General features: G+C 53.6%; 47 protein-coding genes (1 of these 47 running past the window's edge). 13 read left to right on the top strand and 34 right to left on the bottom strand.

Annotated elements, in window-relative coordinates:
* The 20 genes from A936_RS23885 to tssH form a co-directional block, all read right to left on the bottom strand.
* Nucleotides 1-2,310, bottom strand: partial view of an autotransporter outer membrane beta-barrel domain-containing protein gene (locus A936_RS23885; protein ID WP_008454389.1) — the 5' portion only. The gene continues 606 nt to the left of window position 1, outside the view; only the first 2,310 of its 2,916 coding nucleotides appear in the window; it begins with the start codon at nucleotides 2,308-2,310; its stop codon lies beyond the left edge, outside the window.
* A gap of 29 nt (nucleotides 2,311-2,339) precedes the next feature.
* The gene (locus tag A936_RS02835; RefSeq protein ID WP_008454387.1) at nucleotides 2,340-2,948 is read right to left on the bottom strand and encodes a helix-turn-helix transcriptional regulator; all 609 of its coding nucleotides are present in this window, start codon (nucleotides 2,946-2,948) and stop codon (nucleotides 2,340-2,342) included.
* Nucleotides 2,949-3,574: 626 nt separating this feature from the next.
* Nucleotides 3,575-4,078 carry a type VI secretion system baseplate subunit TssE gene (locus A936_RS02830; protein ID WP_008454385.1) on the bottom strand — a complete coding sequence of 168 codons (504 nt, stop codon included), beginning with the start codon at nucleotides 4,076-4,078 and terminating at the stop codon, nucleotides 3,575-3,577.
* Entirely contained in the window at nucleotides 4,065-4,865 is an 801-nt protein-coding gene (locus A936_RS02825; protein ID WP_008454383.1) for a type VI secretion system accessory protein TagJ, read from the bottom strand. Before A936_RS02825 ends, A936_RS02830 begins: the two co-directional genes overlap by 14 nt.
* 14 nt (nucleotides 4,866-4,879) lie before the next feature.
* Nucleotides 4,880-5,722, bottom strand: coding sequence for a TagK domain-containing protein (locus tag A936_RS02820; protein WP_008454380.1), 843 nt, complete (start codon nucleotides 5,720-5,722; stop codon nucleotides 4,880-4,882).
* A 3-nt stretch (nucleotides 5,723-5,725) separates the two neighbouring features.
* Nucleotides 5,726-5,989 carry a PAAR domain-containing protein gene (locus A936_RS02815; RefSeq protein ID WP_008454379.1) on the bottom strand — a complete coding sequence of 88 codons (264 nt, stop codon included), beginning with the start codon at nucleotides 5,987-5,989 and terminating at the stop codon, nucleotides 5,726-5,728.
* A gap of 67 nt (nucleotides 5,990-6,056) precedes the next feature.
* Nucleotides 6,057-8,765: a type VI secretion system Vgr family protein gene (locus A936_RS02810; RefSeq protein WP_008454377.1), complete on the bottom strand. Its 2,709-nt coding sequence runs from the start codon at nucleotides 8,763-8,765 to the stop codon at nucleotides 6,057-6,059.
* Nucleotides 8,766-8,825: 60 nt separating this feature from the next.
* A complete protein-coding gene (locus A936_RS02805; protein WP_008454376.1) occupies nucleotides 8,826-9,518 on the bottom strand; it encodes a hypothetical protein in 693 nt (230 codons plus the stop codon).
* Between the two features lie 28 nt (nucleotides 9,519-9,546).
* Nucleotides 9,547-13,380, bottom strand: coding sequence for a type VI secretion system membrane subunit TssM (tssM, locus tag A936_RS02800; RefSeq protein ID WP_008454374.1), 3,834 nt, complete (start codon nucleotides 13,378-13,380; stop codon nucleotides 9,547-9,549).
* A gap of 11 nt (nucleotides 13,381-13,391) precedes the next feature.
* The gene (gene tssL, locus A936_RS02795; RefSeq protein WP_008454373.1) at nucleotides 13,392-14,759 is read right to left on the bottom strand and encodes a type VI secretion system protein TssL, long form; all 1,368 of its coding nucleotides are present in this window, start codon (nucleotides 14,757-14,759) and stop codon (nucleotides 13,392-13,394) included.
* Nucleotides 14,759-16,105, bottom strand: coding sequence for a type VI secretion system baseplate subunit TssK (gene tssK, locus A936_RS02790; protein WP_008454372.1), 1,347 nt, complete (start codon nucleotides 16,103-16,105; stop codon nucleotides 14,759-14,761). Before tssK ends, tssL begins: the two co-directional genes overlap by 1 nt.
* A 3-nt stretch (nucleotides 16,106-16,108) precedes the next feature.
* Nucleotides 16,109-16,645: a type VI secretion system lipoprotein TssJ gene (tssJ, locus tag A936_RS02785; protein ID WP_008454371.1), complete on the bottom strand. Its 537-nt coding sequence runs from the start codon at nucleotides 16,643-16,645 to the stop codon at nucleotides 16,109-16,111.
* Between the two features lie 140 nt (nucleotides 16,646-16,785).
* Nucleotides 16,786-17,271: an Hcp family type VI secretion system effector gene (locus A936_RS02780; RefSeq protein WP_008454370.1), complete on the bottom strand. Its 486-nt coding sequence runs from the start codon at nucleotides 17,269-17,271 to the stop codon at nucleotides 16,786-16,788.
* Nucleotides 17,272-17,480: 209 nt separating this feature from the next.
* A complete protein-coding gene (gene tssC, locus A936_RS02775; RefSeq protein WP_008454369.1) occupies nucleotides 17,481-18,980 on the bottom strand; it encodes a type VI secretion system contractile sheath large subunit in 1,500 nt (499 codons plus the stop codon).
* A 15-nt stretch (nucleotides 18,981-18,995) separates the two neighbouring features.
* The gene (gene tssB / locus A936_RS02770) at nucleotides 18,996-19,520 is read right to left on the bottom strand and encodes a type VI secretion system contractile sheath small subunit (protein WP_008454368.1); all 525 of its coding nucleotides are present in this window, start codon (nucleotides 19,518-19,520) and stop codon (nucleotides 18,996-18,998) included.
* An 86-nt stretch (nucleotides 19,521-19,606) separates the two neighbouring features.
* A complete protein-coding gene (locus A936_RS02765) occupies nucleotides 19,607-20,194 on the bottom strand; it encodes a fimbrial protein (protein WP_008454366.1) in 588 nt (195 codons plus the stop codon).
* Nucleotides 20,185-22,821, bottom strand: coding sequence for a fimbria/pilus outer membrane usher protein (locus A936_RS02760; protein ID WP_008454364.1), 2,637 nt, complete (start codon nucleotides 22,819-22,821; stop codon nucleotides 20,185-20,187). The genes A936_RS02765 and A936_RS02760 overlap by 10 nt, the downstream gene beginning before the upstream one ends.
* A gap of 83 nt (nucleotides 22,822-22,904) precedes the next feature.
* Nucleotides 22,905-23,660, bottom strand: coding sequence for a fimbria/pilus periplasmic chaperone (locus A936_RS02755; protein ID WP_498881407.1), 756 nt, complete (start codon nucleotides 23,658-23,660; stop codon nucleotides 22,905-22,907).
* A gap of 115 nt (nucleotides 23,661-23,775) precedes the next feature.
* A complete protein-coding gene (locus A936_RS02750) occupies nucleotides 23,776-24,309 on the bottom strand; it encodes a fimbrial protein (RefSeq protein ID WP_008454360.1) in 534 nt (177 codons plus the stop codon).
* Between the two features lie 77 nt (nucleotides 24,310-24,386).
* Complete coding sequence (gene tssH, locus A936_RS02745; RefSeq protein ID WP_008454359.1) at nucleotides 24,387-27,083, bottom strand: type VI secretion system ATPase TssH; 2,697 nt, start codon at nucleotides 27,081-27,083, stop codon at nucleotides 24,387-24,389.
* A 368-nt stretch (nucleotides 27,084-27,451) separates the two neighbouring features.
* Here tssH and tssF point away from each other — a divergent pair, with 368 nt between their 5' ends.
* Genes tssF through A936_RS02710 form a run of 7 tightly spaced genes read left to right on the top strand, consistent with a single transcriptional unit; the run spans nucleotide 27,452 to nucleotide 36,173 of the window.
* Nucleotides 27,452-29,332, top strand: coding sequence for a type VI secretion system baseplate subunit TssF (gene tssF / locus A936_RS02740; RefSeq protein ID WP_008454358.1), 1,881 nt, complete (start codon nucleotides 27,452-27,454; stop codon nucleotides 29,330-29,332).
* Complete coding sequence (tssG, locus tag A936_RS02735) at nucleotides 29,329-30,357, top strand: type VI secretion system baseplate subunit TssG (protein ID WP_008454357.1); 1,029 nt, start codon at nucleotides 29,329-29,331, stop codon at nucleotides 30,355-30,357. The genes tssF and tssG overlap by 4 nt, the downstream gene beginning before the upstream one ends.
* A gap of 46 nt (nucleotides 30,358-30,403) precedes the next feature.
* A complete protein-coding gene (locus A936_RS02730) occupies nucleotides 30,404-31,486 on the top strand; it encodes a type VI secretion system protein TssA (protein WP_008454355.1) in 1,083 nt (360 codons plus the stop codon).
* 3 nt (nucleotides 31,487-31,489) lie between these two features.
* Nucleotides 31,490-32,485: a fimbrial protein gene (locus A936_RS02725; protein WP_008454353.1), complete on the top strand. Its 996-nt coding sequence runs from the start codon at nucleotides 31,490-31,492 to the stop codon at nucleotides 32,483-32,485.
* Nucleotides 32,486-32,503: 18 nt separating this feature from the next.
* Nucleotides 32,504-33,850 (top strand): GlcNAc-transferase family protein, encoded by a 1,347-nt coding sequence (locus tag A936_RS02720; protein ID WP_008454351.1) that lies wholly within the window; start codon nucleotides 32,504-32,506, stop codon nucleotides 33,848-33,850.
* On the top strand, nucleotides 33,844-35,670 hold the full coding sequence (locus A936_RS02715) for an OmpA family protein (protein ID WP_008454349.1): 1,827 nt from the start codon (nucleotides 33,844-33,846) through the stop codon (nucleotides 35,668-35,670). The genes A936_RS02720 and A936_RS02715 overlap by 7 nt, the downstream gene beginning before the upstream one ends.
* An 11-nt stretch (nucleotides 35,671-35,681) precedes the next feature.
* Nucleotides 35,682-36,173 carry a DcrB-related protein gene (locus tag A936_RS02710; protein WP_008454347.1) on the top strand — a complete coding sequence of 164 codons (492 nt, stop codon included), beginning with the start codon at nucleotides 35,682-35,684 and terminating at the stop codon, nucleotides 36,171-36,173.
* A gap of 66 nt (nucleotides 36,174-36,239) precedes the next feature.
* Here the strand turns inward: A936_RS02710 and A936_RS02705 are convergent, their stop codons facing one another.
* Nucleotides 36,240-36,926 (bottom strand): glycosyltransferase family 25 protein, encoded by a 687-nt coding sequence (locus A936_RS02705; RefSeq protein WP_237717561.1) that lies wholly within the window; start codon nucleotides 36,924-36,926, stop codon nucleotides 36,240-36,242.
* 501 nt (nucleotides 36,927-37,427) lie between these two features.
* On the opposite strand from A936_RS02705, the gene A936_RS02700 reads away from it, so the two are divergent.
* The 4 genes from A936_RS02700 (at nucleotide 37,428) to A936_RS02685 (ending at nucleotide 41,478) form a co-directional block, all read left to right on the top strand.
* Nucleotides 37,428-38,567 carry a D-alanyl-lipoteichoic acid biosynthesis protein DltD gene (locus A936_RS02700; RefSeq protein WP_034807551.1) on the top strand — a complete coding sequence of 380 codons (1,140 nt, stop codon included), beginning with the start codon at nucleotides 37,428-37,430 and terminating at the stop codon, nucleotides 38,565-38,567.
* Between the two features lie 126 nt (nucleotides 38,568-38,693).
* A complete protein-coding gene (locus A936_RS02695; RefSeq protein WP_008454341.1) occupies nucleotides 38,694-39,812 on the top strand; it encodes a membrane-bound O-acyltransferase family protein in 1,119 nt (372 codons plus the stop codon).
* Nucleotides 39,809-41,242, top strand: a complete 1,434-nt coding sequence (locus A936_RS02690; RefSeq protein ID WP_008454339.1) for an AMP-binding protein — start codon at nucleotides 39,809-39,811, stop codon at nucleotides 41,240-41,242. Before A936_RS02695 ends, A936_RS02690 begins: the two co-directional genes overlap by 4 nt.
* A 17-nt stretch (nucleotides 41,243-41,259) precedes the next feature.
* Entirely contained in the window at nucleotides 41,260-41,478 is a 219-nt protein-coding gene (locus A936_RS02685; RefSeq protein WP_008454337.1) for an acyl carrier protein, read from the top strand.
* A gap of 194 nt (nucleotides 41,479-41,672) precedes the next feature.
* On the opposite strand, the gene A936_RS02680 is transcribed toward A936_RS02685, so the two are convergent.
* From A936_RS02680 to fimA, 8 genes are all read right to left on the bottom strand, one after another.
* A complete protein-coding gene (locus A936_RS02680; protein WP_071530462.1) occupies nucleotides 41,673-43,106 on the bottom strand; it encodes an EAL domain-containing protein in 1,434 nt (477 codons plus the stop codon).
* A 28-nt stretch (nucleotides 43,107-43,134) separates the two neighbouring features.
* Complete coding sequence (locus A936_RS02675) at nucleotides 43,135-44,040, bottom strand: fimbrial protein (protein WP_008454332.1); 906 nt, start codon at nucleotides 44,038-44,040, stop codon at nucleotides 43,135-43,137.
* A 16-nt stretch (nucleotides 44,041-44,056) separates the two neighbouring features.
* A complete protein-coding gene (gene fimG, locus A936_RS02670; RefSeq protein ID WP_008454330.1) occupies nucleotides 44,057-44,560 on the bottom strand; it encodes a type 1 fimbrial minor subunit FimG in 504 nt (167 codons plus the stop codon).
* Nucleotides 44,561-44,572: 12 nt separating this feature from the next.
* Entirely contained in the window at nucleotides 44,573-45,100 is a 528-nt protein-coding gene (gene fimF / locus A936_RS02665; protein ID WP_008454328.1) for a type 1 fimbrial adaptor subunit FimF, read from the bottom strand.
* A 9-nt stretch (nucleotides 45,101-45,109) separates the two neighbouring features.
* On the bottom strand, nucleotides 45,110-47,743 hold the full coding sequence (locus A936_RS02660; RefSeq protein WP_008454326.1) for a fimbrial biogenesis usher protein: 2,634 nt from the start codon (nucleotides 47,741-47,743) through the stop codon (nucleotides 45,110-45,112).
* A gap of 72 nt (nucleotides 47,744-47,815) precedes the next feature.
* Entirely contained in the window at nucleotides 47,816-48,478 is a 663-nt protein-coding gene (locus A936_RS02655; protein WP_034807627.1) for a fimbria/pilus periplasmic chaperone, read from the bottom strand.
* A gap of 97 nt (nucleotides 48,479-48,575) precedes the next feature.
* The gene (fimI, locus tag A936_RS02650; protein WP_008454322.1) at nucleotides 48,576-49,115 is read right to left on the bottom strand and encodes a type 1 fimbrial minor subunit FimI; all 540 of its coding nucleotides are present in this window, start codon (nucleotides 49,113-49,115) and stop codon (nucleotides 48,576-48,578) included.
* A 75-nt stretch (nucleotides 49,116-49,190) separates the two neighbouring features.
* A complete protein-coding gene (gene fimA / locus A936_RS02645; protein ID WP_008454320.1) occupies nucleotides 49,191-49,730 on the bottom strand; it encodes a type 1 fimbrial major subunit FimA in 540 nt (179 codons plus the stop codon).
* Between the two features lie 693 nt (nucleotides 49,731-50,423).
* On the opposite strand from fimA, the gene A936_RS02640 reads away from it, so the two are divergent.
* Nucleotides 50,424-51,929, top strand: a complete 1,506-nt coding sequence (locus tag A936_RS02640) for an EAL domain-containing protein (RefSeq protein ID WP_083845835.1) — start codon at nucleotides 50,424-50,426, stop codon at nucleotides 51,927-51,929.
* 515 nt (nucleotides 51,930-52,444) lie between these two features.
* On the opposite strand, the gene A936_RS23380 is transcribed toward A936_RS02640, so the two are convergent.
* Nucleotides 52,445-52,582 (bottom strand): hypothetical protein, encoded by a 138-nt coding sequence (locus A936_RS23380; RefSeq protein ID WP_157141367.1) that lies wholly within the window; start codon nucleotides 52,580-52,582, stop codon nucleotides 52,445-52,447.
* 358 nt (nucleotides 52,583-52,940) lie between these two features.
* On the opposite strand from A936_RS23380, the gene A936_RS02635 reads away from it, so the two are divergent.
* On the top strand, nucleotides 52,941-53,405 hold the full coding sequence (locus A936_RS02635) for a hypothetical protein (RefSeq protein WP_008454316.1): 465 nt from the start codon (nucleotides 52,941-52,943) through the stop codon (nucleotides 53,403-53,405).
* 290 nt (nucleotides 53,406-53,695) lie between these two features.
* Here the strand turns inward: A936_RS02635 and A936_RS02630 are convergent, their stop codons facing one another.
* From A936_RS02630 to A936_RS02615, 4 genes are all read right to left on the bottom strand, one after another.
* Nucleotides 53,696-55,306: an MOSC domain-containing protein gene (locus A936_RS02630; RefSeq protein ID WP_008454315.1), complete on the bottom strand. Its 1,611-nt coding sequence runs from the start codon at nucleotides 55,304-55,306 to the stop codon at nucleotides 53,696-53,698.
* A gap of 114 nt (nucleotides 55,307-55,420) precedes the next feature.
* A complete protein-coding gene (locus A936_RS02625; protein WP_192810967.1) occupies nucleotides 55,421-56,182 on the bottom strand; it encodes an AraC family transcriptional regulator in 762 nt (253 codons plus the stop codon).
* 240 nt (nucleotides 56,183-56,422) lie between these two features.
* A complete protein-coding gene (locus A936_RS02620; RefSeq protein WP_008454311.1) occupies nucleotides 56,423-56,899 on the bottom strand; it encodes a WbuC family cupin fold metalloprotein in 477 nt (158 codons plus the stop codon).
* A gap of 199 nt (nucleotides 56,900-57,098) precedes the next feature.
* On the bottom strand, nucleotides 57,099-57,671 hold a 573-nt coding region (locus A936_RS02615), incomplete at its 5' end, for an integrase core domain-containing protein (protein WP_008454309.1).

Raw genomic sequence — 57,671 nt, 5'->3', positions numbered from 1 at the left:
GTAGCCGCCAATACTGTAGCCGTCCACCGTGCCTTTCGAACGATAGCCGCTGGATCTATTCTCCGTCGTGCTGCTGTTTTTCCCGTAACCCGCCATAACCCCAACATGCCAGCGGTCGGTGCCGTCCGTGCTCCAGCGAGCCACGTCGCCGCCCATCTGCGTCAGGTAACGGTTACTTTGTGTTTTTAGCTGCCCGCTGCCATCGCGCCAGACATTGTGGCCGCCAACCTGGCGTAGCCAAAGACTGGTCACCTCCCGCTGGCCGGTTAACGCATCAATAAATTGCGTCTCTCCGAGTCGGTCATGCAGGGTCATGATAAACAGGTTATTCGCTGCCGCGAGGTTAGCCGTATAGCTCCCGCCCTCAGGTCGAACGATAGGATCGACTTTCGGTTCGGGTGTAGGTGCAGGATCTGGCCCGGGTGTAGGTTCAGGATCTGGCTCGGGTGTAGGTTCGGGATCCACCGGGGTAAGCTGGCTGGTGAGATACCAGCTGTCGTTTTTCCGAACCAGATCGTAGTCGTAGGCTCCCGCAACAATACGGCCCGCCTTAACGAAGCTGCCTTGGGACGTTCCCTGCACATCAACCAGTTCGATGCCTTCCACGGTACTGGCCCCGTGTCCCCCCAAATTATTCACGCTAACGTGCGTTGTGCCGGGCAAGACGTCGCCCTGAACTATCAGCTTATTCGCCGGAGAATTATCGCCGCCAAGCACGCTGTTCATCACCATCTGCCCGCCATCACCGGCGTAATCGCCTGCTACGGTAAGCGAGTCAAAATTGTTCTCGTCGGTAAAAACGAGCGTGCCATTATTGGTCAGTTGCCCAACGACAGAGCGGTTATTGATATTCCAGCGGCTGCTCTCGTCGAGCATCAGCGAGGATGCATGGGTCACGGCTCCCGTCAGCACGGAGCCGGATGTCAGATTTACCGCCACGCTATTGGCCGGATCGTCCACCACAATGTCACCTTTCAGCGCGCTGCTGGCGGCATTAAATGTCACCTTGCTGTAGACGTTGTTGACGCCGCTGGCCCCGTCATCATAGTGCTGCACCGACATCAGTTGGCCGTTGCCACCGCTGATGTCGGAATCCTTGACGTTCAGCAGCAGTTCGGTCGCCGTAACGTCAATGGCCCGAGCCTGGGCAGCATTCAGCCCCACATTTTCCAGCGTCACGGTGTTACTGATTGCCGTTGACGATGAGCTGCCATTCACATAGAGGCCGCTCGCGTCCTCTCCTGTGGTAAAAATCGTGCTGTGCCTGACGTCAAGCTCTCCCCCCTGGCTCCAGAGGCCAAAACTTGTTTTTCCCGTGGTTTCGATCTGCACATGGTCCGCTTTGATTTGCGCATTGGGGTAGGCCAGCAGGCCCGGGGCAAGCTCGCCCGACGTCAAGATATGGCTATTTGTTAAGCTGCCTTGCCCACCGCGTGCGGTAAACATGCCCACGCTGCCTTTGCCCGAAGTGGTGACAGACAGGTTATCGCCGGTAATCAGGTATTCGCTGTACAAACCGTGGGCATTATCCCCCAACGTTTCAATGGTACTGCGGGTCATCCGGGCCTCACCCCGCTGGGCATTAACGGCAATAGCGTTATCCCCTTTTGTGGTGATTTTCGCGTTGTTCACTGCGACGGAGGAGTCCCTGGATGCCACCCAGACGGCATCGCTGTATGCGCCTTCGGTAGTGAAAGTGCCGCCTTCAATCGCAATTTTTGCGGCTAAATTCGCGTTAACCGCATAGCTGTGATCGCCCTCAGTACTGGCAGAGACGTTATTCAGCGTCAGCTCCCCGGCCATCACCCTGATAGCATCGCCGCCCCGTGTGGCGATCGCCCCATTGGATGCCTGCACCACCGACGTTCCCTGGTTTGCCGTCCAGTAACCGTCCAGTACCAGACCCAGCGCGTTGTCCTGCCCGGTAATGTTAAATTTATCTAATGTTCCAAGGCTGTCATTGGCAAAGTAAACCCCGCTGCCGCCCTTGCCGGTCACGTTGACCTGCAAATCCTGCACGTTGAATTCGCTATTATCTATCCATGCGCCTCCCCCATTCTTTCCGGAACTATTAAGAACCAATTGAGAGGCGGAGACGGTCGCATTATTTCGCGCCTGGACAATAAAATTGCCTGTAACCTCATTATTTAACGTCGTGTTGCTTAGGGTGCTATTACCGCCGTTGATAATAATCGTGTCATTATTGGCCGCCCACGCGGGCGAACAGCCAGCCGCAAGTACGCTTAAAATACACAGCCGTTGGGGCAGTAAGGGGTTTAATCTCCATTTGATGTATATTTTATACTTCATTTTCAATTCCTTTTAAGTTGATCATTGCCTCACAGGCAAAGGGTGTTTCTTTCATCACGTCCGCAGCGGGCAATAAATGATGCGAACCGATAAAATTCGGCTCTATTTGCCGCCCCCATTTTTCGGCTGGCGTTACGATAATGCGTGCTAATGGTTTTTCTTGAGCGATTAAGGATCCTTGAAATATCGGTGCTGTTGTACCCCCGACCAATCAGAATCATTACATTATTTTCAGTATCAGAGAGCTGTGCATATTTCTTTAGCCCCAGGCTCCAGTAGGCCTCTTCCTTGTTGATGAGCAGGTTATAATCCGAACGCGCAATCGCAAGTATCTTGCCGATCTTCATGGATATGTCGTTAAGCGTTTGGTTTCTGGTTAAAAATGGAACATGGACAATTATTTTTTCATTCTCCTTGTATCCGCCATCAAACGAAACTTCATTATTCCGTTGGTTATTAATTTGAATCGTTACTCTGTCATCCTGAAAGATAATGTTAGCGATGTCATAACTCATTTCTTCGGACGGTAATAAAAAACAGACCTCACCGAGGCTTTCATCAGCAAGTTGGTTAGTAATTAAGAGGCTCAGTCCCGATGTCTGGTAATAGTTAGAATCCAATAATAATATGTTCAACATACTTCACACCCATGTGTTGCGATTCCCATCCAAGTTGCAGCTACTCCAGGGCATACGAAATGCTTGTCAGAAAAGACAAAGTGAGCGAATAGAAACAACTTATGGTAAGTTAAGCCATTCAGACATAACCTATCCGGCCCCTGACGTAATGCCTTCCTTAAATATTTTCCTCCATACGAAGATGAGAAAGATTAAGCTAACATACTGTTAAAGATAGAAAAACAGCCTATGTGATTAAACCAACCAGAGATAGAGACTAATTTTAATGAGACACAAAAATTGGTGCAGGAGGATAAACGCCCCTCCTATTCTTAGATTAAGACTTTGTTGGAAGTCGGACTTAAGTTTACCCTCAACCCATAAAACGATCAAATATATCATTAACATGCGTTTTTTCAAAATTATCGTCTAGATAATAGGCTAAAATATAGTATTTTAAACTACAAACAATAAAAACAGCCGCGCACATTAATATAATGCGCAGCAATTTATTACACAGGAAGCATGGGGATTTAGCTAATGAGGATATTTTGAGATAAGTAGCCAGGAAAAAAGCCCGACCACATTTCTTAAAGATAAGAACACCCAGAAATGGGCATACCCCAAAGAGTAAATCTGTGATGCACTTATAGCAACTTCAAATCGACTTTTTCAGACTCAAAGTCATAACGCCCGCTCATGCACAAATCAACCGGCCTGGGCTGCCAGTATATGAGCCCGCGGATTTCGAACGGTATAACGGCATGCCGGGCTACACCCTCCTTATCCTGCAGTGAGCGGACGATAAGCGTCTCAGGAATAATTCTTGGCTCAAAGCGTAAAATAGTGTTACGAATCGTTTTTTCTATAACACTCCAATTCTTGTGATTTTCCTGGGTGCCTATCAAGGCCGGCACCCCATAATTGAGAACAGAAGCCATAATTAGCTTATGTTGCTGCTCATTTAGTCTATCTTCTATATTGGTATGATTAATAAGATCAACAATCTCCTTTTGAACCAGACTCCGCATCCCCTTTATGTCAATTAATCTCGCGCGATCGTGAGGACTTTTGGGTTCATCGTCCTGCAGGCGCTGTAGCAGCGTGGGAAGATATTGCTGCTTTCGTTCTGAGGGATTATTCGAAAACAATGTCGCCAACTTCCATTATTGAACGATCGCTAATATCGGTCACCAGCACTTTACGCCCGGTACCCGCCGAAAGATCTTCAGACAGCGTTATCCACTCTGTTTTCAGTCCCAGTTTTTTTTGCTGATCGTCCTGAGGTTCTACGGGGTAACGGGCAGGGATATACCCGTGGTATACCTCATCGGCAACCTTGATGGTTGCAGGCAGCCAAATCAGATCAAGCAAATCGCCAGGGGTGGAAACGCTGAGCGTTTGTATTGAGGCAAACGGCAGCCAACGATAGCCTCCTGCACAAATAAATTCGCAGACCGGCCCCAGGCGGCCATCGCTGTCGGCTATCCACTTGAATGCCGCCAGCGTGTCGCTTTGCCCTGCGCTTTCAGGCGCAAGCTCAAAAGCCTCATCGCGAGAAAGCGCCGCCAGTCGGGTCTGCCCCTGATAATGCTCGACGTTCGCCTGATGGAGCTTTTCCATCCATAACGGCATTTCTCCCTGCAGCGTCGCAGCCTGCCGCTCACCGGTTAAAACCTGCAAACGCTGCATTTCGCTGAAGACCAGATTTTTATACAGCTCTGTCTGCTTGTGCAGGGCATCGTCCAGCAGCGCCAGGGTTTGCAGCTGCAACAGCGCCTTGTCCCAGCTCCCCTCGACGCAGTAGAGCTTAAACAGCACTTCACGAGCTTTAAGATCCTGTGGATTCGTTTTAACCTGCGCCAGCACCTGCTCTAGCAGCGCATTCAATGACGCGTTTTTAAGCGCCTGGGTAAGTGAAGTGAAATCCTGCATCATGACAATTCCTTTAATTAGTAATAAGAGTCCAGACCCACTTTATTGAAGTCCTGAAATACCAGCTCAGGCACCGTATTTTTTCCTTTGGCCGCAATGTGCTCGGGCGACAGGGCAAGCAGCAAGTCGGTTTTTTCCTCCTCGCTAAAAATGTCATCCGCCGCTTCGCCGCGTTCCAGCTCTGGCCACACCTTCTCCATGAGAAAATCTTTAGCAACAATACATTCGGTCAGCGTCTTGCCTTTGATCTGCGCGTTGACATCATCAAATCGAAGATCCGTTTTGATGATGTAATCGGCATGCTGAGCCATTCCACCTGAATAGCCGCCATCCTGCTCGCGCCAGATGAGAAAACGCTTGTATTCAACCTCAAGCGTTTTCAGCACATCATTGCCCCTGGCCTGCGCGAGGATAACGTCATTGAAATAGCGTAAGTCGTTGATGTAATGCCCGCCGTTGGGCAGGATATCTTCAACCTCAGGCACCTTATCCGCAGACTGCCATGCACCGCCGGGGTAAATCAGCCGATAGAAAGTTTGCTCATCGACGTCAGTGCTGTCCTGGCTGACAAAGCCCAGTTTGAAGTGGCCTAGCTGCAGCTGGCTTTTATCGTTCAGCGGCTGGCTGCACCCATAGGCCACTTCGCAGCCATCAAGCAGGCACACATGGTGCAAGCAAAGGCTTAACATCACCGGTCTTGCCAGATGCCAGTAGAAGATGACGGCATCCTGCCCGGAATGGGCGTTATGGATGCCGAAACAGCCACTGGCTACATCAAACACGGCAGCCGTCTCGGCCGTCAGGTTTCTGGGCAGCGCGACAGGCGGGCGTGAAGCAGGCCATTCAAAGTGAATATTCACGGCTTAGCCTATGTAGACATCGCCGGAACCGGTGGCGACAACCGCGCCGCAGCCGGTCACGTCCCCCAGGCGTGCTGCCGGTAAACCGTTGATAAAGACCGACCCGGAGCCTGTCGCTACGGGGGCTGCCCCGTGCCCCAAAGCACAAGGCGCGACGCTCATACCAGCCATTGCCGCCGGCAATCCGTTGATATAAACATCACCCGATCCACTGCATAATGCTCCGCCATGCGCGGTCGCATCGCCTACTCGTCCTGCGTTTTGCATCGTTCGCACTCCTTAATAAAACAGTCAGGGCGGAGGCAAACAAACCACCGCCGTAATCATTTGAATGTTAAGGCTCTATTGTTTCACTTCCGGTCGGCGTCTCCGTTGGCGTTTCCGTCGGTGTCTCCGTTGGTGTCTCCGTTGGTGTCTCCGTTGGTGTCTCCGTTGGTGTCTCCGTTGGTGTCTCCGTTGGCGTCTCCGTCGGTGTCTCCGTTGGCGTTTCCGTTGGCGTTTCCGTTGGCGTCTCCGTCGGCGTCTCCGTCGGCGTCTCCGTCGGTGTCTCCGTTGGCGTTTCCGTCGGTGTCTCCGTTGGCGTTTCCGTTGGCGTCTCCGTCGGCGTTTCCGTCGGCGTTTCCGTCGGCGTTTCCGTCGGCGTTTCCGTCGGTGTCTCCGTCGGTGTCTCCGTTGGCGTCTCCGTCGGTGTCTCCGTCGGTGTCTCCGTCGGTGTTTCCGTCGGTGTTTCCGTCGGTGTTTCCGTTGGGGTTTCCGTCGGCGTCTCCGTTGGCGTTTCCGTCGGTGTTTCCGTCGGTGTTTCCGTCGGTGTTTCCGTTGGGGTTTCCGTTGGGGTTTCCGTTGGCGTTTCCGTCGGTGTCTCCGTTGGCGTTTCCGTCGGTGTCTCCGTCGGCGTTTCCGTCGGCGGTTGAGTTGGCGTTATCGTAGGCGGCGGCTCTGGCGTTGGCAGCGGTGGTAAAGGAATAACCACACCAAACAGAGCCGTAATAGCCGGCAGCCCCGGCAAACCAATCATACCGCCACCGCCGCCACCGCCACCGCCGCCTCCGCAGTTGTCACCGCAGTCGCCAGGGTTAATATCCACTTCGCCGCCCTGGATAATCACCTGGTCTGATCCGACGATTTTGATTTTCTTCGCGGAAATAACCAGCTCGCCCCCCGCGGAAAGCGTCATCGCCCCGCCGGCCACCATGGTGCTCGCGCCCCCCACGGCCAGGGAATGGTAACCGCCTACGTTGACCTGATGTGCGCCCCCAACGGAAAGCGAATGGTAGCCCCCAACGGCAGTCATAAATGCGCCGCCGACGTTGATGCCTTTTGCCCCTAAAACATTGTCGCTTTGGCTGCCGCCCACCTGGATTGCCAGCGCCGCACCGATAATGGCGCTGCTGTTCCCGATAACGTCAGACATGTAGTTGGCCCCGACAAAGAGGTTGCGCGACAGGCCAACATTCACGTTAGAGTTCATGCCTATGGTCTGGTCTTCGTTCTGTTTCGTCAGGCGACTCATGTTGCGTTCAGCCTGCTCCCAGTACTGCTCCAGCCCCGGCTTATCCTCAAAACGGATCCCGTTAAAGTTGCTGCGACCGCCGCCTACGGTCCGGCTAACCAGCCCGCTCTGGGTGGCGTTAACCGGGAGATCCCAGGGCGGCATGGTGACGTTGTTGTAGAGGCTGCCGGTGATAAGCGGCCTGTCAGGATCGCCATTGATAAAATCAACAATCACTTCGTGACCAATGCGGGGAATGTAAATCCCACCGAAATTGTTGCCGGCCCAGGCCTGGCTCACTCGCAGCCAGCAGGAGTCCGATTCACGGTTTTTGCCGTAGCGATCCCAAAGAAAACGGACTTTTACCCGGCCATATTCATCGGTCCAGATCTCTTCCCCCGGAGGGCCAACGACGATAGCCGTTTGTGGACCGCTGGTTTTTGGCCTCGCCACCGTCATCGGGTGACGATAAATCTTGGTCGTCGGCTGAACGGTAAAGTTACAGCTATAAAGGAATTCATCGTGCGACGAGAGCTGATCGATTTCCTCAACCAGCAAATGGCTACGCAGCACCATGTACTCACGGTTGGCCTTTTCAACGGGATAGTTAACAAGCTCAAAGTCGCAGCCGCAGACAATCCCACGAAGTTCACCGGAACCTTCACAGCGGGAGCCTAAGGCGCCACGCTCTTCCATGCGGACGCGCGCAAGCTGCTCCCCGATGCTCGGCTGTTCGTAATCTCCCGGCCAGTGGAAGATCTCCATCTGGTTGAAGCTGGTCTTCCGAGGTTTGCTGTCCAGCGCCATGATATCGGCGCGTGATTTGGTGAAGTCGTAGTCATTCGTTACCCATTTCCCGGAAGTAATGGTCTCCTGGAAATGGAACTGGCTGACGTATTCCTGATCCATTTTTGGACGGTCTGAAGCGTACTGAATAACGTGATAAGCCTCGCTGGAGAATCGCTTATGCGCGCCCACGTTATCCACGAGGATCAGCTTATGACTGCCCTCGCTATGCTCGAAGAACCAATAGATCCCCCACTCTTCCATCAGGCGTTCAATAAAATTGAAATCCGTCTCGCCATACTGGACCTGGAAATCGAGAAGCGGATAATTCCCTGCAAGGCGCTTCTCAAACGGGAAGTTATAGTCGCCCAGCACCTCATCGATAATGGTCACCACCGATTTTTGCTGGAAAATTTTAAAGTCAGCCGTCAGCTCAGCGAGGTGCAGCCAGGGGCGAATAATAACTTCATACAACGCCTGATAGCCGTCGCGGCCAACATAGCGGGCACGCTGAACCATGCCGGAAATTTCACGAATCTCCTGACCGACACCGTGAACGTCTCCCAACCCATTCCCGTCGAGTTCAATATGAACCGTCATCTCTTTACCAATCAGCGACTTCAGGTCGACATTAGAAGCTGACTGCCAGGGTATTTGGGGATTGGCTGGCGTTTTAGCGGTAATCACGTAGCTGTAGAGGGAGGAAAGTGACTCTTCCCCTTCCAGCTTCGAGATAACCAGCGCGGGTTCCCCAAGCAGCACAGGCATCGCCGGGCTGCTTAATCTAATAGTGCGTGACATGTAATCACCCGATGCGTTGTCAATAACTTAGAAGGATGCGTCGGGCGGTTTAGCCTCAGCGCGTCGTAAAGGGATCCTCTGAGAATCCACTATTTTTCTGTGCCGGCTTTGCCGCCAAATCCAGATACCCGCCTCCTGCTCAATACAGTCGGGCCAGTTCTTCCACGGCATAGCCTCAACACCATCACGGTTATGAATGCGATAATCTTCCTGTGACCCCTCCCTGAGTAACACCTGAGAATGATTTTTGAACTGCCAGGCTGGCGTCAGCACCAGCTTCTCCCAGAGCGGCGAATACGCTCGCCTCAGCGCTTTAACCCACTGCCACAGCGGGCGCCAGTTTTGCCCGGCCACGTCGCTATCGGGCACATTGTTTAAAATCCTTGATGCCCAAAAGGGCAGTGGACATTCATCCTGCAAATTTTTCTTCAGCCATGGCCAGGGCGCTTCGCCATAAATAATGACCAGCGAGGGAACGCCTCCTTTTCCAGGCCGCAGCATAAAAGCACCGCAATAAGCGTCGTGCCCTCGCGACGAAGGTGACGAAATAACAAACGACCACGGATAGTGCTCAGGTAAATAGTCGTCCGGTAATGAGGAGCCAATGCCCGGCAGAATCTGTTGGGTAATAATGGAGCGCACCTCTCGCTGCTTTTTCCCTCTTCTGCGAAACAGGCCAGCCCGCGACTCATCAACAAGTAAATACAGGCGTAGCAACATATTTTCCTCTGGCGAATGGTGGAGACGGCTATGCGTCTCCGGGGCAGCGAAACGCTTTTAAGAGATCCCGGACGGGGATGTCTTTATAGGTCAGGCCTGAAACCTGAATATTTGCCCGTCGCGAATCCAGCTTATAAACCAGCACCGTGTCATCACCTTCGCTGGCCACCATATCGTCGGCGCTGTCCATCCAGCGGAACAATGCCCACGGCCCGCTGAAGCTCAGGGACGAGGTGCCCGCCGTCACGCGCGGAGTCGCATTGATGCTGACCCTTGACGTCATGCGCGAGGCAGGCCAGACGAGAGAAACAGGGGCAACCGGCCAGTGGGCATAGCTCACCTGTTTGCCGTCAAAATTCATGTTCAGCTGCGTAATGGCCGGATCCAAATAAGGCACCGCAATGTCGAAGGTGAGGGAAAGTTTGCGCCCGCCTTCAGACTGGAAGAACGCGTCGCGAATCTCAGCGGCCTGCTCAAGCACCTCCAGAGTGTCTTCGTTGCCCTCGACGTCACCCTTAAAGCGCCACGGATGCGAAGAGGTATCCACCTTGTCCGCCAGGTTCTTTTTGAAGTACTCATCCACCAGGCCACCCGCGGCAAAGAAGCGTTCGAAATCAGACGGTTTTACGTCACGCTGGCTCCAGGCAAACGGGTAACGCCCCTGCAAAGTTGCGCGGCAAACGCGCCCCAGGTTTTCATCTATCCCTTCGCTGCTTTTGGCGATGGCTTCCTGGTTGGCCCGCGTCCATGCCCCGTCCAGCAGAGGGGCAATCACATTGGGTAACGGATCGGGCCAGGTTTGCGACTCTGCGCCAATTTTTCTGGCCGTGCCGGATAACGCCACGGCATTACCGTTCTTCAGCGCATCATCGTAAATAACGAACAGCGTGTACTGCTCGCTTAACGCGCCAAGCAGCTTGCTCAGCTCCGCCCCCGGCCCCGCGTTACGCTCTCCTTCAGCTGGTTCACGGCTGCCGGTCACAAACTCGCGTAGTGGAGAAAAGTGGTCATCCACCCGCTCCCGCAGCAGCTTTTTTTCCATCGCGGCATAGGCCAGGCTGACCTTAGCGGCGGCATTCAGGATCCGTCCTTTATTCGGGACGTTATCGAGCAGCGATTTATCCTCTTTCCCGACCAGCGTCGTTTCCCGCACCGCCCGGGTCACCAGGCTTGCCAGCGGAGAATCAGAGGCGCTCAGCGCCCGCAGCATATAAATATCTGCCGCCACTCCCGCGCTGCCGTAGCCCAGCGGCAGTACGTCCGTTTTGATACGAATATTGCTGAGAAAATCCTGCCAGTGCCGCGTGTACTCATCGAGATAGAGCGCCAGAACCTGCTGCTGTATGGGATTAACCAGCACGCCGTTGCCGGCCATTTTTACCTGCGGCTTTGCCTCCTGGCTGCCCTGCTCTTCCCCATTCCCGGACACCCAGGCATCCTCACGCTCCAGCCACATCAGGCCTGGATCCATTTTTTTTTTAAACACGTCGTAGTAACCCGAACGGGTAAATAGACCGGGAATGGCGATTTCAGCGTGTTCATCAATCACGGAGAAAAGCTCACCGCTGCGTGACTTCGCCATGTCACTGAGCGTTAAATCAGCAGGCGCATCCTGAGCGGCGGCGTCTTTGAGACGCTCATACAGCCGACTGGCCAGGTCCTGACGCTGCAGTATGGCGCGTGCATATTTCACCAGCCCGTCGTCAGCGGGCTGGCCATAGCGGCGCCACTCTGGAGAAGAAAGCAGATTTCTCAGATGGGAAACAAAGATCTGGCGCTCCTCGTAAGGCTGAAGCTTGCCGCGAGCCTCCCACAGGTTAGTGATGCTCTCCGTCAGAGACTGACGATCGAATTTGCCCTGTCCAAAAACCTGCAGATACAGCTTCAGTTGGTCATAGATACGTTCAGGTTTTCCGCCATCAACCGCTTCCTGTAACGCCAGCGTGGCCTGCTGTTCAATCTGCGGCAGCAGCAGACGCTGCAGGAAATACTGGTACAGCGAACCAGAGGCCTCAACCACATCCGTGCCGGTGTACAGGCCATAGCGCCAGTCGAGGGTCGGGTTAAAGACGTCGAGAGAGCCATACTCCGGCAGAGACTGCGCCAGCATTAAGGTACGCGGCAGCAAATTATCGTTTGCCGAACTGACGAATCGATTGACCTCGCCGCCCAAAACGGCAACCCGGGTCTTCACCTCGGCGAGGTATTCGCTGTTGTTCCCGTAGCTGTTGTAGAAGCCATTCAGCAGAATAAAGGCGATAACAACGCTAAGCGTGTGGCCCAGCAAACGCTGTAAACGGAACTTCGATTCATTCGCCAGGTTATGGCGCGCCAGGTCTTTGTCTTTAACGATCACGTCACTGAACAACTGCTTAAGGAAGTACTGACGCCCGTATGAAACGTCGCTTATCAGGAAGTCCCTGTCTTTTGGCTGCGCAATCAGGGTGGCCATCACCGGCGGCGTTTTATGCTCCACGTAGTTGAACCACTTGCGCATGATGCTTTGGTTATTCACCAGGCTAAAGTCGACCGGCTGATGGCTGCTACAGAAATAGATCCCGCGCAGCAGGGTATAGCTCTGCGACTCGTTGTAGCGGGAGGCAAAGAAGATGTTATGCACCACATCCGCCACCAGGCCGGAGAGCAAATGGAAGTCCTGCGGCAGGGCATACATTTTTTTGCGATCGCGGTTGTCGTACTCTTCCTGCTGACGAACGATCATGTCACGCTCGATCCTCTCTTCCAGCAGGGCCAGCTCGTCTCTGATTTGCCCGCTCAGCTCGGATACAGGCTCGGTGCGCGCCTCGCCGTAAGGGAAAGTCACGCCCCAGACCTGCTCACGCTCCTGCTCGGTCAGGATCCTGAAATACTCGGCAAAACCGGGAAGCTGATCGAGTTTGGTGACGAGGACATAAACCGGGAAACGCACGCCCAGCGTCTGGCGCAGATCCTCAATTCGGGCACGCAGGCTCGCCGCCAGCTCAAAAAGTTCGGCGGTGCTTCGCCCCAGGAGATCGGCGGCGGAAAAAGTAACGACGGCGCCATTCAGCGCTTTGACCGGCCTGTGTTTTTTTAACGCTTTGAGTATGGCCCGCCACTCACTAAGGCTTTGCTCAGGATCACTAACGTACTTGCCTGCGGTATCCACATAGATGGCGTCATTGGCGAACCAGCATTTGCAGTTACGCGTCTGCACGGCGGATTTGCCCACTTGATTAAGCTGCTCCGGCACCGGGAAGTTCTGTCCGGAAGCCAGAATCGCCGAAGTTTTCCCGGCATCATCAGTGCCGAGCACCATGTACCACGGCAGCAGATCGAGCGGCTTACGCGCTAAAATCACACGCTGGAAAAAAGAGAGCGTACTGCGATTTTTGTTCACATAGTCGACGGCGTTGCCAATGGCGGCAGCCGCTTCTGACGTATCATTTTCGACCGTAGACGTCTTGCCGCGGGTGAGTTTATCCAGCAGTTTTGGGTTGTCTTTCAGCGCCAGCAGCAGCAACCACAGGCCGTAAAGCAGCGCCAAAAACAGCATAACTGCAATGACCATCAGCCTGATGCTCACCGGCTCCAGCGGATGTTTTTCGCCCACCAGGAGGAACGGCCCCAGCACCCAGACCACCACGCAAAGTGCCGCAATCACCATGATGAAGACCGGCCAGCGTAGCCAGATCCCGGCGAGGCAAAATGCCGCCAGCAGGATAAAAATAATGCGTGACTCAACGCTAAGCAGCGGGCGCGACTCACCGAATCCAAAGAACGGCCCCAGGAACCATATAGCGGCAACCAATAGCCCGATACAGCACATAATCAGCAGCGTCTTCAAAAACCGCGCCGCGAAGACTCTATTCAAATAAGACATTGTCGCTCTCGTTAATACGTGACAAAAAACTCTACGCGGCGATTCTTCGCCCGTCCCTGAGCGGTAGCATCAGAGGCCACCGGCTGGCTGCTGCCCACCCCTTCAACTTTCACTTTGCTCTCCGGCACGCCCGCCTCAATAAAGTAGCGGGCCACTTCGGCGGCTCGTTTTTCTGAAAGCACTACGTTGTTGGGTAAGCCCGGCCGGCTGATCGGCGTGGCGTCGGTGTGGCCGACAATCACCAGATCGCCGTTAACGCGACGGACTTCACGGGCCACGCGTTCAATCACGTTGATCATCTCAGGCTGGACTTTGGTTGAGCCGGATAAGAACAGGGAATCGCCCTTCAACACGACTTTGCTTTGCTTTTGCGTTTCATCGACGCTAAGCAGCTGCCGTTGAATTTCATTGCGGAGCAAAACGCTCAGCCTGAGCCGCATTTTCACCGGCGGCGCGCTGACCTTAATGTTCTTCATCGCATTGATATCGCTGATGATTCTCGTGCTATTCACCAGCAACGAGTACTTACACCAGATAAAGGCCGAGGCCACCAGAATGCCCGCGCAAAGCGCGGTCAGCCGGACAGGTACAATCAGCCTTTCCCGCCGGGCCGGGCCATGAGGCTGAAGTCCGTGCGGTGACAATGCAGGCGGCGTGGTGTTGCGCGTGCTTTGTACCAGGGTCAGCAGACGCTGGCGGATCTTGGTGAGCTGGCGATCCCCGTCCTCAATGATGCTGTATCGCCCCTCGAAGCCGAGGCCAAGGATGCGCAGCAGGACCTCAAGGACGTCAGCAAACTCGGTCGGGTTCATCGACAGGCGACCGATGAGCAGGAAGAACTTGTTCCCGCCATCGTTATCCCCTTCAAAGTGGTTGAGCAGGTTGCTTTGAGACCAGCCCGCCTCGAGCCCCCACGGCGCGGTGTGTGCCGCTTCATCCAGCGCGGTGCACAGGCAATAGCGAACTATCGCCATTTTTTTCCACGGGATGTTCACTTCATCGCAGACGATGCCGAAGAGATTAATCTGGCTCTTAAGCGTATTTTTCAGGATCTCAACGTGCGTTAAATCGCCAATCTGCTCCGGCATATCGCTCAGCGCACGCAGCAGCGGCTGAGCGGCTTCAAGCAGCGGATTCTCAGCGGCGCTGACCTTGATCATGCGCTGCTGAACGCTTTCGCTTCTTAACGCCCGGTCATCGCCTGTCCTGGTCTCGCTATTTTCCCCGGCGCGGCCCTGATCAGTCGGCGTGGCTTCCGGCTCCTGGATCCAGTCCCCCTGCTCATCAAGAAGAAAACGGCCCAGCGCCTGAGGAGAGGTATCGTCATCCTGCATGCCCCCCGGCGTTGGCGTAGCGTGCTGATTAATCTCGTCTTTCATCAGGTCCGGATTCCCCAAAGTTCCATTTTCAGGCCAGGGAACTCACCGGCAACGTGCAGCGCCAGCGCGCCGGTTGCCGAGATTTTTTCCCAGAAAGGTCCGTTTTTAAGCAACTCGAAATACACGTACCCGGTGCTGTAGGGAATCTGCCGCGGCGGTACCGGCAGCCCCTGCAGAACCAGCCCCGGCAGGTGGGAGCGCACCAGCTCGTGCAGCTGCTGTGGCGCGCTGATTTTGGCCTGGGCCTGGAACTGCTGATGCAGCACATCCATCGGCAGCTGCGCGTGAACGGCCAGCACCAGGTTAGAGAAGGAACGCAGCTCGTTCGGCAGCACGGAAGCCGCCCATACGCCGTTGCCTTTCGCCTGCAGGTCAATGAGCTGGCCCGCACGAACCAGAATCTGGTTCAGCAAATCGTGTACATCATCGACCAGAGGACGGATCGAAGGATAAAGCCGCGCATGATCGTATCCCGGCGCAGGTTTTGGCCGACGCGTTTTGGTTCGAACAAAGGTCGAAAGCTCCCCTGCCAGCTTGGCCAGCTCTTCGTAAAGCACAATGGGCGGTAGCTCGGGTATGTGGCGTAAATGGTCGAGAATCGGCTCGTACTTGTTGAAGATCTGCAGCAGCAGGTAATCAACAATTTCGGCGCTGGCGCTGGCTTTGCCGTCGGAGGAGGAGAGGCGATTAGCCAGCATGCCGGCACGCATTTTTACCAGACCATTAAGGTGCGTCAGCCATTCCCCCAGCAAAGGATTCGCCGCATAGCCGGTCACCGGCGGGATGTAGTCATCCGTGTGAAGCAGCACGCTCCCGTCTGGCTGAATCGCTTTCACCCGCGTCAGCGGAAGACCAATCCAGGATTCGGTCATTTCAGTTTCAGAGACCAGCTTGAGCCTCAGTTGGGCAATCTGTACGGGTTTTGGCCCCTGGCGAATGGCGTTGGTATCGCAGAGTTCGGCTTCCTGAGCGCGGAAACGCGCCAGCGAGCTGGCGTCATGCTGGCTGAAGATCGTTTCATCGCTGTTATCCAGACGCAGCGGCACCGCCAGATAGATCATTTTGCCCAGATGTTCAGGCAGGATCGTCAGCGGCTCAGGTAAATCGGCATGATCGGGGACATCGAACGGCGTGCCGTCGGGCAGGACGCCGCGCGCGGTGCGCAGCACCAGTTTGCCGTATGACAATGCCTCACGATCGATTTCGTACTGAGAGAACCCCCAAAAGAAAGGGCTGAGCGTCGACGCTCTTTTGTGGGCAAAATATTCAAAGTAGCGTTCTTGCTGTTGAAATAGCTGCGGGCGCAAAAACAGCCCTTCACTCCAGACGACTTTATTTGTTCTCATGGTTTAATCCATTTTTTTAATTGTAATTGCTGTTTTTTGGAAATGTGCCTGCAGGGTCAGCGAGTCGTCGCTGAACATGTTCCGCCACCACGATGTTTCCTTTTCCGGTCGCGTCCATGTCGCCAGCCAGATAGCATTATTTAGGTCACGATAAGCACCAATAAACCCCAGGGTTCTGCCGTCACCATCAGGCTTAATTGTGACGCTACGCGACTCACCCGGCTGAAGGATGGCCTCGTACTCTTTTGATATAGCGGTTTGCAGGGTTTTATTATTTCCTTCTACAATTTCAAAAAAATCGGCATTGGTGAAAACATCCCGCTCTTTGACGTTATAAATAAATATGTTGAGCGGTGCCGGATGGCCGCCATCGTTAGGATTAATATCTTTGTCTGCAACCAGATTAATTTTTATTTCACTGCCAGCAGGCTGCTTATCGTTACTGCTGCTGCAGGAAAATAACAAAGTCCCCAGCCCAATAATCAGCAGACACTTCACAAGCGCTACCCGGCAATTCTTTATTTCTGTTTTGCAAAACATATCCCTATCCACGCACTTTATTTCCTGAACGATGTGTATCGAATTAACGCGCGACCCGCGCAGGGAGCGACATATCCCGCTCCCCCGCCTGGAGAAAGTTTTGCCGCCGAAGCGGCAAAACCCTTGATAACCCGGCAGTATTAGCTGCGCAGGTTAGCTTTAACGTCGTAGCTGGTAGAAATAACGCCGGATTTAGCGCCTTCTGCATTCTGCATCACGTAGTCCTGAGTGAGTTTGGTGAAGGCGAAGGTCACCTTCTCACGTGGACGCGTTTCGTCTTCGCTGGAGCCCGCAGTTTCAACGTGAGTAATAATCACATCGGTGAATTTCAGCGTCAGGTATTCCAGCGGATCGCCACCGGCTTTACGAATAACAAACTGAATGTCTTTGATGTGCTTACCGGACAGGCAGTAGCTCAGCAGGTTGGTGCTGGCCTTGTCGACATAGTGCTCGAAGCAGAAATCGTCCACCGTAGCTTTACCGGAACCGCCGCCGGAGCCGCTGTGCATATTTGAGTGCTGTGAGCTGGCCCAACGCCATGCGAGCACTTCAATTTCATTTTTATGGGTAGCATCCAGAGACTCGCCTTCGATGCCATCAATTTTAATAAACATATCCTGAGCCATAATATTTCCTTTTCAGCTCTCATTTAAGAGTGTCACACAGTGTGCAACGTTAAAATTAAGTCGTAGAAGCAATTTCATTATGATGAAAATTCTCTACAACATTTTCGGCGCGCAAGAATCCCCGGCGCGGCCGCACCTTTAAAGAATAATGAAGTGATTATTCTTTATTTAAATTGCCTGAATCAGACAACCATTTTTAAATTGCCTTATCAGGCAACGTCTTTCAGCGAAGGTAATTTGGCTACCATACGCAGTGACACCGTCAAACCTTCCAGCTGGAAGTGTGGACGGAGGAAGAACTTCGCCTGGTAATAACCCGGGTTGCCTTCAACATCCTCAACCACCACTTCGGCCGCGGCCAGAGGGCGGCGAGCTTTCGTTTCCTGAGAAGAGTTTGCCGGGTCACCGTCCACATAGTTCATTACCCAGTTGTTCAACCAGCGCTGCATATCTTCACGCTCTTTGAAGGAGCCGATCTTGTCGCGCACGATACACTTCAGGTAATGCGCAAAACGCGAGCAGGCGAACAGGTAAGGCAGACGTGCGGACAAATTGGCGTTCGCCGTTGCGTCCGGATCGTAATATTCGGAAGGTTTCTGCAGCGACTGGGCGCCAATAAAGGCCGCATAGTCAGTATTTTTGCGATGCACCAGCGGAATAAAACCGTTTTTGGCCAGCTCGGCCTCACGACGGTCAGAGATAGCAATTTCGGTTGGGCACTTCATGTCCACGCCGCCATCATCGGTCGGGAAGGTGTGGCACGGAAGATCCTCCACCACGCCGCCGCTTTCTACGCCGCGGATCATGGTGCACCAGCCGTAATGTTTGAATGAACGGTTGATGTTCACCGCCATCGCATAAGCGGCGTTAGACCACACATATTTGCCGTGATCGGCCCCGTCGGTGGTTTCTTCGAAGTTAAAATCATCCACCGGATTGGTATTGATGCCGTAAGGCAAACGCGCCAGGAAGCGCGGCATCGCCAGGCCAATGTAACGAGAATCTTCCGACTGGCGCAGCGAGTTCCAGGCCGCATATTCCAGGTTTTGGGTGAAGATTTTCGTCAGATCGCGCGGGTTAGCCAGTTCCTGCCAGGAATCCATCTGCATAACGGACGGCGCCGCGCCGGTAATAAATGGCATATGGGCGGAAGCCGCCACTTTACCGATGGACGAGAGCAGATCTACGTCCGGCGCGCTGTGGTCGAAATGGTAATCCGCCACCAGGCAGCCGTAGGGCTCGCCGCCAAGCTGGCCATACTCTTCTTCGTAAATTTGCTTGAACAGCGGGCTCTGATCCCAGGCAATCCCTTTGTAACGCTTCATGTTGCGGCGCAGATCGTTTTTAGAGATGTCCATAAAGCGCAGTTTCAGCTTTTCATCCGTCTCCGTGTTGTAGACGAGATAATGCAAACCGCGCCATGCGCTTTCGAGGCGCTGAAACTCTTCGTGATGCAGAATCAGGTTGATCTGCTCGGAGAGTTTCATGTCGATCTCGGCGATGATCGCGGCAATGTTTTTATAGGCGTCATCGGCCATGGTGATCGAGGTGCTTAGCGCCTGCTCAGCCAGGGTTTTTACGGCAATTTCGACCGCGGTTTTCGCCTGATCGGACTTTGGTTTAAATTCACGGGTCAGCAAAGCGTTAAAGTCGCTTTGGGTGGCGGCCTGCGGGGCTGCCTGTTTATTTGTTTCTGCTTGAGTAGCCATTATTATCTCTCTTCATCACTTTTGGGACGCGGCTTCATCAGCCTGTTTTGGCTTTGGCGACGAAGCCAGCGTGTTCAGCAGCGACTTATCGTTCAACACTTTCATCACCAGGCTTTCCGCCCCGGCTTTACCGTCCATATAGGTTTGCAGGTTGGCAAGCTGGGTTCTGGCTTCAAGCAGCTGGGATAACGAATCGACTTTGCGTGCAATGGCGTCGGGGGCAAAATCGTCCATGCTGTCAAAGGTCATATCAACCATCAGCTGCCCTTCGCCCGTCAGGGTATTCGGGACTGCAAACGCCACGCGCGGGCGCATAGCCTTCATACGCTCGTCAAAGTTATCGATGTCGATGCTGAGGAACTTTCTGTCGGCGACCGGGGGAAGCGGCTCAAGTGGCTTGCCGGACAAGTCCGCCAGAACGCCCATAACAAACGGCAGTTCAATCTTCTTTTCACTGCCATAAATTTCCACGTCGTACTCAATCTGTACGCGCGGAGCACGGTTTCGTGCGATGAATTTTTGCGAGTTGCTTTTGCTCATAGTAGTCAATACTCTTTAATAACCGTTTATGGATAAACCGTCGCTTGTCGGATGGTCAACGTTCAAATAATCAGCAAGCCTCCCTGTTATTTATAAACAAGCTCGACCCCCGCCACGGCGTGAACCTGGCCCGCGGTGACGGTCGAGTTCCCTTTTGCGTAATAGCTCGCTGTAAATCTGTGGCTCAATGGTTCGGCCGTGGCGGAAATAACGTAATCCTGCCCTGAATCAGCACTATCAATAATGACCTGCGAACTATTTTCTTTACGCAATCTAATTTGAACGCCGCGGCTTAAGTCCGTTCCGCTGCTATTCACTAAGTTTCCCGTTTCGGTATCAGCTGCAGAAATGGTGCTATTAAAAAATACCGTTATCGTTCTGCTGGCCGGGCAATCCTTGAGCGTAATATCGAACGGAACGCTGCCGGCCTCATTGCCGTCGCGGCTAAGCGAGGCCACGGCGACACGTGGGAGCGTCACAATTTCATTGCTGCTGGCGTTATTGATCGCCACACTGCAGGTTTCATCGGTGTAATTACCGGTAAAGAAAACATCTATCGAACAATTCGTTGAGCAGGCGTTCGCCGCGGCGAAAAACTGAGCGCCCACCAGGGCCGCATAGCACAGGCCACGGAAAGTGCCTCGCCCGCCGGCAAGAGTATTCATCAATGACATAAGACCTCTACCTGAGTAATAGAGCCACGCGCGCCCTTCATTTTATTTGCAATATTGCTATCGGAATAAATAGTGCAAAGTCGCTGACCGGAAGCACTTTTTAAATACAGATTATTTTTCTCAGCCTGCCAGCCACGAATAAAGGCCATGCCTCCCTGACCAATAATACCGAGGCTGGCGTCACGCTCATCGTAAACATCCATCCCGATTGGCAGCGGCTCACCCTTGCTATCTTTCACAATCAATACAACCGGCTCACCGACGAGCGTTTTCACATTCACTTTTACCGCCGCACCCATGCGCGGGATGACCGTGCTCTCGCTTTCCAGGACGTCTACCGTGTCCGGCAGGCCGCGGGTATTCACCGCCACAATATTTTCCCGGTAAGGCGTCAGCGAAGGCACAATGGCGAACCCATTGCCATCAATTTGCGACCCATAGCCATTCAGCATTCTCGCGCCTTTGGCGCCTTCCGCCTCAACGAGGGCAAACGGATAGTCGCCCAGGCGAGGCCCGGCAGTGATCCCGCCCTGGTGCGCCACCAGGCTGCCGTTGGCCGAGAACGAGAGCTGGTTCGATTTATTCCCGACGGAGGCCGTTGATCCGAACTGGCCAAACGGCGAGTTGTAGTTCACGTTGCCGTTGAACGCGCTGCGCGTCCCCGCGTTTCTCGCTTTGTTAACGGAAGTCCCGACGCCGTAGCTCAGTTCGTTTTGCTCGCCCTGGCTGCCAATGGCGTTCATCTGTACCGCACTGCCGCCCTGGTTATCGTGGCTGACCGAGGAATAAAGTGAGTTAAACAGCGGTTTGCTGGTCATGCTCGCTCGGCCCAGCGGCACGCTGACGGACAGCATCACGCTATCGATATTCTCCCCGTCGCTGTTATAGGCCCGGGACGCAGACACCGCCCAGGAGAAATAGCGCTCGGATTTGTTGTACGACAGCATGTACTGGCTGGTGGAAGACCTGTCGTCCCAGTAGCTATAGAAGTTGCCGGACAAATTCAGCCTGGCGCCATTCCACAGCGGCTGCCCGACGTTCACGGTAAAGCGCTCTTTGGTCCGGTAATCGACGATAAAATTATCGCTTTTGGCCCCATAGCGATCTAACGCCGCGTCCCTCAGGCTATAGAACCCTTTCGAAGAGTAGCGGTAAGCCGCAAGCGTAACGTCGGTAGACGTCGTATCCAGATATTTACTGAAGCCAACGTTATAGCTATTCCCGGTGGAGACTCTGCCATTACCAAGCTCACTGCGTGCGCGGGTAATATCCATCGAAACCCCGCCCAGCGGCGTGTTGAAGGCATGACCAATCCCCAGCGCGCTGTAGTTATCGGCCAGCTGCCCGCCGCCGTATAACGTGTACATGTTGCCGATGCCGTACTGGTAAAATCCCTGCGCCAGCCCCGGCTCTTCTTTCAGCGAGTCATCCTTCAATTTGCCCACGGTGACGTCGAAGCGTGATACGCCATCGTGAAGCAGCATCGGCGGTGAGGAAAACGGTACGAGCTGGGTTCTCTGGCGCCCGTCAGCCTCGGTTACGGTAACCTGCAGATCGCCGCCATAGCCCATAGCCCCGATATCGCTCAGTTCAAACGCGCCAGGTGGCACGGTCGTTTCATACAGGACCTGGCCTCGCTGCCTGACCTGAACTTTGGCGTTGGTCTCCGCAAAGCCACGCACCAGCGGGGTGTAATAGCGAAGCCCATCCGGCAGCATACGATCGTCGGACTGGAGCTGGACGCCTCTCACCGTCATGCTGTCAAACAGATCGCCGCTGGTTGTGCTGTCGCCCAGCGTGAGCTGGCTTTTTAACACCGGGATATCGCGCTGAAGATACGTAAACAGGGACTGGCTGTGGGACGATTGATCGTTGCTCCAGCTGGTATTGAACCGTTTACGCAGCCGCCAGTCGAAAAAGTTAAGTCCCGCCAGCATGCCAAGATTACCGCTTACGGAATGCCCGTCTTTGCTGTCAAACCGGTTGTTAGTCTGCTGCACATAGACGTTGGAGTTGTAATCCAACAATCCAATGGGTACGCCAGAATCCCACGTATTGGGGTCGGTATAGCCCCTTGGGTACTGAACCGTGGAGGCCTGGGGAACCGTCAAATCGAGATAGAAGTCGCCGGGCTGATAGCTGGCGCTGGCTCCGTCAACCCAGCGGTCAAGCGTGGCGCACTGTTTGTCTCCGTCATCTCCGGCGGTATGCGCCGCGCCGTCGAGCGGGTTATGTGACACTTTAATGCCCATTCGACCCAGCTGCTCCTGGCTAAAACAGGGCACAGCCCCGACGCTGCCGTTTACGTCCTTGAACAGAACCTTGTACTGGCCCCGCCCTTCTCCATTGACCGCAACCTGTACGCTGTATTCTCCGGCTGGTGCAGGGTTTCCTTCAAAATACCGAGAGACATCAACGCTCTGCCCATGGATAAAGGCGCTGTTAAATTTCACGCTTTCCGGGCGAGAACTCTGTTCATTTCTGGTCGGCAGGCTGGCGGTATTTCCCTGAGCCAGTACGGAAAAGCTAGCTCCTAAAGAAGCCATAAGGATATGGCGAACAGCAAACGCGACTTTCGATTCGCGCGTGACTCGTCGTGCATATTTCTTGCTTTCTTTTAGTCTCACGTCCCTGACTCCCTGACCACAAAGCGTGGCTATCCGGCCTTAAATAAAAAGCATTTCTGGCTCAGTTGAAAAACCGATGAAATTTATTGCAACTTTCTTTCTATTGTTAAGGTATTTCCCGAGGCGGGAATTAAGCGATATTCAATTACGCTGCCATAATCATTAATGACACGAACGACTGCACCGCTAATAGCCCCCGATACAGAACCTTTATTTTCTGGTAAAAACACTTTGCTGCTAAAGGGCGCGATCATATCCACTGCCAATGGCTGCTTTACCGTCCCGGACATCAGCGATGCGCTATCAAAAGAGAAATGGTAAGGCGTAGGATTGTTCACTTTTATGCCTTTTCCTGCCCCCAGATTTTCCCAGGTCAATTTACCAATCTCCTGAGAGCTGCTGCTCTTCAAGACCGACGGACGGTAAAATATTTTAATTCGGGTGCGGAAGGCCAGCTCCAGATGGTCCGTTTCTTTGGCCCCCTCTTTCATTGGCGGGATCTCTAACATATTGAACCAAAATACAGATTCTCGATCCTGAGGCAGATTCATGCCATTGTATATCAGACGGATACTTTGCCCTTTGCCCGGATCAACGCGATACACGGGCGGCGTAGTGGTAAAAGGAACTTTTATCTTATTAATGTCGTCATTTTTACCACCATCATCGACCCAAACCTGTACCAGCAAAGGCGACGGGCCTTTATTTGTCGTACGCACCGTCTGCTCTCTTTCACCGCCGGGAAATATAATCCGGGTACCGGATATCGTCATCCCGGAAAACGCCGACTGGGAGACGGCCAGCAGGAGAATAAATAAAGCTGTCAGTTTTGAGAATATTGCATATTGATATTTCATAGCACGGCCCTGCGCGTATAACATCTACCTGATAATGAAAGCAGGTTTTAAGAATGGGGCGATTGCTCGCCCCGCACTTCATTTAGAAGCAAACCTGTTATGGGTATGCCAGGGTGTAGCTAGCTTTCGCCTGAACCAAACCTGCGGTGGTGGCATCGGTCGCATAGTAACCACCGTAGTAACGCATAGTCGCTTTACCGCCAGTTACAGGGGCAGGAGCACCGGTTTCGCCCAGCTTCAGCTGCTGCTCGTCGGAGTTGTACAGACGAACTTCAACTTTGGTTGCGGCACCGGTGGTCGCGCTGTTGGTCAGGTTACCGGTCTGGCTGTTTACGCCGCTGCTGCCGACGGCTTCGAAGTGCGCAGCCACCTGAGTGATGCCGGTAGGGCAGTTTTCAACGTTCAGATCAAAACCTTTAGAACCCGCGGTTGTGCCGGAGGCATTCAGGGTCTGGATAGACACCTTTGGCAGCTGAACCTGGCGATCGACAGAATCGCTGGCGATGGTGCAAGTTTCGGCAATCAGTTGACCGTTGAAGGTGACGGTCCCCTGCGTTTCATCCGCCGCCAGGGCAGAAGTTGATACCGCAGCCAAAGCCATGGCGCACAGCGTCATTTTAAAATTGCGCATGATATAATTCCCTATATTTCAGTAAGTAAAAACTTTATAAACAGTAGATACATAATTCCTGGTGCAACTTTCTTAAATTACGTCGTCGGCAATTCCTCCGTTTGATGGATAAGTTCAATGCCTTTCTCATGTGAATAAGCCACACGCATGGCCACATTTTTATTTTGTGTAGCAGCTGCGCCAGTCGAATTTAAGATAGCTACGCCAACTTTCGGCAAAATGTTTTTCTCAATAAAGCGGATTAGCATCCTTGCCCCGGTTTCCGCCACCGGGCACTGCTCCACAACGTGCTGCACCAGTTCTTCGCTGAAGCTTAATTCAAGGTCATAATTCGCCTTAGCACGCTCGGCAATACGATTAAGATGAATATTAACAATGCGCTGGAGTGAAGACGTTGCCAGCGGTAAATAAGGTATTACGGTAACTCGACCTAAAAATGCTGCCGGGAAGACTTTCAGCAAAGCAGGCTGAATAACCTTCAGCAAACTTTCTTCGCCCGGCAGGGTTTCAGGATCCGCACAAGCGCTGCTAATAATGTCGCTCCCCGTATTACTTGTTAGCAATATAATGGTATTACGGAAGTCGATTTGCCGCCCTTCACCGTCTTCCATCGATCCTTTATCAAAGACCTGGAAAAACAATTCGTGCACGTCTGAGTGCGCCTTTTCCACTTCATCCAGCAGAATGACGCTGTAGGGTTTACGCCTGACGGCCTCGGTTAATACGCCCCCCTCGCCGTAGCCCACGTAGCCCGGAGGTGAGCCCTTCAGGGAAGAGACGGTGTGGGCTTCCTGGTATTCGCTCATGTTAATGGTGATAAGGTTTTGCTCACCGCCATACAGCTGGCTGGCAATGGCCAAAGCCGTTTCGGTTTTCCCCACCCCGGAAGGCCCCACCAGCATAAAGACGCCAAACGGTTTTTTCGGATCCGCCAGTCCTGCGCGAGCGGTCTGAATGCTCTGGCTCAGGCAGTCCAGCGCGTACTGCTGCCCGATAACGCGCTCGGCCAAACGCTGCGGCAGCTCCATCACCGCGCTGACGTCATCTTTAAGCACCTGCCCGACCGGGATCCCCGTCCAGTTCGCCACAATCGAAGCCACCACGTCGGCATTCACTTCGGCCTGCACCAGCGGCTGCTCGCCGCGAATTTCGCTCAGCGTGGTTTCAAGCTCTCCTAAACGCTGCTGCAGATAGGCCACCTTTTCCGTTTCTGATACTTCGGTATCTTCAACCGTGGCCGCAAGAAGCTGCTGACGCGTGTCGATAATGCTGGAGACTAACTCGCATTCCTGGCTCCAGCGGCTGTCCAGAACCTTAGCGTTTTCGGCATGTTCAGAAATCGCGTTCTGGATAGGCTCTCTGCGCTTATCGTCCTCTTTGCCAAAGCCGATGGCTTTTTCCAGCAGCGACAGCTCGGCCTGGGCCGACTCGCTGTGGAACTTCAGCATCTGCAGCTCGGCCGGCGGCGCGTGCTGTGCCACGGCAACCCTGGCACAGGCGGTATCCAGCAGGCTAATCGCTTTATCTGGCAGCTGGCGGGCCGGAATATACCGGTGTGAGAGCCTGACGGCGGCGCGAATAGCTTCATCCATGATCCACACGCCGTGATGCTTCTCCAGCACCGGCAGCAGGCCTCGCACCATCGCAATCGCCAGCGCTTCTGACGGTTCTTCAACCTGCAGAACCTGGAAGCGGCGCGTCAGCGCAGGATCTTTCTCAATATGACGCTTGAATTCGCTCCAGGTCGTCGCGCCAATAGTGCGCAGCTGACCACGGGCCAGCATCGGCTTCATCAGGTTCGCGGCGTCGCCGGTTCCGGCGTTACCGCCAGCCCCCACCAGCGTATGAACTTCGTCAATAAACAGGATGACGGGCTCAGCCGAATTGACCGCTTCTTCCAGCACCGCTTTCAGGCGAGCTTCAAACTCACCTTTCATGCTGGCGCCTGCGGAAAGGGCAACCACATCCAGCGTAAGCAGGCGAACTTTTTGCAGGGAAGGCGGCACATCCCCGGCCGCAATCGCCAGAGCAAGCCCCTCCACAACCGCCGTTTTACCTACCCCGGCCTCACCGGTGAGCAGCGGGTTATTCTGGCGACGGCGCAGCAGGATATCGACCATGGTGTTGATCTCTTTATCGCGCCCCAGCACAGGATCAATTTTTCCTTCCCGCGCCAGCGCCGTCAGATCGGTAGAATACTGCGCCAGCCCACCGCCCTGAGCGCTGCCCATTGCGTGGCTGGCTTCGCCAGGCACCCCGGCCCCGTCGGACACCGCTGCGCCACCGGCTAAATCATTTTGTTCCGCCGACTCACGGGTGATGTACCCGAGATCCTTACTTAAATGTTCGAGAGGGATTTTTTCAAACGCCGGAGAGATAGCGAACAGCGCGCGGCGCAGCTCCATCGTCGTCAGCAGGGCAATCAGCAAATGGCCGCTGCGGATGCAAGTGTTATGGCATTCCAGGCTGGCAAATACCCACGAGCGCTCAATGGCCAGCTCAATGTGATAGGAGAAATCAGAGATAGCGCTGGCCCCGGCAGGCAGGCGAGTCAGCGCCTGAGAAAAATCACGCTCCAGCATTTCCGCATCAAGCTCAAAGTGCCGAATGATGTGCCGAATATCGCTATCCTGCTGCTGATATATCTGATTTAACCAGTGCACCAGTTCAACATAAGGGTTACCGCGTAATTTACACAGCGTTGTGGCGCTCTCTACGCCTTTAAACAAGATGGTATTTAGCTTACCGAATAGGTTTTTTCTGGTTATCGCCACGATAAAACTCGCCCTGTTTTAATTCGATTATTCGATTGTTTTATTCATCCACTTATCCACGTGGATCAGAGAGCCGAAACAACGCATTAAGCGCATCACGGAACGTTACCTGGAGGGCATAGTAATTAACAAAAATTGAAATAAAAACCCTTGCTGGCCAACATCACGGGTTTTAAGAATTACGCCCGGAAGTCATTCTTAAATTCTCTAAAACGCATGATGCAGGCATACGAAAATTTAACGTTTACTTTTAGAATCGGGTTCATAAACAGAAGAACGCCTCCGACAAAAAAGATTTTTTCTGTCTTCAAATATTTATCTCCAGCATGGCAAAAACATATTTGCTGTAATAATTGACAGGGTGACAAGTGGAACACAACTTTCTGGATTACTACAACCGGGAGCTAACTTTCGTCAGAGAAATGGCGCAAGAGTTCGCCGAACGTCATCCCAAGATTGCCGGGCGCCTGGGGATGAACGGCATTGAGATTGCCGATCCTTACGTTGAGCGTTTAATCGAGGCGTTTTGCTTCTTATCCGCCAGAACGCAGATAAAGCTGGACGCTGAGTTTCCCAAATTTACCCAGCGCCTGCTGGACATTGTCTATCCGAACTATAACTCCCCAACCCCCTCGATGGGGGTGGTGCAGTTGGAGCCTAACCTCAGCGAGGGCGATCTCACCCAGGGCTACAGGATCCCAAAACAAAGCGCCTTTTATAGCCGCATTTTGCCCGGTGAGATGACCCGCTGCGAGTTCAGAAATAACCAGGATGTGACGCTTTGGCCGCTGGAAATTGCCGAGGTACGCCTGACCTCAATCCCCCCGGATATCCCTAACCTTGAACATTACCGCATTAAGCATCATCAATTAAAAGGTGCTTTGCGAATTAAACTAAAGCTGCAGGGAGAGCTGGTTTTTTCTGAACTGAAGGGGCTGAATGAACTGCCGATATATATCCAGGGCGATGAGCGTATCGTCTCTCATACGTTCGAACTGCTTCACGGCAGTCACGTTGCGATGGTGGTGCGCAGCGGAGAACGGGAAAAAAACCGTTATCATGTCATCAATGAACAGCCGCTGAAATTTGAAGGCATGGCGCCAGATCAGAGCTTATTGCCGCTACAGTGGAATATGTTTCATGGTCATACGCTGATTCAGGAATATATTTCCTGCCGTGAAAGATTTTATTTTTTCTCACTCACGCAGCTGGCTGAATCCTTTGCGGATAATAATACCAATGAAGTAGAGATAATTATCCTGTTGAATAAGTTACCGCAGGATTTAGTCGCCCACCTGGACGCATCGCGCTTTCTGCTGTTCTGCACGCCCGTCATTAACCTTTTCCCTAAACGTGTCGACAGGATTGAGGTCAACCGGGCGCTCAATAACTTTCATATCGTGCCGGACCGCAGCCGTCCTCTCGACTATGAGGTGTTCTCGGTCAATAAAGTGTTTGGTCTGCAGGCCGAAACCAGCGAAGAGCTGACCTTTAACCCGCTCTATCAGACCCGCCATAGCGATACCGGCAACTTTGGCCGCTATTTTTCCGTCAACCGCACGGTGAGAACCAAAGAGTCCAGCAGCCGAAAATACGATACCCGCACGCCCTACAGCGGGACTGAAATCTTTATCTCGCTGGTTGATCAGCAAGAAGCACCTTACGGCGAGCATATTCGCTATCTGCTGGTCGATGCGATGGTCACCAATCGTGATTTGCCCCGCCTGCTGACCAGCAGCGGCAGCCTCGATCTGACAATGTCGGACTCGGTTCCCATTCACGGCGCGCGCTTTGTCAGTTCGCCCAGCGCGCCCCGCTCACCGTTTGCTCTCGGTGAAACGGCCTGGCGCCTGATTCGTCAGCTGAGCTTCAACTATCTGCCGCTGTCGGATATGGACCATGCTCAAGGGGGCGAGGCGCTGCGTAATATGCTGCGGCTGTTCACTACCGCCTCCGATCTGGAGTCCATGGCGCAAATTAACAGTCTCGTGGGCTGCCAGACCCGCCCGGTGGTTCGCCGCCTCTCGGATGAGGGCTTGCTGGTTTACGGGCGCGGCGTGAACTGTAGCCTGACGGTTGACGAAGAAGGGTTCTCCGGGGTCAGCCCTTATCTGTTTGGGCTGATTATGGAGAACTATTTGTCGCGGCATGCCGCCATCAATATTTTTACCGAAACTGAGCTGCACTCGATGCAGCGAGGCCTTGTCGCACGCTGGAAAGCGCGCCCGGGCAGGCGAGGCGCGCTATGACCCTCCCGAAGTTGCCACAGGCCTCGTCATTACCGCCAGGGCTGGAAAACTGGTTCGATCCCAGCGCCCCCTGGGATGCGGGATTTATCAGCATTATGCGGGCTATTGCCGCCCGCACGCCGTCCCTGCCGCCGCCGGGTAAGGCCGCTCTCCCCTCTCAGGAGCGGTTCAGGCTCGGCCAGATCTCCAGCATGGCCTTCTCCCCTCGAGAGATAGCGGCCATCCATCAGCAGGACGACAAAATCAAACTGCAGCTTTTTGGGCTGGGGATCTGGGGCGCCCAGGGGGCAATGCCGCTGCACCTCTCTGAGCTGGCTTATTCCCGCTACGAACAGCACGACCCGACGCTGATTGATTTCGTGGATATCTTCCACCACCGGGCGCTGAGCCAGTTTTATCGGGCCTGGTTCTTATCGCAGGACACCGCCTCGCTCGATCGTAAAGAAGACGAGCGTTTTTCATTTTACGTGGGCAGCCTGGTGGGGCTGGATCCCTCCGAGCTCGATCCCGCCCCGCTGCCGATTCACGCCCGCCTGGCGTCATCCGCACACCTGATTCGAGAAGCACGTAACCCTGATGGCCTGCTAGGCGCCATGGAGTACTACTTCCAGGTTCCGGTGCAGATGGAAGAGTTTGAGCTGCAGTGGATTTTCCTTGAGGGAAAAGATCAAACCGCTTTGGGCGACGACCGCTACGCCGCGCTGCTGGGCGACGGGGCCATCCTCGGGAATACCGTCCTCGACCGGCAGCATAAATTCAAGCTGATGATGGGCCCGCTCACGCTGGCTCAGTACATGCTGTTCAGCCCCTGGGGCAGCGATATGGCGGTGCTGCGCGAGCTGGTTCGAAGTTTTATCGGCTTTGAGTATGCCTGGGATGTGCAGCTGGTGCTTGCCGCCGATCAGGTGCCCCGGGCCACGTTAGACGGCAGCCACCAGCTGGGTTATGCGAGCTGGCTGGAAAGAGAGGCCAGCGAAACCCCCGTTTTCGGGATGAGCTTTGAGCCCGAGATGTACCGCCGGTAGCCCTTCGCCTGGAAGAGAACGTAACCATGGATGAAAAGACACGCACATGAATCAATACGAAAGCCTGACCTGCTCGGACTATTACCAGTCATTGATGCAGCCCTTTCAGGGCGACTCGCCCTGCGGCGAAGCGCTCGATTACGATCCTGCTTTTATCATGCTGCAGTCGCGCCTGCAGCCAAAGCTTGGGGCCGAATACGGCGACTTCGTTGAAGCCGCTGAGCCGGTGAACTGGACGGAAACCGAACGCGACTGCCAGGCCCTGCTGCAAAAAAGCAAAGATGTTCGCCTGGTGGTTATTTTGATGCGCTGCCGCCTGCGTAAGCGCGGGCTGTCTGCGCTGGCCGAAGGCGCGGAGGCGCTGCTTGCCCTGCTACAAAGCTGGCCGGACGACCTTCATCCACAGCTGCTTGACGAAGGGGAGTTCGAGCCAATGCTGCGGGCAAACGCCTTCGCCGAGCTGGAGGATATTGGTGGTCTGCTGACGGATCTGCGCAACCAACCGCTGCCCAAAGCCTCCGGGCTGCAAATTACCGTTAAAGAATTTGAAAAAGCCCATCAGCTGCCGAGAGAAGAAGGTGCGCTGTCGGACGAGGCCGTCGCCGCCATCATTCGCGAATGGCACACCAGCGCACGAGAAGAGATTCGCCCGCTAACGCAGGCCCATTACTTTGTGCAGCAGATAAAACAGATCCTGGCGGAGACGCTGGGACACGAGGCACCTGAGCTGCCGCTGTTGTCCGGCATTCTTGGCATGTTTAGCCGCGAGTTTGGCAGCGAAATGCCCGCCAGAGATCTCCCTTTGGAAAAAGCCCCCGAAAGCGTGCCGGAGCCTGTGCCCACGCAGCCCCCTGGTCAGGTAGCCGTCCCGGCTGACGAAGCGGCCTGGCAGCCTCCTGTCCCGGTGCCTCGTCCTGCGCGGCATGAACCGCAAAAAGGGGTTAATACGCGCGCGCAAGCGCTCCAGCGCCTGCAGGAAATCCGCAGTTGGTTTGCCGTGGCAGAGCCAAGCAGCCCGCTGGTGCCGGTGCTGAAATACGCGGAGGAAAGCATAGGCAAGAGCTTCGCCGAGCTGCAAAAAATGTATCCCCCAGAAGTTATCGCAATGCTGAACCAGGAAAAGGAATAAACAATGTTAAGGATACTCACCCTTCTGATTTCCGGGCTGCTGATGTCGCCTGGCGCATGGGCCGTTTGTACGCTGGCGCGCGGGACTCCCACGCCGCTCACCATTGACGCTAAGACAATCATTATTTCCGCTGATGCGCCGGTGAGTACTTCTACGCCAATAGCCCAATATGACAGCCCGACGGTAGGCGGCGCTGGCGTAGGTTATGACGACTGTATAAAGGGAACAGAGTACGGCAAACGCGCCGTGTCGCTGTCCGGGCAGGATACATCCACAAAAATTTATGCGACCAACATTCCGGGCATTGGCATCAAAATGCTGGCGAGCAACGGCTCGGCGTTTGGTAATTTCCCGTCGACCAGTTATCTGACTTTCTCAAATGGCAGCTCGGTTGGTTCACTCGATATTCCACCGCAGTCTTTTTATCGAATTGAGTTTTATAAACTCAGCAATAACCTGCGCCTGGCCAATGCCGCGACGGGGGATACCATCCTTCCCGCCGGACAAATTGGCTACAACTATATCCTGTCAGATAACCCCGCGTCGTTCACCCATAGCCTCTCTATCGGGGAAATGAAAATTATCAGTACCCCGGCCTGCACTGCGGATAACGCTAAAACTATCGACTTTAACGACGTGACGCCCACGCTGCTAAAAGCCGGGGTTACCCGCAGCCTGGACTTCGCCATCGTCTGTAAGAGTGACTATGGATCCTACTCGGCCTCCGCGTCGATGATTACCGATACCCCTACGGCAGACGGCGGTTTTATTCGTATCAAAGACTCTGACGGCAATATGGATCGCTTGAAAATCCGCATCACCGACGGCGACAACAAAACCATGAAAGTCGATGGATCCACCTCTGAATCCTCACGGGTTATCACCAGCCAGGGTCCGGCTGAATTTGCCTGGAAAGCGACGCTGCTCCAGGGCAACGGTACGGCACCTGCCGGTGGCCTGTTCACGGCAAAAGCAGAAATTATTTTTAGTATTCAGTAAGCCAGGGAATAAGGAAATATGGGCAACCCCGCAACAATTTTTATCAGCATTGCCAGCTATCGGGATCCGCAGCTGATCCCGACGCTTCAGGATATGCTGCGCCACGCCAGCCAGCCTGAAAGGCTGCACATTGCCGTGTGCTGGCAGGACGATGAGGATCTCAGCCTCTTTACGCGACACGGCTTCGTCCCCATGGGCAGCCGGCACGTTGCCGGACATGAGGCGTTTATTTTCAGTTTCCAGCAGGCCCGAATCGAACTCATCAGCGTGCACTACTATGCCAGCCAGGGGGCCTGCTGGGCGCGGAGCCTCGCGGAATCGCTATTTGAGGCAGCAGACTATTTTCTGCAAATTGATTCCCACTGCCGGTTTATCCCCGGCTGGGATAACGAAATGATAACCACGCTGCGCCAGCTAGCGGCGACATCTCCCCGGCCAGTGCTCTCCTCCTACCCGCCTGCGTTTGTTCCCGGAGAAGACGAAGAAGCCAGTAAAAAACGTTATGTGAGCCGCTTAATCTTCCGGGAGTTCAACCCGCAGGGGCTCCCGATGTTCAGCTCCACGCCTTTTGAATCTCCCGAGCCCGTCAGGGGCAGCTACCTGGCCGGAGGATTTATTTTTACCCGCGGGGACTTCGTAAAAGAGATCCCCAACGACCCACAGATTTTCTTCGCCGGTGAGGAAATAGCCATGGCCGTGCGCGCGTTTAGCCACGGCTACGATATCTACCATCCCCATAAGCCTCTGCTATGGCACTACTATCAGCGCAAAGAGCACAGCAAAGTCTGGGGCGACCACACGAATCAGGCCAAAGAACAGGGCTCCGTTGAGAAGGCCTGGTGGGAGCGCGATGCCGCGTCGAAAAAGCGAGTCAGAACCGTGCTGGGTCTGGAGAGCGAGCCCGAAGGCGGCCTGGCCCCCTATGGGCTGGGAAAGATCAGAACGCTGGCACAGTTTGAATATCAGGCCGGTATTTGCCTGAAAAACGGCACAGTTTTACCGGAAGTCATGGCCGAGAATAAAGTGAATTTCTTCTCCGATCCGCCCGCCGACCATGCCGAATGGCTACGTCGGCAATATGCCTGGCATAAGAAGACCCTTACGCTGAGCAAGACTGATTATGAAGCAGACAACGGCGACGTAAGCGCACTGCATATCAGCGTCTATACCCAACAGAACGAGTTGTTCCACAGGCAAACGCTCACCCGCAGCGAACTGCATGAACTACGCCAAAAAACGTCCTCGGAAGACATCTCGCTTCCAGTGGAATTTAAAACCACCAGCCTAAGTAAACCAGGCTCGATCAGGCTGTGCACCTGGTCAGACAGCCTGGGCTGGGGCACCGTCACGGAGAAGACATGGTGAAAAGTGAAGCCCTTTTTTGTCGATTAGTCAGCGTGGATACCCTGTTTTCTTTTGACGGCATTATTCCCTCTGCGCCGGACTTTCAGCTCAGGCTGATCTCGCTGATTGAGCAGTTCAACAAGGCGCTGCTGGTGGAAAACCAGGCGCCTGAAGAAAGCGAGGCGCTGTGCCGGGCGCTGTGTGATTATTTTGATAAGCGCTTGAGCAGCAATGCCCAAAACAACTCTCTGTCCTGGCAACGCTACTCGCTGGTGCAGTATTTCTATGGCTTTGTTGACAGCGAGGAAGCGCTCCCCCTTTCCGCCCGGCTGGATGCCCTGCTCAACGCCGACAGCGAGATCATTTTTCGCTACGCCTGGAAGCTGCTGACGCTGGTGATGCAAATTGAAGGCAGTACCGATGCCCTGGTCTCGCTGCGGGCGGCTAAACGCGCCCGCTATTTTTCACGCGCCCGGGCAGAGACGCCTCCTTCGGAACACGCAACGGCATCCTGGGTGAGCCCGCGGGCCGGGGCGGCAGGATCCCCGCGCTTGATGATCTTCGTCATCGGGCCCTTTGCTGGAAAATGGTTCAGCCAGTCAAACCTGTCATCCGGCAGCGAGCATGGGATCCTGTGGGTGATTGAGGAGAACGCCAACGGCCTGGCCAAACGGATGGCGTATTTAAAGAAAAATAACATCGCCCTTGCTACGATGGCTTATTTCCCGCTGCTTGCCGACGGCTTTGAAAGCAGTAGCATCATGATCGAGCAAATTACCGCCTGGCAATACGCCTTTTCATCCATCCGCCTTTCTGAGCCTTTACCCTGCATGCTGGGGCTCTACACCCGGCTCAGCCAGCAGCGCTCCGCCCACGATCCGGATCGGGCTATCTGGACCGGCGGGCTTGCCGAGCCGCCTTACGGCCACCTCAAGCTTGAGCATCAGTGGGCGAGCCTGCTGGCAGAGCTGGAAGCTAATGACGACGGGAAAGATCTCTACGCCATTCAGCGCCACGCGGTAGCCAGCACGCTGCTCTCCTGGCTGGCTGAAAGCCGTATCATGAACGTGTTACAGACCCTGTTTGACAGCACCCAGCTCGACTTTGCCGGCATCACTCTCGCCGATCACGGCCAGGGATTCACCCGGCATGGGGCCTGGTCCCTGTGGCTTTCAGAGCGATACGGTATTTTGCCAGGCCTGTCGGCTTCTATCGCCCTGCCTCCGCTGCCGGAGATTCCCCTGCCGCCGGTTGAAGAGCCGCCTCCTACCCCCTCTCCTGCGCCGATTCCACTGCCGGTGGAGATCCCACGCCGCCGACGCTGGCCTAAAGCACTCGCCGCCCTGCTGCTGCTGTGCCTCGCGGGCGGCATTGGCTACGCCATACAGCAGGATGCGGTGGAAATTCGCGGCCAGATTAGCCAGATAAAGCCGATCCAAAGGCTACTGGGAATAAATGACAAACCCGATGCATCGGCATTCCTGCAGCTCGTGAACAACGCGCCTTTATTTGAGAACGGCAGCAGTAACCTGATGCCGGAAAGCCAGCACATTCTGACGCAGCTGGTGCCTGAGATGGCGCGCAATCCGCTGCAGATGTATCTGATCATCGGCCATTCTGACAACACCGGCTCTGCCACTGTCAACATGGCCCTGTCCACAGAGCGCGCTCGCGTTATCCGCGACTGGCTGGTGGAACACTCGGGCCTGGCCGCCAGCCAGTTTATCGTTGAAGGCGCGGGCAACTCTCGCCCGATAGCCAGTAACGCCACCCAGGAAGGACGCGCGCAAAACCGCCGCGTCGAAATCATTCCGTTATCTATGCAAGACTACAAGGATTGAGAGAGTCGCTTATGAGTAACAAACCTGTGACCTACCCCCTCAATGAGGGCAGTTTCGTGACGTTGAATCCGCAGGAGGATCAGTCGATCAATATCCTTCGCTACATGGATGAGGATCACAATCCCTATAACATCTTGATCAACCGCACCACCCTCGAAGAAGAGCAGACCGTTGATCAGTTCTGTGAAAAACAGTGGGATAAAATGAAACGCTTCGTCCCGGGATTCGAGGTCGAAGGGAAGAACCTCAGGCATGAGATCGGGCCTGCCAAACTGCCGGTCCTGCAAACCGCGAATAAGTTTCTCGAGGACGGCACCTGGATCCGCCAGGTCTCGTCTATCATTACGCTTCCGGGGCACCCGGTGCTGAACCCGAATAAACGTAAGCTGCTGGTGTTTACCCTGGCCGTAAATAATGATTTCACCGAAGCACAGCGTAAACATTATGTCCGGATTATTAACAGCTTTGTTCCTCTGGAAGCGCCCCTCGGCGAAAGCGAATAACCCTCCCGCTGAAGCATCCCTTCTTTTCGGGGGCTGATGCTTCAGCCCCTTCATTCTTCGCCAGGATTAAAATGAGCCGTAGCGTTTAATGTCTTCAATTGGCCGTTTAAAATACTCTCGTCTGTCCATGACCGTATTTTCTATATCACTGAGCCCGGGCCGCTGATGCCCGATGCAGGGATATACGCCGTACCAGTTTCCCTGAGCCATCAGTTTTAACCAGTTGGTATCCAGTCCAGCTTTATTGCGCGCTTCGCCCTGCTCCATTCGATAAATGGCCCGAGAATAATTGTGCATCAGCGTTCGATAATAAGGCCTGTTCACCAGATAACTGTTTGCCAGAAAAGCGAACTCGACTTTATAAAAAGCGGAACTCACCTTTTTAATGATGTAATAGCTGGCCGAAAGAAACCCCACATCCCAGTCAGTGCGTGCTAACTCACCCAGAAAAATATTAGCTCTTTCAATAGATTGGGGATCCTCATCGAACACCATATCATCTTCAAGAATCAGGACGTTGTTCCAGCCATTTATTTGCGCCATGATCAGGACATTCAGGTGGGACTTTGCGCAGCCCAGCGCGCCCTCTTCTTCCTCAATGGCCTGAAAATGGATAATTTTTTCTTCCGGAGCCTGAACCTTCTTTAACTCCGCGATAATTTCAGCCTTTCTATCCTGACGCTTCGCCAGATTGATATAGACAATTTTATCAATAAAATCCCAGTTAATTACGCACATATTCAGCCATTCCAAATAATTGCCAGCTTGTATTTTATCGCAAACTCCATGCCCTTACGGGCAACAGGTCTATTTTAGGATTATGGCTTTATTTTTCTTTCAAGATACTGTCATTGAATCTTTCTTGCCGATAGCCCTGCCGGGGGAAGTTTTTATATTCAGTTCAAATTCTGCGCTCACTCAGGAGCGCGAGATTATTTTCATCAAGAGCGTACTGAGTCATCCGCTACTTTTAACGAAAGGCAGAGGAAATTCCCAAACGTGGCGGGATGTTGACAGAAAAATACCTGACGTAAGTCCATAAGCCTACTTGGCCTGGCCATACAACTTCCCCCGTCATCAAAGCGTAGCGGGAATTATTACAATACGTACTTCGTTGTACATACCGTTACACAGCAACGCTCATCATCGGTGAAAGGCTGGTATATAGTGCAGCGATGCACAGGGATGATTTGTTGTGTTGATAAAAAATAACAAATTTTAAACAAATGGTAGTCATGTAACCTCATATTAATAATGAAAATCAAGAATACTCTCTGCCTACATATCCTGATGGCGCTGCTTGCCGTTCTGGTCTTATGCGTTCCGGCCCTGGTGACGGGCTTGTTCACGCCGCTAACATTCCAGCCGCTGATTAAAAGCATGGACGGTACAGCGAAAGAGCAATCAGAGAAAATAGCGACAATTTCCCATGCATTACAGGGTAATGCATTATTTTTCCTCGGCGCTTCTGAGGTGTCGACATCGGAAGATGAACATTACGCTGTATATAATTACTTTAATAAGCAATTACATCAGCCGGTGGTGGCTTACGGGGATAGTTATGTCGATAACATCACACAATTCCTGCTGCTCTCACGTTTTAAAAACGATATAAATGCCAACAGTAAAATTGTTCTGCTGTTTGCCCCGGACAGTTTTTATTTTGACACTATTCCTCCGGCTATTTTTGCCGATCATTTCCCGGCCGCTATTTTTAACCCACTGATGGCGGATGAAAAAGCCCGTCCTTTCCTGGTCAATTACTTACACCATATTGATGAAGAGGACATCAGCCATTTAACCCTGGGCGAAATGAAAATATATGGCTGGCGGCCAAAAGTAATTTGGCAGTCTATTAATTATGAGTTTGCTAACTTCTGCACCCTGGTAAAAAACCATTGGCTGGCGTGGCTGCGCATTGCGCCTGAACCTCACCGCCCATGGCCCGCTCCCGCTGATAAGTACGCCGCACCAGACTGGAACGAACAGCTGGCCCATGCCCGCGTATTGAATCAGGTTCGCCAGCAAAGTGCCGCCACGTTGTGGATGGACAAAAGCGTTTATGAAGACGGAAAAACGGCGGAAGAGTGGTATGAAACGCCGGTGGTAAACCGCCAGATGGAAGCCTTCAAGGCCACCATCGATCTGCTCAAATCTCACCATGCCCAGTTCGTGGTGATCGTCGATCCGCTTAACCCGTGGGCGCTGAAAAACACGCAAAAATTCCAGCCCGTTGACCGCCAGGTCAGGGCGTATCTCGAGCAAAACCAGGTGCGCTATTTCGATATGTACGCCCAGCCTTATCAAAACGGCTGGAACTGGGATCGCCTGCATCCCACCGAGCTGGCGTGGGTTGCTATGGACCGCTTTATTGCCGAGAGCTTTACACGATGAAAACTGCCGTTCGCCTGTTTGTGCTTTACCTCTTGCTGGCCATCACGGTGATCGCATGGTCTTCCGTGGACGACAGCATGAGTATCAAAGTGCATTTTGAATATCAAAAATTCTGAAGGATGAATGATGTATAGCTCCGGGGCATTTTTTTTCTTTCTGTTTTCATCGGCGCTGCTATTTGCGCTGGTTAACCGCGTACTGCATTACCGGCTGACCTATTTAGCAGCATTCTCCGTGCTGGCGGCGCTGGCATGGGGATATATTTTCCAGGGCGATTACCTGGTTCCGGTGGCGGTATTCTTTGCGTTTTATCTTCTTGTCACCCTGAAAGAGAAAGGCTGGTTAAAAACCTGGCAAGCGGTCACCCTCACGCTGCTCCCGCTATTGCTGGTGAAATTACACCTGAATAATCACTGGGGCATGATTGGCCTGTCGTTTATGACCTTCCGCGCCATTGACGTGCTGCTTTACCGCAGCAAAAAAGATGGCCAGAACTTTTTGCATTATTTCTGCTATCTGTTTATGCCGTTTATTATTCTCGCCGGCCCGATGTACCGCTGGCGAACCTGGGTCGGCGATATTAATAAGCCGGTATTCAGGCTGAGCCGCGAACAGTTTTTACTGGCCGTGGAGCAAATCGTCACCGGCGTCGTGCAAAAGTTTTTGTTTGCGATGCTTATCGACAATCTGGTGATTGAGTCCTGGAGCCACCGGCCGTTCACGCTCACCGTCGGCGTGGTGATGTCGGTCGCCTACAGCGCCTATCTCTACTTTGATTTTGCGGGCTACAGCAACATGGCTATCGGCGCCGGGCGGCTGTTTGGCCTGAATATTCCGGCCAACTTCAATATGCCAATTCTGGCCAAAAACCCGCAGGACTTCTGGCGCCGGTTCCACATCAGCCTGTCTGAGTGGCTGCGCGACGTGGTCTTTATGCCGATTTACATGAATCTGATGAAGCTCGATTTCTTCCGTCAAAACAAAACCCTGGCACAGAACGTGGGCATCTTCTGCACGCTCTTTTGCATGGGGGCCTGGAACGGGCTTGAACGACACTACGTCATCAGCGGCGCGCTGTTCGGCGCCATTTCCGTTGCCCATAACATGCTGCTTTGGTCAGCCAAACGCAGCCCGGCCTTGAGTAACGGCTTACGCCATCCGGTTATCGCGTTTTTTGGACGAATTCTGACGCTGGCTAGCGCCGCGGTCTCCCTCTACATCTTTAGTGGAATGTCACCTCTATGAACCTTCATCCAGAGCTTCAGGAACTGCAGGATTTTCTGCGTGCGGCATTACTCGACCCCGCGCGCCCCAGCCAGTTAGCCATCAGCGGCAGCGATACCGCCCTGACCTGGCAACAGCTTTCCGTCGCCGCAACCGACTGGGCGCAGCGCTACGCGCAGTGCGAACAACCCGCCAGCACGCCGGTGGTTTTATACGGGCATCAGCAGGCCGAATTTGCCGTGGCAATTTACAGCTGCCTGCTGCACAACATCCCGTATATTCCGGTGGACTGCATCTACCCGCAGGAGCGGCTGAAAGAGATCTGCCAGCTAGCCAGCGCCCCTTATTACTACGACGTCGTGGCGAAGCAATTTGTGGCGACCGGCGAAACCGGCAGCGTGCTGGCCGAGCCCGATCTGGCTTACATCATGTTTACCTCAGGCAGCACCGGGAAACCGAAAGGCGTGCAGATTGGCCGCGAGAGCCTATGGCACTTCATGAAGTGGGTGCGCAATGACTTTGCGCTGCCGGACGTGCCGGTATTAATGAACCACGCGGTGTTCAGCTTCGACCTGTCTCTTATTCCTTTGCTGGCGAATCTCGCCACCGGCGGGCACATCGTGCTGAACGCCAAGGAAGATATTGCCGCTGAAAACTGGCTCGATCGCCTGAAAACCAACGAAGTTTCGGCCTGGGTTTCCACGCCCTCTTTTGCCTACCAGAAGCTGCTTTCCCCGCAGTTCAGCGCCGAGTATTTGCCCACGCTGAGCGTGTTTGTGTTTATTGGTGAAGTGCTGAACAAAGCGCTGGTCAGGCAACTGCGCCGCCGTTTCCCGCAGGCCAAAATCCTGAACTCCTATGGTCCAACGGAAGCCACCATCGCCACCACGGTGATTGAAATCACCGACGAGATCCTGCACAGCGAAAACGACGTGCTGCCGGTGGGCACCATGATGCCGGAATCCCACATGGAGATTACCTCCGAAGGTGAGCTGATTATCTGGGGGAAAAACGTCATGCGCGGTTATCTCGGCCTGCCGCAGGAAAACGCCGCTAAGTTGCTGCACCGCGAAAGCGAACAATACCGCGGCTACCGCACCGGCGATCTCGGCTACGAAGACGGGCTGCTGTATTGCCAGGGCCGTAACGACAGCCAGATCAAGCTGAACGGCTACCGCATTGAAATCAACGAAATTGAAAACCGCCTGCTGGCGATGTCCGGTATTAGCGAAGCCGTGGTACTGCCGCTGATGAAGTCCGGCGGTGGCGTGCTGCGCATTGCAGCGTTCTGCGTCACTGGCCTTGCCCCGGAGGCGATCAAGACTTCGCTCGCGAAGGTGATCCCGCCTTATATGGTGCCTTCACAAATCATTATTAAAGACGCTTTGCCGCTGAACCCTAACGGCAAAATCGACCGCAAGCTGCTGGATACCCAGGCTCGCACGAATTAATGACCCAGGAAAATAAGATGGAACAAGAAATTCTCGCCCTGTTTGAAAAAGTGTTATCCCGTAAGGTCGGTTTTAACGATGAACTGATCGAGTCCGACATTCTCGACTCTATTCTGGCCGTTGATTTGGTGCTGGAAGTGCAGGATGTGTACGGCTGCATGATCCCGCCGACGGAAGTCGCCACCGTGCTGAAAACCCCGGCGGATCTGGCGCGTTATATTGAAGAGAATCGCTAGTCACGGTTATTAGCGGTCTCACTCAAACATACGGGAACAGTTCAACCCCTCACCCCGGCCCTCTCCCCAAAGGGGATAGGGGGAAAAGGCCAGGCAGGGAACGTGATTTATCTCCTCTCCCTTCCAGAGAGAGGAGATAAATAGCGTCGTATATTTTTCCCTCTCCCTTCCAGGGAGAGGGAAATAGCGCTCATTCAGGCTATAGGCTGCACCGTCTCTCTTTTTTTCAAAGCCGCGATCATTTGCCGCAGTTCAAACTTAAAAACGGGCTGAGAGATACTGAACCCCTGGAAGAGATGCACCCCGGATGCCAGCAGCAGCCTTAATTTCTCGCGGCTATCAATCCCCTCGGCAACGCAGTAACTTCCCGTTAATTCACAGTAGTACGCCAGGCTTTTGATCAGCGCCAGCGCGTGAGGTTCATACTGCGCGTCGGCCACGACTTTGCGATCCAGTTTGTAATCGTTGAACCGCACCGCCCGCACCGGGAAATAAACGCTGCTCTGCGAAAAGCAGTCATCAAGCATCACCCGGTATCCCTGGTGCTGAAGCTGGGTAATAAAGAATCGACTCTCCTGATGCTGATTCAAATTCAGATCTTCTGAGATTTCCAGCACCAGCCTGTCCGTCCAGAATGGATTTATCAGTCGGGTACTCAGCTGTTTAATAATGCCGAACAGACTTTCACTGTTTGAAACCGCGGCCGGAATATTCACCGCGAAATAATACTCCCCCTGGTACTGATTAATGCCGCCCACCGCCTCTTGCAGCATAAAGGCCGTTAACAGCCGCCACGTATAGCTGGAGCGGATCTGCGGCAGAAACTCTGCGGGCTGTAGGGTTTGCCCATTTCGATGCCAGCGGGCCAGGATTTCCAGCCCTTTGAGCTGCAGCCCACCGTTCACAATAGGCTGGAATACCGGGTAAATCTGGCGGTTGTGGATGGCATAAACAAGCTCCCTTTCAAACGGTGAAAGGGCAGCCAGCATCCCCGCCGAGTCTCCTTTTTTCTGCTGATTACTCGCCATCGGCGCCTTCTCATGCAGCAGCGGATGAACCATTTTTTTTAACCCGGATATTCGCTGCACATACAGCGTCTTATGGCTGACACCGCGCTGTTTCGCCTGCTCCTGAATCGTCTGCCCGGCGAGAGAGTCCACCAGCACATCCAGCTCTTTTCGGGTCAAACCTTCGGGCCGGATCTGGCTCACCAGCTCCTCTTCAAGGGCGTGTTTTTTGAGGCTGACGCTGTTATCCCAGTCCCCGTGCAGCAGCGCGGCCAGGCTGGCGCAGGGCAGATCGGACGGCACCACCCGCACGCCGCCAAGATAACCGTCTTTTTTCACTAATTTCTGCAGCGAACGCCAGATCCATGAGGCTGAACTTCGGCTCAAAATGAGCATGGGGAGTTGGCCATCATGGCGATCGAGCAGCTGCGCTACCTGCCGCAAGACGACAAGCAGCCAGTAAGGTTGATCGGGCAGATAGACCACAAACCGCGCCCCGCTCTCTTCCTGCAATCTTTCTTCCCCTGAGCCTGGGAAAAATACCGCCCGGGTTTGACCTGCGGCTAACAGATTCTCAAGCCCGCACGCCATCATGTTGCAGGGCGAGAGAATGTAGGTCACACGCTCGCTTATTTTTCTAGGTGTGCCGCTACTGGTAAACAAACGTCACCCCAACGATCGACTGCACATTACCCGCCGTAACCTGCCCGGTCGTTCTCGCGTAGGTCGCAGTCAGCCCCAGACTAACGGGGGTCGTCCCTACCGTTCCCAGCGAAACGGTGTTAGCGCTGCCGGCCCCCAAAGCGGCACCATTTCGCAAAAGCTGAACGCCAATTCCCTGAGCAGGCGAGCTGGAAGACGTATTAGTGAAAATGGAGTTATCGCTGCCCAGCGTGTTGCCTGACAAAAAGTAACCGATTCTCTGATTCTGCGCACAGCGCACGGTGACGGGCGCAGGCGCCGTGCCAGGGTAATCCGGCAGATTCACCGTCACGTTACGGGCGGACACGTCACAGCCCCCGGTTGGCACCACAACATCGTTGTTCGCGTAGATATTCCAGTTGATGATCTGGCGATTCCCGTTAATGGAATCTTCTTTTTCCAGAATAAGCTGGGCAATCATGGTGTTGGCTTTAACCACTACGCCGCTGGCGGTGCTGATAGGCGTTAAATACAGCACCGCCTGCCAGCCACGATAATCCCCCCAGGTATGGTTCACCCAGGCGGTTTCCGTTGTGGTCGGGAAAGGATATTGCACCCCGAAGTAACCTAATGATCCTCTGAAAGCAGAGAGCACGCCCTGATACGCCGAGCCGGACCGGATCCTTACCGGATCGGTATATTGGCTTGGGGCATCGTTTTTGCACTGAATCGACTGGGAAAGATCGACCACTAAGTTTTGCCCTGCCGAAATGGACGGCACAAGATTAACATTGACGTTCACGGTGCCGGAGCCGCTGATGGATGTCCCCAGCGACTGGCAGGTAAAGGCCTGGCCTGCGGTTGACCATCCCAGCCCGGCCAGAGTGGCCAATAACGCGATGATTTTCTTCATTCCATCCTCCTTGCGATCAGGACCAGGTGTAAGTGACATTGATCACCGCCTGAATGGTTCCCTGGGTAGTCCCGCCGTTGACCGTTATCGCTCTGACCTGCAGAGGAAAACTCGTCGCCTGACTGCCGGCATCCACCTGAACAGTTTTATTGGCACCGTTATTCAGCGTTGCCCCGCCGTTGTCCCGCAGCTGGAGCTGGAGGTTGCGCGCCGTGCCCTGGTTGGCGTAATACCCCGTCGCATCCGCCGTGCCGCTGAACGTTGCGGTCACTTTAGAGGTCCCGACCGGGCAGTTGGTCAAGCTCAGGACAACATCATGCCAGGCGGATGAAGCACCGGCCTGCACCAGGCTAAAGGTATAGAGATCGCCCAGATCGACCGTGGCCGTTGGGGTCGAGATCGTGCAGGGCTTCGCCACTACTCTGCCGTTCACGGTAATGGTGACGTCATCCGCCTTTGCCGTGGCAGAGAGCACCAGCAGCACTCCGGCAAGCACCCTTCCGGGTAGAATCCATTTCATGTCCGCCTCCGGTTACTGAAATTCAAGTGTGAATATTGCGGTCGCATTTACGTGCCCGGCGGTGACCGGCAGCTGCGTTGCCATCAGGCGCGCATAAAAACCCAACACGTTGGTCTGGCCGGGCACCAGCGTGGTCCACTGAATTGCCGACGATCCCGCGTTGATCGGCATCGGCGTCCGGGCGCTGTTCAGGATTTGTATCCCCATGCCTGCAGCCGCTGCCGCGCCGCTATCCAGCTTTAATAAACTGGTGTTGACGCTATCCGCCACGCCGGTAAAGCCCACTTTCACCGCGGTAGCCAGGCCGCCACACGGGGAAAGCACGATGCGAAAAGGCACCAGCGCGGTGGTGGCTCCCACCGCAGAAAACTGTTTGGCCGGGTTATTCATCAGGTCGACGGTGAAATCTTTCGACTCCGCCGCAACCGCGCAGGCGTTGTCCCGAACATTGCCACTAATAGTAATGGTGCTGTCTGCCGCATCCGTAGCGGCGGCGAACAGTGACAGGGCGATGCCAACGATATAAAGAGATTTAGTCATGCTTATTCCTTAGCGACACAGCGCCGAAAGCGAGCTCAGCATCTGCTTCTGGCTCTCTTCACCCAGACGGTAGTCCGCCACGCAGCTGGCACCCGGCCCGTCTCCCCATTTGGCCAGCACCTTGCCCACCAGCGGCATTCCGCTCAGGTACACCTGCCCGCCGTCGGCCACAATACTGCTCACCTGCAGGCCTTCGGCGGTCACAACCGCCCCGAAAGGCAGAGGCTTGCCGTTGTGGGTCAGCGTCATGAGCATTTTCACCCCAACCTGTGGCTTGAATTCCGCGCGCACCACGGCGCCGTGGGTGGGCACCACGTTGGCGACCGCATCCTGAAGGTCTACGTTGTCAGCCAGCGTGTTGGTGTCCAGCGCGATCCTGTTTTCGCGGTAATCGCTGGCATACGGGAGCACGGCATAACCGCGCCAGTCAGTACGAACCCCGGTTTGGTTTTCGACTTTGACGTCCCCGGCTCCGGGGGCTTTCACCAGCACGACCGTGCTGTTCAGCGGCTGGCTGAAGGTCACACCATCCGCATGCGCCAGTACGCCACCGCTCGCGCCGTAGTAAACCTGTTTCATGCCGTCGCTGCGGCTGTAGCCCACGTTCGCGTTGCCGTATCCGCCGCGGTAGTTCAGTGCGGCATAACCTGTACTGCTGCTATTCCCGTGCCCGCCGCCCGCATAGCCGGTCTGCACGCTATAGCTCAGGTTATTGTCCTCCAGCAGCGTGCCGTACAGCCCTGCCAGGTTGGTCATCCGGCCATTAAGATCGTGTGAGGCGCTGTAGCTGGCGTTGGCATTACGCCAGACGGATTTGCTGTCGGAACGCAGCCAGTGGCTGAACGGGATATTGACGTTTACCGCCAGCATCTGATCACGCCCTTCCTGCCAGGCGTTTTTCGTCAGGCTGTAGCTGACCGTCCAGTTGATGTCATCCACGGCGGTGTTTAACCCCACCTGCATCTGTTCGTCGGCGCTGCTGCTGTTCCAGTAAGTCTGGTGGCTGCCGCTGAGATAAAGCGTTGTTGTTCTGCCCAACTGTTGGGTCAGGCTCAGCTGCACCCTGCCGCGCTTGTTGTAGGCGAGGTTGTAGTAGTCGGTAAACTTAGGTTTAACCTGAATGACGCCGTCCTGCGTTTCCACGCGGTAACCGCTCATCCGGCTGTAGGCACTGTCGGCGAGGGTAAAATAGCCGCTGGTTGAATACCGGTAGCCCACCAGTTGGATGTTGGTGCCCAGTTCATTCAGCGATTTGTTATAGAGGAAACGCAGCGATTGCCCTTGGTGTTCGCTGTCATCGGCGAGCCTGGCGTTGGCCTGAGTGACGTCCATCGACAGCGCCCCCAGCGCCCCCATGTTTTTCCCTACGCCCAGGTTGAAGCTGCGGTAACGGTCAGCCAGCTGGCTGCCGCCATAAAGCGTCCAGCCATCGGGCAAACCATGCAGCACCGTGCCCTGGAAGAACTTAGGCTCTTCCTGCTGGCGGTTGCCGCTGCGATATTCCCCGGCCGTCAGTGAAAAACGCGTGCGTCCTTCGCGCTGTAAAACAGGCACGGATGACCACGGCACGCTGAAGATCTGGCTGCTGCCGTCGGTTTCTTTGATAGTGACCTGCAGATCGCCGCCGCTAGTGGCAGCGTAGAGATCGTTAATCGTGAACGGGCCTGGCGGAACGGTGCCCTGATAGATTTCATAGCCATTTTGTTTGACGATGACGTGCGCCGTGCCCCGGGCAATACCGCGAATCACCGGCGCAAAGCCTTTCATGCTGTCGGGCAGCATATTATCGTCGGAGGCTAATTGAGCCCCCCGGAAATTGATCCCGTCAAAAATATCGCTGTCGGTATAGCTGTCGCCCAGCGTTAACCGGGAGCGCAGGGAAATAATATCGCGCTCAAGCCAGGTGTTGACGTGCTGCCATTTGTTTTCGTTCGCTGAACTTCCGCCGCCGCTGTTGTAGCTCCAGGTGGTGTTGTCGCGCAGTCGCCATGCTCCGAGATTGATCCCGCTCTGAAGATTCAGCCAGGCATAATTGCTGTTACCACCGCGATCGTTTTGCACGCTATTGCCGGTAAAGTTGTAATTCAGCAGGCCGGCGTTAATGCCGTTATCCCAGCGTTCAGGCGGGATATAGCCTCTGGCCCGGTTGCCCATAAACGCCTGCGGCACCGTCAGGTTGAGCCTTTGGAGACCAACATCAAACCCGGCGGTCGCCTCAGGAATAAGTTCAGTCATCGGGACGCAGGCGTCCGACGCCAGGGCGTTCATGCCGGCAATGGCCGCCACGTCGACGCCCATTCCGGCCCATTGCTCACGCGTCAGGCAGGGAGCAAGGCCGCTGCTGCTCTTTGCCGCATCAAATTTAACGTCCCGCGTGGCGACAAATCCCTCGTTGAGATAAATATCGACGCGATAGGTCCCCGGCGGCGCTTCCTGCCCACTTTCGAAGCTGGACAAATCAGCCACCGCGGAGGGATCGTCGGCTAAAAAGCGCGGGTTAAAATAGAGATCCGCATGGGCGGAACAGGCTTGCATAGCAATGAAAAGCGCCAGCGGAGTTTGTACCAGAGTAAAAAAAGAAGCTAATTTGCGCCGCGGACGACGGAAGCCGAAACGCGCTAATCCATATTTTAGATGTGACATTATCCCTCCGGTCAGCATTCGCCCGGCAGTCAGTTCTTCGTTGTTATTTAACGCAGGACGGCCTGTCCTGAATTACTGCATAACGCCCTGCATCCGTGGCGTTAGCGCCCCGTAGTCGTTAATGGTCTGGTAAGTGATGTTGGTCCCGGCATCGGCCGGTAGCTTCACGGAGGTTTTTCCCATCGGTGGGACAAGCGCATTGTCCAGCACGCGGGTGCCGGCATTTATATCCGTCACCGTCAGGTAATACGGGGTGGGATTGTTTACTGTCAGCTGGCCGTTGCTGCGGCTAAAGGTCAGCTTTTCTGCCGCTTTCTCCGGGGCCAGCGCCAGGTTATCCGGGCGGTAATAAAGTTTAATTCGGCTGATGATCGCCAGCTGGAGCGTGTTCTCATTCAGCTTTGATTTTTCCATGGATGGAATGGCTTTCACGTTCAGCCAGAACAGGCTCTCCCGATCCTTCGGCAGCTGGTTATTGGTCGCATCTAAAATGCGTAACGTGGTTTCTTTTTTCCCTTTGATGGCAAACAGCGGCGGGGTAATCACGAACCGGCTGTCTTTATCGCCATTAGCGTTTTCTACCCACGACTGAATAAGGTAAGTACTTTTTTCATCGTTGCTGGTTACCGCCAGCTGAACCTGCTTTTGCCCTTCAGGATAAATAACGCGAGTCGCCCCTAACGCTACCCCCGCCTCTGCAGGAGCCATAAAGCCGATTGTCGCAGCTATCATCATCGCCGCCAGTAAACCGCGACCTCTTAGTAAGCTTTTTGTCACGCTCGCACCTTTGTCCTTGTCGTTGTTGTTTGTGTCCACTACGCCCTCATTCTGGCTACAGGTAGGTCAAAGAAAACCAGGCCTGGGCATTAGCCAGCCCGCCGGTAACCTGATGCCCGGTGGCGCGATATTTGGCGATAAAATGGAGAGTGTTTGGCCCGGCGTATATCCGGGTCCAGGCCTTTGCAGGGGCATTCAATGGGATTTGGCGCTCCTCGGCATCAAAAAGGGCAACGCCCACGCCTTCAGCTATGCCCGGTCCCTCGCCCACCGAAAGTACCGCCGGATTTTTACCGTCGGCCACGCCCATAAACGCCACGCCAACGTGCCGGCTAACGTTGGTATTACAGTCCTGAAGGTGGAGCGCGAAAGGCACCGGGTCGCTGTCTTCGCCTGGCGCGTGGAAGCGATTGCTGCTGATCCTGCCCATTTCAACCGTCATTTGGCGGTCGCCCGCTTCCACGCGGCAGGATTCGGCAACGATCGTGCCCTGGAAGCGCATATTGCCGCCCGGCAGCATCACATGCGTTCGGTTACCGGCCAGCGCCAGGGATGGCAGGAGAACGCTCAATAGAATCAGCTTGATTCCTCTCATCATTATCACCTTCAAATCCGTAGTAGATGACGGGCCGTCCCTGGCCCCGAGTGATTTCCCTGTATGACTGACTGATTACTCGTACTGAACTTTAAAGGTCGCGTCCGCGTTAGCGGTACCGGCCGTAGCCGCACCCAGCGCGATGTAACGGGCCTGCAGAGGAATAATATTGGTGCCATCGTTCAGCGTGGTTTTGGCGCTGAAGGTTGCCCCATCCAGTGCCAGCGGTGTGCTGGTGTTGTCGAGAATTTGAATCCCCACATTAGTCGCACTGCCCGCCGCAGGGCCCTGAATTGCCAGCGTGTCGGTCTTGCCGGTGACGGCAACGCCAGAGAACGCAACGGAGGCTTTGGTGGAAACAGTGGTATCGCAATCGTTCAGTTGGATGTTGAAACCTACTGCAGAACTGGTGCTACCTGCCGCAGCCAGTCGGGCAGAACGAACCTGGCCCAGTTGAACAGTCTGGTCCACCGACCCCGCATCAACGGCACAGGCTGCGTTAACAATTTCACCTTTGAAATGAACGGTGCCACCGTTAACCGTCACGGCATAAGCCGCACCCGAGCTCAAAGAGAGGGCTGACAGTGCAACGAGAGCCAGATTTTTGATTTTCATAATTTATTCCTTTAAACAATTTCACTAAAACGAATCAGAACCGGCAGTCGCTATGCCTTCCATAAGACCTATGTTTCAGCTTCACGAAACGATCGCCTATTCACATAAGCTCGCCCCTAAGAGAGCTACCCTCTCAATATTGGTGGGAGCCGGGGTGAAATATTAATAAAGTATCCCGAGTCGTCTTTGAAATTATATTTAACAAAACATCAATATCATCACATTGCATTGATTTTAAATGTTTTTTATATTTCATCCTATTAGGATTTTTCCCTAAATTTATTCTCAATAGCGCTTTTGAAATTAATTTCTATTGACATTCCACACGTTGTAAAGAAACTAGAGAAGAAACAGGAATGTTGACTAAAAATTCAAAAAAAAGACTACACATAAAAAACAACAGGGATAATTTCGCTTAAAATAATTATAAAACATTCATTGCATTGAATTTATCATTAATATTACAGACGAATAATCATCCAGAATTTATTAAAAGGAACTTAATATGCAGCGTTAATCTGGCATCAGCCGCAAATCTTAGTTTGCACATTTAAAAAGTAATACCTGACGCAAACATCTTTCATGCTGCGTAGGCCGGGCTTTCACATATCAAAAAAACCTCTGGCGAGGATATACCACGCAATAAAACCTATTGCATCGGGTATAGAAAATAATGACTAATGGACAATTGATATGAATATAACCTCACCGTTATTGCCTGTGCCACCTCAACATTCCCACGTTGAGTTTGTTTATCATATACTTTCTGCCTGTCATTTTTCCGCAACGGGTCTTTCTGAGTTGCTTCATGAAAAGGGAATGAATACAAAACTGATTAGCCCCGAGAAAAGCAGCCAACTTATTTCTAAAAATAATGAAAACGATGAATTTAACCATCTGATAGTTTTTATTCCTGAAGATCCCTTTCAGATGCTGATGACGCTGAAGAGCCTGATATCGCTATTACAAATGCATCACCATAAGATAAATGTCCTGATCATAAGTGGGCTATCGTCGTCCTGGCTGTTTAGTTATTTTAAAAATGTGATGCCGCGAAAATCGAATCTCAGTACCATCAGAGTAGTCAGCATATTTACCAGCGTGGTTAAACTCAGAAATACGCTGCATAAAGACCTTAAAAACATTCCCACGCTTGTCTCGCTTGCCAGACAGGAAGAACGCAACGGCGGTTTGCGCCACGAAGGCCTCACTATCCATGAGGTCAATACGCTGCTGGAGCTTTTTAGCCCGTCCGGCCATGAAGATACCGCGGCAATAAAAAGCTTCAGTACTAAAACGCTCTATAACCTGCGTTCAAGTGGGTTAAAAAAGCTGGCGGCCATTCACCCGATGATGTCCAGACTGCTGCCGGGCCGGCATCGCAAAGCACAGCGCCAGTCGAAGCCCAGGGGATTAACGACCAGAATGCTCAGCAGCGAGGAGAGGAAAATTACCCATGCCCTGCAGCATGGCCTGATCTTCCCCGTTTTCCAGCCCATTGTAGACGGCGAGATGCAGATAGCGGGCTTTGAGATATTTTGCCGCTGGTACACTAACGGCAACGTATTGTTGCCGAGAGACTTTTTCCATGAGATCAGGACGCGAGAAACGTGGATCATGCTCACGGCCTACATCATCAGAGAAGCCGTGGTGAATATAAATAACTATGCGGGGAAATTGGAATTTTCGGTCAATATCCCACGGGTTCTCACCGAGAGTGCTGCTCTGTTTAAAATAGTTGAGACGGCCAAAGCTCAGCTGCTTGATCCGACCTGGATAAGCCGCCTGGTGCTGGATATTAACGAAAATGTGGATTTAAGCTACGAGTCTAAAACGGTCACGGTATTAAATCAGCTTGCCGGGCTGGGCATAAAGCTTGCGCTGGATGATTGCTTCGCTAAAAATAGCGTCACGTTTCCAGTCAGGCAGCTAAAATTTAATAGCTATAAGCTGGACCGCTATATCGTAGAAAACTTTACGAGCAATCTCGATGATAAACATCTCATTGATGGCTTAATCTATTATGCGAGCGTAACAGGCAGCCAGTGCGTGGCGGAAGGTGTCGACAACCCGCAAAAATTCCTCATGCTAAAGCAAATGGGCGTCAGTTTATTTCAAGGGTATTATATTTCGAAGCCGGTGCTCCGCGAGGAGTTAGATGCGTTAGTTTTTCGTGGACTTCAACAACCCCAGACATAAAATGTCATTCGATTTATAAAAATGATTCTATTATTCGCATTATTTGCGGACAGGAATAGAACATTCTGTCTCAGATCCCTTATTTTTTGGCAGACTGGGAATTAACAAACCCCTGCCGCATGCATATATTATGCATAAATAAGCAATGCGGAGTATTCATTCATTACGACAGAGCTATTCAAATTAACTACGCCCTGTCCCGAATGGATCTCGTGAGTGGCGCTTACCCTGAGAACCGGAGCTAAGATTTACAAGAATAATAGGTTTAGAAACCAGAGCTAAAAGTGCGATTAAAGCCCGTTTCAATGGGCTTTATCCTACTGAAAGGCCTACTTTTTGAGATACAGCGCTGAGTCAAAAAGTGTTTTTTGCTCCTTCAAGAAGGCATCCACAGATTCAACAGATTTGGCGTACAGATGCGTGCCAACCGGTAAATCAACCGTTTTCGTCCCAAGCACCAGGGTGAATACCGGCTGGTACTCGCGGCGGTACCTTACTGTAGTGGTAATTTTTAATTAGGCCGCCGCCGTCAGAGACTGGCTCTCTGCCGTCGTATTATCTTCTTTTTTGCTGCCCTTATTAACTAAATATGCCAGCTCGGTGAGCTGGTCTTTAAAGGCGACTTTATAATCATCCGCATTAGCCTGCGCCAAAAACTCCTGATTCGAGACGTTGTCACCAAAAATCAGTTCGCAGAGACGACTTTGTGCTCATCGTAGATGTTACCGAGTTTCACTGCATCGCCGGTGACGGAAATAATATTTTCACTCTTAAATAAAACCGGACCGGAAGTAATTAAGGATGAAACGTTAAGCGCAGCCCAACGATGGCGCTGCCAGCAAGAATTGACCTCATTATAAATTCCCTGAGGTATTTTTAATGCCGGGATTATAGAGCACCCGAGCCGTTATTTAATAACAATATAATCTTGTTGCTTAAGTCAACGGCACTCACTAAATTAACGGCATTCATGTTAGTTCCCCCTTTTACTACGAATATGGACTGTCGGTAATGAAACGCAAATACCTCGCCTTTGCTCTATTCCTTAGCCTGCCTGCCATAGCGGCTAAGCCTTCGCTCATTGTCTGCGAGCCACAAGATAAGAGCTCAACGACTTCCTCTGAGATTTGGCCCGCACCTTATCTGGATAACAGCCAGCTGTGTTTCAATATGCAGGCAGATAAAGGCAGCACTTGCGTGGGTAACGGCCAGACAACCCAGTGGATGACCGAAGCGGTGATCGTGGACATCGGCGGTGAACCGCAGGGCCGCGACGATACCTGGTTCCGGGTAGTGCAGCCGGTCGTCAATGACAAAGAGATCGCCTATAAAATCGAAGGTTCACGGGACCAAAAAACCTGGGGCCTGGTTTCCAATGTGGAAATCAACCGCCTTACAGGTGGCGCGGTTGACTGGTTTGTGGCCGAACACGGCGGCACCGCGTACCAATGCCACCTGGAAGGCCCGAAGATTTAATGTCTAGCTGAGGTATAGCGGTCGAATTAAACGCTATGCCTCTGGTTGTCTTATAGGCTGTGCAAACGCATTAATTTCTGTCGTTCGATAAGGTTGCCCATTTTGTCGTAATAGCGGCTAAGCCAGATCTCCGATGGCACCCTACCTGACGCCTCGACAATAATATGCTCGCCTTTAATCCCACAGTCAGACACAGCGCACACAAAGCTTTAAATAAGCGGTGGCAGATATTTATGCACTTTCTAACACTGTCTTACAGCCGTAAGACAGTGTGTATTCAGGGTAAGATGCTATGGATTCACCTTAGGCAACGAGATAGTCAGCTCAGCCTGCTTCGCCCTGGAAACACAGGGTGTCATACAGCTTTTTCGCTCGCTTTGGCTTAACACCGAATCCCGGTGATCGACTTCACCGTCATAATCTACCCTGCACTTGCCGCAGACGCCGGTTTCACAGGCAGATTCCAGCTGAATGCCGTGATTTCTGAGCGCATGGAGCATAGTTTCCTGCGGCTCCACCTGAATTTTTTGCCCCGTTTCTCTGACGGTGACGACAAAAGCGCTCTCCCCGCTTTGCTCTTCGGCGGCGAAGTTTTCAAAATGGACATAGTCAGCATGCCAGTGGCTGGCACTCTCTCTCACTCGCTGCACAAAAGCTGGGCTTCCGCAGGTATAAACGTGCGTCCCTCTCGCGTGAGTGTCCAGCAGCTGGTTGATGTCCAGCGGGTTATCGAGCGAGTAAATCAGAACATGTTCTACATATTTTTCCAGCTGCGGCCTGAAGGCAAAGCTGCCCACATCACTCACACAATAGTGAAGCTCAAAGGTTTCTTCCCGGGCCAGGGCTTCCTCTATCATCGGAATAAATGGCGTGATACCAATCCCGGCGGCAATAAAAATATGGTGTTTATCCCGGGCCATGCTGAAACAGTTCGCGGGCTCAGAGACCGTTAAAATATCCCCTGGCCTGGCGGTTTGATGTAAATACTGAGAGCCGCCGCGGCTATTCGGGGCGTGATTGACCGCAATATGGTATTCGTTTTCAGCCCATGATTCACACAGGGAATAGGCTCTCGACAGGCCGTTGGGGAGCTGGAGAATAATATGCGCCCCCGCCGAATATTCAGGTAAAGCCCCATCGTCAACGCGGCTCAGAATAAAACGCTTAATCCCTTTAAACTCATCCACAATGTTGATGATGCGCATTTCAAGCCCGCCGCTGCGGCCCGACAGCCTTCCTCCCCAATCCTCAACGTCATTATTTTCAAGGCGGCGCTGAAAGACGCTTTTGACTTCGTTTCCCAGCGGCTCCAGCTTCGCCAGCTGCCCGGTTACCGCCAGGTTGTCAGTTTCGGTATAGAGGTAGTGCAGTATTTGCGCGATGCTCCACTGCGGCCAGGCACGCACGATCACCTCGATGGGATCGCCGGCATGAATCGTCCCTTCTTTCAGGACGCGGTAAAACCAGCCTGTTTTGCCGTTATCCTGCACAAATCGGGAGAGCGTAGGTTGTTTAAAGCGGTGATTAAGTTTAAAGCAGGGCTGCCTTGGCTGAGTGACCTGGAGGATTGCCGTCCCGGCCCGAACAATATCCCCGACGCACATATTGCTTTCATTCATTCCGCTGGTGACCAGATTTTCACCAAATCCGCCCGGAACAAACAACGAACCGGAACCCGGGAATCGGCTGGCCAGAGAAGCATAATGCGCAGAGTCATAGTGCAGAATTGCCCGCTCTTCCCCGCCATGGAAGGTTTCGGCCTGTTGGTCGCCGCTAAAACCGGTCAGGGTGACCTGAACACTGTTCGTCGGGTGCTTATCAATCCCGGTCTTGACCGAGAATAACTCTTTGACTTCACCTTGCCGTAATTCATCAATGATTGTGCCAGGGTACACGGACATGCCTTTAATGTTGCCGGATTAATTCCCCCAGTGTACTGACTCAGGCGCCGTAAAAATTTAGAACAACTGACTAATAATTGCTAAAAACGGTCAAATGAAATCAGAGGGCGGTCGTCAAGCCTGGCCGATATAGCGCTTCGGAGACTTCCCCAGCGCCTTTTTGAACATGGTGATAAACGCGCTCACGGATTCATAGCCCAGCTGCTCAGAGACGGACTGCACGCTGCCCCCCGCCAGCAAACGCTGAAGCGACACAACAATATGCAGCTGCCGCCGCCACAGGCCAAATGTCAGCCCGGTTTCTTTCACCACCAGCCGTGTGAACGTTCTTTCACTCAGGGCAAGAAAAGCGGCCCATTCCCTGGCGGTTCTTCTGTCGGCGGGGTCGGCCAGCAGCATGCTCGCCACTTGCCTGAGCCTGGCGTCTTTGGACAGCGGAAAGTTCAGCCGCTCGGCTGGCATTTGCGCCATCATGGAAAACAGCAGATTAACCAACTGACGCGTCTGCTCTTGCCCCGCCTCTGCCGGTGATCTCCTGGCTAAGTGAAGGATCATTTCCCGTATCAGGGGACTGACCGCGAGCGTGCAGCTTTTTTCCGGCATGGCGGCCCGCGACGTTTCAATAAACACAAAGCAGAACGTGGCTGAAGCAGCCGGGGTATTCCTGTGCGGCAGACCGGCGGGGATCCACATGGCTGACTCGCTGGGCACCATCCATATTTCATCCTCGACTTCGCAGGTCATTGACCCGGTCACCGGCATAACCAGCTGGCCGCGCCGGTGAGAATGCAGCGGCACGTCGAATGCTAAATCTGGTGCGGTGAGAAACAGGACATCGATCGGCGCCCCGGACGAGTCAGGGTCAAAATAATCCATATCATTCATATTTCAGGCGCCCATTAAATCCAGTTCGCAGAGATCTTACCCGTTGTTACCGGCGCACCTGGTACTCTGGTTATCATTTTTTTTCAATAAACTCGATGACGTTCCCTGCCCCCACCTTGAGCAACAGGGCCACACACACCGCAAACACCAAAGTAACGGGCTAAAGCCGTTGTAGACGGCTTTACGTTTATTTCGTGAGGTCAGGAAAGAGGTCGAGAGAGTGCGGGAATATTACAGGGAAAAACCGCCGTCACCCACTTGCGCTACGGCATACCATTTCATCAGCTCAGCCGCTCCCGGCTCGTTTTCAGCGGGTGCCCATGGGGCCATATCTTGTTCAGCTACGGGCTGGTACGCCCCCTGTTTTACCTCAAAAATTACCCCACCTTTATCCAGTGATAACACCGCATGCCAGGTCCCGGCATCCGTCTCCAGCACCTTGCAGTCTTCACCTAACACTGCGCGCTGGGTCACGTTGCCATTCTCATCAAAATGCAATACCAAAAAGCGCCCACTAAGGGGTGTCAGCAGCTCAAACGTGTGCGGATGGCGGTGAGGGCGAACATAGGTCCCCGGTTCCATAGCAATAGCCAGGCGCTGAACAGGATCGCTCAATTCAGGATGGAGATTACGATTGGCACGTAAGCGAGGGGAGTTTGCAGCCTGCTCGCTTTGTTTTTGTAGATCGCTGAACGTAATTTGTTTCATATTAACCTTTGTGAATGTAGGTCGCTCGCGGCACCGGGAGCCCGGATGCCGCAAGGTTGTATGCTATCTCAACGGACGATTAGCCACGGCATTCGCGGCACAAATCTCTGCCCGGATTATAGACGCTGGGGCTAAAGTCCTGTATGAACCGGTCACATGGGTTACAGAACTGACCGGTCACATGGGTTACACCTTTCTCTCAATCTAACCTCAGGATACGGTGATTGATTCTGTCGTAATGCGCCAGTATCAGTTCACCAAATCCTATTTCGTCGCATTGCTCATTCAACGGTTTCATCCAGACCCACTCATTTCGTAGCGCTTCACTCAGAAATATTCGGGTACTGTTGAACCATAAATCTCCTCTCTGCGCGACTCTCAACATTCTGGCATTATCCGGGACAGGCATTTCTGTTCGTGGCCCCGTAAACTGTCTTTCCGAAGGTTTCCAGACCGAGGCCGGCGTTTTACCCTGAAGCGCTTTATGCGGCCTTATCTCGTTGAATTCCTTTCGCCATCTGTCAAACCATTGTTGCTGTTCTTCCAGAGAAGAAAATGAGCAATGTTGGTTGAGCGCTTCCTTCATTGTCCGGTGCATTCTTTCGTGACGCCCGTTTTCAGTCGGTTTACCTGGCCGGATACGTTCAGGAATAATGCCACATTTTAATAACCAGACGGACATGACACTCAACCCCCACACCCCATGTCCGGCAAAGGGTGCACCGTTATCAGTCCGTAATAATTGGGGCATGCCGTTTTCAATAAAAATGCG

The sequence above is a fragment of the Enterobacter sp. Ag1 genome, from assembly GCA_000277545.1.
Taxonomy (GTDB): domain Bacteria; phylum Pseudomonadota; class Gammaproteobacteria; order Enterobacterales; family Enterobacteriaceae; genus Cedecea.
This window is presented reverse-complemented; position numbering and strand designations above follow the sequence as displayed.

What these genes read in the sequence shown, in the direction of transcription:
- A936_RS02715 (WP_008454349.1), top strand. Translation starts at nt 33,844, where the DNA reads ATGGTGAAAAGTGAAGCCCTTTTTTGTCGATTAGTCAGCGTGGATACC.
- A936_RS02655 (WP_034807627.1), bottom strand. Translation starts at nt 48,478, where the DNA reads ATGATGATAGCTGCGACAATCGGCTTTATGGCTCCTGCAGAGGCGGGG.
- A936_RS02690 (WP_008454339.1), top strand. Translation starts at nt 39,809, where the DNA reads ATGAACCTTCATCCAGAGCTTCAGGAACTGCAGGATTTTCTGCGTGCG.
- fimF (WP_008454328.1), bottom strand. Translation starts at nt 45,100, where the DNA reads ATGACTAAATCTCTTTATATCGTTGGCATCGCCCTGTCACTGTTCGCC.
- A936_RS02805 (WP_008454376.1), bottom strand. Translation starts at nt 9,518, where the DNA reads ATGTTGCTACGCCTGTATTTACTTGTTGATGAGTCGCGGGCTGGCCTG.
- A936_RS02635 (WP_008454316.1), top strand. Translation starts at nt 52,941, where the DNA reads ATGAAACGCAAATACCTCGCCTTTGCTCTATTCCTTAGCCTGCCTGCC.
- A936_RS02660 (WP_008454326.1), bottom strand. Translation starts at nt 47,743, where the DNA reads ATGTCACATCTAAAATATGGATTAGCGCGTTTCGGCTTCCGTCGTCCG.
- A936_RS02620 (WP_008454311.1), bottom strand. Translation starts at nt 56,899, where the DNA reads ATGAAACAAATTACGTTCAGCGATCTACAAAAACAAAGCGAGCAGGCT.
- fimG (WP_008454330.1), bottom strand. Translation starts at nt 44,560, where the DNA reads ATGAAATGGATTCTACCCGGAAGGGTGCTTGCCGGAGTGCTGCTGGTG.
- tssM (WP_008454374.1), bottom strand. Translation starts at nt 13,380, where the DNA reads ATGTCTTATTTGAATAGAGTCTTCGCGGCGCGGTTTTTGAAGACGCTG.
- tssL (WP_008454373.1), bottom strand. Translation starts at nt 14,759, where the DNA reads ATGAAAGACGAGATTAATCAGCACGCTACGCCAACGCCGGGGGGCATG.
- A936_RS02675 (WP_008454332.1), bottom strand. Translation starts at nt 44,040, where the DNA reads ATGAAGAAAATCATCGCGTTATTGGCCACTCTGGCCGGGCTGGGATGG.
- tssJ (WP_008454371.1), bottom strand. Translation starts at nt 16,645, where the DNA reads ATGTTTTGCAAAACAGAAATAAAGAATTGCCGGGTAGCGCTTGTGAAG.
- A936_RS02710 (WP_008454347.1), top strand. Translation starts at nt 35,682, where the DNA reads ATGAGTAACAAACCTGTGACCTACCCCCTCAATGAGGGCAGTTTCGTG.
- A936_RS02765 (WP_008454366.1), bottom strand. Translation starts at nt 20,194, where the DNA reads ATGTCATTGATGAATACTCTTGCCGGCGGGCGAGGCACTTTCCGTGGC.
- tssK (WP_008454372.1), bottom strand. Translation starts at nt 16,105, where the DNA reads ATGAGAACAAATAAAGTCGTCTGGAGTGAAGGGCTGTTTTTGCGCCCG.
- A936_RS02625 (WP_192810967.1), bottom strand. Translation starts at nt 56,182, where the DNA reads ATGGATTATTTTGACCCTGACTCGTCCGGGGCGCCGATCGATGTCCTG.
- fimA (WP_008454320.1), bottom strand. Translation starts at nt 49,730, where the DNA reads ATGAAAATCAAAAATCTGGCTCTCGTTGCACTGTCAGCCCTCTCTTTG.
- A936_RS02700 (WP_034807551.1), top strand. Translation starts at nt 37,428, where the DNA reads ATGAAAATCAAGAATACTCTCTGCCTACATATCCTGATGGCGCTGCTT.
- A936_RS02825 (WP_008454383.1), bottom strand. Translation starts at nt 4,865, where the DNA reads ATGATGCAGGATTTCACTTCACTTACCCAGGCGCTTAAAAACGCGTCA.
- A936_RS02815 (WP_008454379.1), bottom strand. Translation starts at nt 5,989, where the DNA reads ATGCAAAACGCAGGACGAGTAGGCGATGCGACCGCGCATGGCGGAGCA.
- A936_RS02835 (WP_008454387.1), bottom strand. Translation starts at nt 2,948, where the DNA reads ATGTTGAACATATTATTATTGGATTCTAACTATTACCAGACATCGGGA.
- A936_RS02810 (WP_008454377.1), bottom strand. Translation starts at nt 8,765, where the DNA reads ATGCCTGTGCTGCTTGGGGAACCCGCGCTGGTTATCTCGAAGCTGGAA.
- tssC (WP_008454369.1), bottom strand. Translation starts at nt 18,980, where the DNA reads ATGGCTACTCAAGCAGAAACAAATAAACAGGCAGCCCCGCAGGCCGCC.
- A936_RS02695 (WP_008454341.1), top strand. Translation starts at nt 38,694, where the DNA reads ATGTATAGCTCCGGGGCATTTTTTTTCTTTCTGTTTTCATCGGCGCTG.
- A936_RS02640 (WP_083845835.1), top strand. Translation starts at nt 50,424, where the DNA reads ATGAATATAACCTCACCGTTATTGCCTGTGCCACCTCAACATTCCCAC.
- A936_RS02720 (WP_008454351.1), top strand. Translation starts at nt 32,504, where the DNA reads ATGGGCAACCCCGCAACAATTTTTATCAGCATTGCCAGCTATCGGGAT.
- tssB (WP_008454368.1), bottom strand. Translation starts at nt 19,520, where the DNA reads ATGAGCAAAAGCAACTCGCAAAAATTCATCGCACGAAACCGTGCTCCG.
- fimI (WP_008454322.1), bottom strand. Translation starts at nt 49,115, where the DNA reads ATGAGAGGAATCAAGCTGATTCTATTGAGCGTTCTCCTGCCATCCCTG.
- tssG (WP_008454357.1), top strand. Translation starts at nt 29,329, where the DNA reads ATGACCCTCCCGAAGTTGCCACAGGCCTCGTCATTACCGCCAGGGCTG.
- A936_RS02730 (WP_008454355.1), top strand. Translation starts at nt 30,404, where the DNA reads ATGAATCAATACGAAAGCCTGACCTGCTCGGACTATTACCAGTCATTG.
- A936_RS02780 (WP_008454370.1), bottom strand. Translation starts at nt 17,271, where the DNA reads ATGGCTCAGGATATGTTTATTAAAATTGATGGCATCGAAGGCGAGTCT.
- A936_RS02685 (WP_008454337.1), top strand. Translation starts at nt 41,260, where the DNA reads ATGGAACAAGAAATTCTCGCCCTGTTTGAAAAAGTGTTATCCCGTAAG.
- A936_RS02750 (WP_008454360.1), bottom strand. Translation starts at nt 24,309, where the DNA reads ATGCGCAATTTTAAAATGACGCTGTGCGCCATGGCTTTGGCTGCGGTA.
- A936_RS02725 (WP_008454353.1), top strand. Translation starts at nt 31,490, where the DNA reads ATGTTAAGGATACTCACCCTTCTGATTTCCGGGCTGCTGATGTCGCCT.
- A936_RS02630 (WP_008454315.1), bottom strand. Translation starts at nt 55,306, where the DNA reads ATGTCCGTGTACCCTGGCACAATCATTGATGAATTACGGCAAGGTGAA.